Here is a 57,671-nt window from a genome sequence, read left to right as displayed (position 1 = left end):
AGAAATTATAAAGAACATGAACTATGGAGGGGCTGTTCAGATTACTTCTCAAGTAAGTTTGTTTCAGAAAGATGATATTGAGCCTCGCAACAACTCAATGACCTCTACTTTACAGAAAAGGGTAGAATAAATTTTGATAAGATTTACAAGCCCTCAATTTATTCTCAGCTTGATTTATTGTAACGGGGCTGTCTCCTCATTTACTGGAATAGCTTGATGAATGATCTCGCTTGTAACAGGGATAGCTGGTCGGATTTTCGTTGGATATGAAGGATTAGGAATGCTCGTTTCTTCAATGCCAGTAAGGTCGAGTTCAAGTTGAGCTTTTTCTAGTATTTCGTCTTCGTGATTGATCACAGTAGGTTGGATGAGAATGATCAACTCGTCTCTATCCTTGTCGATTGTTGTAGTCTTAAAAAGATAGCCAAGTAAGGGTATGTCTTTAAGAAGTGGTACTCCAGATTCATTTCGGGTAGGACTTTCTCTAATGAGTCCACCAATCATAACTGTTGAGCGGTCAGGTACAGTAACCTCTGTATTAATAGACTGGTCTTCAAAGATAGGTACACCCTGAGTGGAACCTACTGTGGTTCTGCCGCTTAATTGGTTATTGGACTGGCTCACGTTAAGGACTACTTCATCATCTGCATTGATATAGGGTAAGATTTCTAGTTCTAAAACGGCGTCCTCAAATTCAATGTTTGTCTGAAAATTGTCTGTGTCTGTAGTATTAGTCAATGTAGACGTAGGTACGGGCTCACGAGTGCCAGATGTAATTCTGGCTGTTTTATTGTTGCGTGTCATAATTGCAGGTCTAGCGAGCACTTGAAACCTATCAGATGAAGAGAGAGCGTTGACATAGGCTTCAATAGTACCTCCAATAGCTGTATAAATATTGAGCCCACTAGCTGCGTTAGCCACTACATTAGGTATATTGTCAAACCCATCTAGGTCAGGCCACGCACCGGCACCATCGCCTCTAGCTCCAGTGTTTATAGATGGACCTAGTCCATTACTTCCTGTGCCACCCAAAAACTCGGAGAAAATATCGATGCCGAATCTAAGTTCACTTTCCAAGGAGAGAGTGCCAATGATTGTATTTAGAAAAATCTGTCTAGGACGTTGATCTAGTTGTTCTAATAGATCTTTAGATCGTTCGATGCTCTCGGGAGGGCCCATGATCATGATCGAATTAGTGCGGTTATCGGCAATGAGTTTTGTTTTCCCTACGATAATGGCCTCCGGCACTTCTGCTCTTTCCGAAGCAGAAACTGATGCTCCTTCAGATGAACTATTTTGATTGTTAGAACTGCCGCCACTGGGGCGTTGATTCTGGCTATTGGAAGGACGGTTACCAGTTCCAGTGCCTCCAGCACTATCAGGTTCTTCTAATATATCTGCGAGGACGCCAATGATGTCAGAGGCGATCACATACTTTAGAGGCATTACTGTGGGTTTTGAGTGGCTGCTTTCTGAGTCAAGCTGTTTAATTAAATCTTCGATGTAGGCGAAATTTCTAGGTCTTGTTGAAACAAGAATACGGTTTGTCCGAGTGTCAGGAATTAGTTTAGTTTCTTCTCCTATGGAAGTAGGAGATGGTCCGGAACTGCTTGGTGCCGTGGGCGCTCTGTTAGGAGTTGGAGGAGTTCGAGATGGGTTGGTGGTTCTACTTGCAGTGGGACGGCTGTTCGAACCACTTTGTTCGAACAGCTGTGATAAAATCTCTGTAACAGATTCTGCATCTGCTCGCTCGAGTTTTACAAACTTATTCTCCATTTTAGCCGGAGGCACATCGATGAGCTCTTTTATCTCTATTATCTTATTTAGAAAGTTAGCCTTACTTGTAATGATAAGGGCTTGAGCGTCAGGAACGGGAGTGATCAAAGTAATATTAGGGTCGGCGCCTTGGATGTTACTTTGAATAATTTGTTGAGCAGCGTCTGGTGCAATATAATTGAGGGGCATGTAGTAGTTAACAGGTTGATCTGAGCTCGGTATCTTTTTAGGGTCTTTAATCATGGGTACCCCTTCAGCTCTTGGTGGACGAACTAGCACTTTTACCGTCTTCTCATCATAGGGAACGATCGCGACGTTATGGAGAAGCAGAGTTGTTTCGATGAGCTCAATGGCTTCTTCTTTGGTGGGAGGATTGTTGGGGTTAGTGACTAGTCTAATAGAGTTACCGCTACCACTACCTAAAACTTGAGGCTCAATGATGAGGTTTTTACCGGAAAGTTTCTCATATTCCATAAGAACCACTTCCACGTCAGCATTAACAAAATTTAGAGGGTGTGTGTCAGCTGACCCGCCAGATGAGTAAAATAATATACTGATAAACAGCAAGAAATTAAAAATTTTTGTTTTTGGATGCATAAATTAAATCTATTGGTTCGTGGTGGGCCTTCTAATAGGGGCTGGCTTCCTTATAATACGTGGTCTACGAACTGCGCTATTGTTTGTTGATGTCGTTGGAGTAGTGGGTCTTCTAATGGTGTTAGGGACTTGAATATCGGGCCGATTTGTTGTGGAAGGTCTTCTTATTCCCCCTGGAGAAATGGGCCTCAAAGGCTTTTTAAGGGCTTGCTCATCATATTTTACAGTGTACTTGCGACCTTGAATTTCAACTTCAGCTGATAATTCTTTGAAACTTTCGGCATAATTAAAGGCGAGAAGCTTGTTGCCTTCTTGAGGACCATCATTTGAGATAATGACCCATTCTATTCCTTTTGCTTTAGCATCTTTTACGCGGGGGCGAACATAGAGCCTTAGGTCATTCTGTTCTTCGCTGCCAGTCCAAGCTTCAAGGACGTATTGAGCAGGTGCCGAGAATTTGTCAGCATCAGGGCTCGAATTTCTAGTGAAAGGAGACTCTTTCCATAGAATTTCGTAATCATCAATAGGCTGCTCTGTGGGCAGTCTGAAAGGCTCAGGCTCTGGTGTTATTAAGTCGGGTTCTTCAGGAAGTGTTTGTCTGACTACCTCTTGCGCGTCGATGACGTTCTCAGCTTCGTCCGCAAGCAAGGATCCTGGACTAAAACAAAAGAAATAAAGGAGGACTAAAGCAGGTGCAGGCGCGGTTCGCAACCATTGCTTCAAACTCTTTTTTTGATGTGCAGAAGTCGCAATCATAAAGATGCATGCTTAATCGATGGCTAGTTGGTAAATATTTTAAAAAATATTAAATTTTTAACTATTCCGAATCCTCATTATCTAATACCCCAGATGGCTTAAACCATTGGGCGACAGTTACTTTTATTTTTAGTTTATCGGGATCTGCCGTACTATTCAAAGAAAAATGTTTAAAAAGTCGGAATTCGGAGGGACTGTAAATGGAATGGGCCCATTTTGTGATTTTTTCCATAGAACCTGTTGCTTCTAGGTCGATAGAGATTTCGTCATAGATGCTGTTAGGAATAGTCTTACCAAGACTATTTTTTTCTATGGTTAGTTCGTGTTCTTTTGCCCTATCAGTAGCTAATTTCAAAAGTTCGCTGGTTGCAACGCCTGAATCAATCTCCATGGTAGGCTGATGGCTTTGGATCCAATCTCGCTTGGCAGTTGCTTCATCTCGTTGCTTCATCCACATTTCAGCTTCTCGCCGATGTAGCTCAAGGTTTTTCCGGTCTTCTATGATTTGCGATCTAGTCATGGCCATTTTTTCCCAAAGCATATAATTGCCAAGGAGCAGCAGGATTCCTCCGAACATAATGATGAGACGTTTTTCTCTATTCTTTAGCTGGGGCATTTGGGTGTGTGGTACTTTGTGAGAAAGACCAAGTATTGTTTTTATTTTGTGAGGGTTGTTTCCCTGTCCAATTATATCCGGGGAAAAAAGTATCGCCGTCTATTTTTGCAATATAACTTGATGCGAGACCACTATTTTTAGCCTCACCTTTAATAAAGGTTTCGTAGTAACTACTTTGCTTAAATTCTGTGATACGGACACCTTCCTTTGGCAGTGCATCTGTAATCGTCTTTAGCACGTAAAGTGGATGTAGGTTTTTGTCTACAACTGGTTGCAAGTCATCCCACAAGTTAAGGGACTGCTGAACTTCTTGAATGATCGGCCGGCTCTTCGCAACAGAAGCTTTGGCCTGATCAATTTCCCTCTTTTCAACAAAGAGGTAACTTCCAAATCCTAGGGTTGCCAAAAGATATAAACCGCCTAACAAGATACCCAAATTGCGATATTGTGCAAAGCGCTTGCTTACTGCTTGTTTAATGCGCACAGCTGCAGGTGTAAGGTTAAAGGACTGTTTAGGTGGGACAGGAGTAGGTCTAGGAGCTTCCTCAATAGGAAGGCTTAAGCTATTCTCGATAACTAATTTTTCATGAGGGCTTATGGGAGACCAAAAGGTGATGCCAATAGTTTCTGGCGCGATATTATCGGTGAGAAGTTGGAAAGTGATGCAACGCAACTCAGTGGCAAAGTCAGCATCGAGTGTTTGAACCGATAGGGCTTGGGAATAAACGACCTGATTATCGTTTGTAAGAACGGCTATATAACGGTTGAATTCCCTCCAGATGGTCCATCTATTCTTGGGAAAGGGGAAATAGTTAATAGCAGTATCAAATTTACTGAATTCTGGGAGAGCCCATTGCTCTGGAAAAGAAGAATCGAGTGAAGTAGTTAGAGTTAAAGTTCGGGACTGATCTTGTAACAGAGATCGAAAACTATAGATGGGAACTTCATCTGGGTTGCTGAAGACTCCTCGATTCTCTAGCTGTAAATGAACCATATCCCCGACAAGCTCCTGATCTTGAGTAAGGATCCATAAATCAACTGTATTTAGGAACTGTTGTGGGATAACAAAAGCAGGACGATTCACGAGACTTAGCTCGCTCAGATTAGCATGGGATGCGATTTTTTGAGCTGTCTGACCAGAAAAACGCCATAGTTCCCATTGATCCATGTAAGGTATCAAAAGGTCATTCGCTTTTGTGGCTTGTTTAGAACTTTTATTTATTCGATTTGCCATTTTATAAACTGACTATTAGAGCTGCCCCTCGTGCGGCTAGGATTCGATCCAGGCGATGCATTATTACTTTGCCCCTGACCTCCTCCTTGCATAATTACAGTAATTTTCCTTTCATAGAAAGAAAAGCCTTCATCTGAGTCGAGAGCGCTAATTTTTCCTGTGCTAACAATTCTTTTGACACTTCCATCTAAAGTAATGAGTTGTCCAACTCGCTCTCGCTCATCTGCTCTTGAGAGCCCGAGTGAATTCATGGCATCTTCAATGTCTTCAAAATCATAGTCATCATCTGTCTTAGGGATTCCATCGTTTCCATCTCTAATGATGATGAAAGACTCTGCGTCAGAAATGTTAATACTTAGGAAACTTGAAATGGTTTCTGCATTAGCCTCGGATATATCAAGCTGCCCACTGCCATAGACTGTAAAAAAATCAGGCCAGTTCGGTTGGTATTCATTCAAAACTCCTATGCCCATGACGTGTTGCATCTCATCAACTGTTTGGAATAATAAATTGCGTGGTGTTCGTCGCAATCCAGCGTTTATATACTCATCGGCTTCTGCTCCATTTAATCGAGTTAAATCACCTTCATCAATCCAATCTAGCAGTTTATCGATTAGTTCGTCTATCTCCGAACTGCTCATGCCCCATTCGCTAAAAATTCCTCTCAGCTTTTGAGGGCCCTGTTTGTTGTTAGCCTCTTTGAGGAGCTCGTTGATATTTAATTTGCTTTCCTCGGTTGTTCTGAGGACATCGAAGGATTCTATGTTATTAATTTCTTGTTTCAGTAGAGGGTCATCATCCTCAATATCCGGGTGAAGACCAAAAGCAAGGCCCATTTCGGCTAATTGTAAGGCGCGAAAGTTTTTCTCTTTAGCACTTTCGATATCGATGTCGACACTGACTTGTTGCATGAGCTCAATGGATAGAAACGTGAGAAAGGCCATCGCCCATAGAACTAAGATTAAGAAGGACCCCTTTTTGCTTCCTAGCTTGCTACGATATTCTCTAAATAATTTAAATGCTGTTATCATCTTGATACGAAAGTTCAAGTGCTTGAAATAGGTTTAAGAATCTTCCTCTCTCACTTCATCGTCATCATCATCATCCTCATTTTCTGATGATTCGTTTTCTGGGGTATCATTAATTGATTGTTCTCGTTGTGGGGTAATAGGTGGTAACCAAAATACATTAGATGTTGGGATTTTAGACTTAGAGTCCTCGAAAGTGACGAAGGTCAGTTCTACTAATGTAGGGCGGCTGTTGAAAGTGCGCCATTCATCGCGCCATTGTTGGCTTCTTGCATCAAAGTAGCGCCACTGCACATTATCTATAATTTCCGGCAGAAGTGGCAACCATTTTTCCTCTTCCTCATCGCTTTGCACTTCATCACTTGGTAGGACAATATTAATGCCTAAATCAACTCCGCCACCAAGGCGAGCTCTCGTTGTAAATTGGAGTTCTTCAGCTAACTCGCTGCGCTCTCCGATTAGTAAATTTTCGGGAGGAGTGGTGATCCTAAGAGCTGCGGTATCTCGGCCGTCTATTTTTTCAATGGTCCCTTGTATTCTGGAGGTGGGGGGTAAGTTTAAGAGAGTGGAACGGCATAGTTCAACATAGCCATGTAATTGTGCAGAACGAGACCTTAGGCTGTGAATTTCGGGTGTTGAACCTGCAATGGTATAAATGATTGAGTAGACAGCAGGGATGATCATCATCATGACGGCAAGTGCTAAGCAGACTTCTACTAGAGTGAGTCCTTTCCTGCGCCCTTTTGAGAGCTGTTTCCTTTTCTTTTGCATAATCATTGCTGGTAAAAGTATGTCTCCGCAGAGTACTCTTCATTAGCACTTTGCCAAACCGCCTTAATACGAATGACATAGATACCGTCGATAGTTTCGTTATCCTGGTTTTCAAAGTCCTCTAGGGACTCCACTTTTTTAACATAATAAACCCCATCTTCATCAGGGTCAGTGGTTTCTTCCATTTCCTCTATACGACGTTCTGATTTGATGAGGGCAAGTTGGGATTGGACCTTATCTCTCATGAATGCTTGGCGTGATGTAATATTATGAGCCGAGACTGTGCCGTTGAAGGCCTTGACCGTTCCAATAATGACAAAGCTAAAGAGGATGGTAGCAAGAATCACTTCAACCAAGGCAAAAGCTTTCTTTTTTTTATGGGATCTCTCGTGTCGTTTAATAAGAAATTGCATGTTTTTTACTCTAAGTAATAGGCTTCATCAGAGGGGTTGCCAGTTAGTGGGTCCATAGTCAGCTCTATCCATGATTCATCCTTTGTGAAGCGGATCTGTAGGGGTTCACAGAGGCCAGATGGGTCAAAGGTCCAATACTGCTGGTTCTCTTCATCATTCCGAATTGGAACTCTCCACCTTGAATCCTCCCAGTATTTAAACTCATAGTTTACTCCGTTAGCAAATTGCATGGTTTTTAAGGCACTCTCAGGGCTCTCTTTGTAGACGATTGTTAGGCTTAGAGGATCCAGACGGATTTGGGTTGCTTTAAAGCCTTGGATGGCTTCCAAGTAAGCAGTTCGACTGAGCAATTTAAATTCTCGAGATGTTTTCCTCAATGCTTCGTTCGTCAAATAGTGGCTTAGATTGGGAATAGAAATGCCAACCAACATGATGATAACAAATATAGCAACGAATATCTCAACTAACGTGAAAGCTCTTTTGGAGCTTCTCTTTGCAAGGGAATAACTCTTATTGAATAAATGCGGGAGGCTGAAGGGAGTAGGCTTCACATGATTTGCTAATTATCCCAGTTGCCAATGTCATCCTCAGTATTTTCGATACGATCCGGTCCTTTTGAAAACAAGTCAAACCCTTTAGGGTTCTTCTTCCCCGGGTAACGATATTGGTATTCTATCCCCCATGGGTCTAGAGGTACGCTATCCATAAGCTGGGTCCATCTTCTAGGTGCAGGGCTAGGTCTATTAACCAAGGCATTCAAGCCTTGGGAAGAGCTTGGTGGTTGTAAGTTGCCAGATTCATAAACCCTTATGGCTGCAGCAATATTGCCAATATCTGCGTCAGCACGCGTAATTTTAGCGGCATCTCCCACTCCCGCCATTCGGTTAACAGCAAAGCCTATGAGGACCATGATAATGGCCAATACGATCATGATTTCTACCAAGGTGAAGCCGGCTTTGGAGTGCGTATTTCTTTTGCTTAAGTAAGTGATTAATTTCTTCGAATTCATTTTTAGCTAGTTGTTATTTCTGGTTACTCTGAGTTGTAATCTGGGGAAAGGATTTCAGTTGGACGTATCATTGCCCCACTTGGTTCGCGAAATTTTAGCTCCGGTGGCTCTGCATAACTTAATTCCAGGACGAGGTCTCGAACAGCTACTGGTGTGGCATCTCGAGGGAAGTCTGGATTATTCCAATCAATGATTACGCGATTGGTCCCCTCGACAAGCATGGCAGGATGAATAAGCATAGCCCCTTCTCTCCAGCCAACATATTCAAGCTGATCGTTCCAATTATAGCCCTCATCTGAAAGGCTAGGGACACGTAAGTTAAGAGAGCCCAAGTTGGTGTCATTGAGCCAAACATCTGCTTTGCCAAGAAGGGGAAGCCCGGCAAATTGGGCTTCTAAGCGAGCAATGTTAGGTATTTCCTCCAATTCAAAAACAAATTCAACAATATCTTCTATTCTCTCTGGCAGAGAGATAAGAGGTGCCCTGACAATATCAGCCCAATACTCATCTTCAATTTCCAGAGGGGCATGACCCTCTGACTCATATTTGGTATATGTCTGTCCCTCAGAGTCAATGAGCGCAGTGCGGTCAAATTTTTTAGGAATACTGACTACCTGAGGGCGCAGCCACTGGAATTTCACTTTAATAAGACTGTGCTCTTTTTCACCAGACTGGAAGATAATGTCCCCAAAATTGCTGAGTTCTTCATAGGGTATTAAAAGGATACGCTGGTTAGGCATGCTTATACCTTCAAAAAGATTTTCAGAAAGAGCCCTGACGCTGTAAGGAGAATGCCAATATACTCTCAAAAAGCTTCCCACATTTTCATTGAAATAGACCGTCACAGCCAGATCCAAACCTTTGGTTTCTGATTGAGGCGTGTAGCTAAAAGTTTCTGTCGCAAGGTAACTATTGGGTTGCTGCGCCGTGGTATTTTGAATCCAAATGGGTGAAGCTTTAGGGATTGCAGCGTTTGGATACCAGGTATAGCTAGAGGGATAAGCATTATACGCATGAGCCACAGCAATTGAGAAAAGGCTGGCTAAAAACAAAGAGATGCTAATACTCCTATATTTCATGTAAAACAGTGTAAATACTATCAATGATTACCCTTACAATCAAGAGAGGAATATCGGAGTTTTCATAAGAAAGCTTGGTGTTTTTTATTAAATTTCCGCTGGTTAACGTATGCTAAGCGATTGTACCGTGCTGAAAATGGCGTCGAAAATGGAGAAGGCCACGAGACCAATGATTAAAGCCATGAATACAATGATCACTGGTTGAATAAGTGTGGTCATTTTGATAAGCTTTTCATTGAGGTCTTTTTCGAAGCGATTAGAGATTTTGAGCAATGAGGGTCCAAGATTGCCAGTTTGTTCACCTACGTTAATCATATCAATAATCTCACTGGGAAGGGCTTGATGCTTTTTAGCGGCGTAGCTTAAGCTGCCTCCCTCTTCGACAATGCTTTCTACTGCGTGGAAGCGTTCTTGTAAAAATAAGTTGGGTGTTCCTCGATTGGTCAGCTGTAGTGATTTGAGTAGAGGGATTCCGTTGGCTATGAGAGTTCCCAGGGTGAAAGTGAGCTGAGTATAAACACGCGTTTCTAACACAGGGCCGAATAAGGGAACTTTGAGCTGATTCGTGTGCCACCATTTAAGGCCGGCAGGTTTGGATAAAAATTGCCAAATGCCTAATAAAATCAGAATAAATACTGTAAAGATTGCCCACCAATATTCGATCATGAAATCACTGGTGGTTATTAGTACTCGGGTAGTCATCGGTAGGTCATTACCGGTTTGGGTAAGTAATTCTGTGAGTTGGGGAACAAGGAACGTGACAAAAATGATAATCAGTAGTGCTCCAACGACGATGAGGAAAGCTGGGTATATCAGAGCACTTCGGACTTTGCTAGCAAGGTCCATTTGAGCAGAAAGGTATTGAGCTTGTCTTTGCAAAATCTGAGGCAAAGTCCCCGATAACTCGCCTGCTTCTACCACAGAACAGTAGAGGTCATTAAAACTTTTAGAAGTGGTTTTGAGGGCATGCGAGAAGGATGTTCCCTCGCGGACTTGATTTCTTAGAGCCTCTGTGATCTGAGTGAGCCTGGGGGACCCTTTACGTTTCTCCAAGGTTTTTAGAGCGGGTTCAAGTTGTAGGCCAGCATCGAGGAGATCGGATAAATCTTCCGTGAGAAAAAGCAATTCACGATTTGAGAGTGTTGCCCCGCCGTCGCTAGATTGTCTTAAAATACGCTTGGCGAAGGAAGTGTCTTCTTTTTCGCTTTTAAGAGTGACTGGCTGAAGGCCTTGTTTCATGACAAGGCGGAAAGCTTCTTGTTTAGTTGTAGCTGTGATTGATCCCGATGTTCTAGCTCCACTAGATTTTAGGGCTTCATAAACGAAAATGGGCATAAAACTTCAAACGAGTAGTAGTGAAAATTAATTTAATTTAAGAAGTAGAGGCAAATAGCTTTCTCTTTTCCCTTTCTTCTTCTTCGCTGTCTTCCATGGTAACACGAAGCACTTCTTCGATAGTAGTGAGGCCCTCCTGCACTTTGGCAAAACCTGCTTGCCTTAGGGTATTCATACCTTCATGTAGTGCCATTGCTCTGATTTCTGCAGCAGTCTTGCCCTGCTGCACGAGCTCTTGCACAGCATCTGTCATGCGGCAAATTTCCAGAATAGCAGTACGCCCCTCATAGCCTGTGAATCGGCACTTCTCACAGCCGCTGTGTGACATGGCTTTATCAAATCCAGTAGCAGGAAAACCTATGGAATTCAAGTAATCAGGTGAATAGCTATGGGGCTGCATGCATTCTTGGCACAGTACACGCACCAACCGCTGAGCAATGAAAGCGCGCACAGAAGAACAGACTAGGTAAGGATCAATACCCATATCTATTAATCGGATAATACCACCAACAGCATCGTTAGTATGCAAGGTGGAGAAAACGAGGTGTCCTGTCAGTGCTGCGCGTATAGCGGTTTCTCCAGTCTCAACATCCCGCATCTCTCCCACCATAATGACATTTGGGTCGCCCCGCAAGATAGAGCGCAAGCCAGCCGCGAAGGTTAAGTTGATTTCCGGCTTTACTGCTATTTGAATGACTCCCGGTAGTTTATACTCAACAGGATCTTCGATAGTGACGATTCGACGATCTTTGGTATTGAGACAAGATAGTAAAGTATAAAGAGTAGTGGATTTGCCACTGCCAGTTGGCCCAGTCATAAGGATAATACCATTGGGCATGGCCAAGAGTTCTTTGATAACAGGTTCATCTTCCTTGCTTAGGCCAAGTTGAGTGAGAGTGAACTGTCTTGAGCCAAGCAGACGAAGACTTACAGACTCCCCTGCTACAGAAGGGATTGTAGCAATACGAACATCTATGGCCTGGCCTGCTAGTTCAAGGTTGATACGGCCATCTTGAGGAAGTCGTCTCTCCGCAATGTCGAGATTCGCCATAATTTTAAGACGAGAGATAAGTGTAGCTTTGAGAAGCTTGATTTGTGAAGGGATAGGGACTTCGTGCAGAACAGAGTCGATGCGATAGCGAATCCGTAAGTCATCTTCGAGAGGTTCGATGTGAATATCAGTCGCTCGCTGATCTAGAGCTTCGCGGATGATCTGGTTTACAAAGCGTGCAACAGAAGCTTCAGAGTCATCTTCATCGAGATTGGTAACTTCTTGAGAAACATCCTCAAATCCTGAGAGGCCTCCACCTTCAGCCATGATCTGTTCAAAAGTCTCCGCTCCTATACCGTAGCTATCTTTGAGACACTCGATAATGCGAGTGCGGCGAGCAAGGCCCCAGCGGATCGTTCCGTCAACATGGCGTGCTACAGCCTGGCGTGCCATAAGATTGAAAGGGTCACAAGTTAGCACCGTAATGCTTCCATCATGAGCCTCCAGAGGCAAGAGAGCATTCTTGATAGCTAATTTAACAGGAAAGCGTTCTTGTAATTCTTCTGATAATTCTATTTGTTCTTCGTCCCACCAGGGAAGCGATAAACTGGAAGCAAGCGATGTGAGAAATTCCTTTTCATCAACTAATCCTCCATCAATCAATGAGACTATGGGGGATTGTTGCTGCTGTAAGGCTTGCGCAATTACTTCAGCAGTTCGTTCTTTGTCAGCAGCTCCAGAGTTATGAGCCAATTCTATAATATACTTTTCCAGCATGCTTTAAGTCTGATTAGTAAAAGTAAGATTCAATAATTCATCGAGTCATTCTATATTTCGGACATATTACAATAAGATGCATAAAAAGTCGAGTTAAGCCTGAAAATACAAATGCGAGAAAATTTCCAGTCTATGAGGAAGATTTGCTGGGGCGGTGGTTTTGGAAAAGACTTACTTGGTTGCGACGTATTTGGAAGAGTGTGGCATCTACGTGAAAGGTGAGATTGAATTCTGCTGGTCCGATATCTCCGTTTGGCAAAGTTTGCGAAAGATAGGTGAAGTCCATGCTTTTCATGGTGGCAAAAAACCAAGCAACTTCAACATCTTGAGTCAAGGTGCCAATGGTCTTGACAATACTGTAGGAATCCTTGTCGATCCAGACATGACCTGCTACCGCATTCATAATTTTCTCCTCGCGTGAGTTGTAAGGCTGGTTTGGCTTGGGTGTGAACTTAATTTTGAAACATTCCATATCATTGAAATGGTCTTTTCCGGCATGACTGAAAACGAAGCGGCTTATCATATCTGTGATCGAAAATTGAGCCGTGAGATTTTTCTCTTCAAGTGAGAGAGAGGGGCTTTGGCCTGCAGCAGTCCTCTCCGCGGTGTCGTCAACATCTACGGAATAGGTAATAAGCGACTGCGGTTGCATGGTTTTCTTTTCCTGCCTGGTCTCTACAACTTCACCCTTTTGATTGAGTGTATTAATAGTAACTAGCATGTCATATTCGAGGTTGAGTCGACGGTTGCGAATGGTAGAGTCCTTCTTAGCGGCAAGTTGGATAACCTCATAAGCAGACTTCCCCGACGTCTGTATCGGAGAACAGACCAAGATTGCCAATAACGATAAACAGACTCGAATTGCCATTATGACAAAGCATAGACTGTGATAATAAATTCGCAATGTTTTAGGTGACAGGAAAAGCGGAACGCTATAGTGTCCAAAAGTTTTATGTCTCATTTAAAATTATTTATTCCAGGTCCAATAGAGGTTTCAGAAAAAACCATGCAAGCATTTGCTAAACCTATGGTTGGGCACCGCTCAAAGGATTTTCAGGAACTCAATGCTAGAGTGCAGCCTGGTTTGCAAAAGGTCTTTTACACAAAGCAGCCTGTTTTTGTGGCAACTGGTTCAGCCTGGTCAGTGATGGAAGCCTCTATTCGTAACCTGGTTTCGAAAAAGGTTTTGAATTGTATGAGTGGGGCTTTCTCAGATAAGTGGAATAGCGTTGCCAAGAAATGTGGTAAGGAAGCTGAAGCTTATCAGGTAGAATGGGGTGAAGCCATTCTACCCAAAGTAGTTGATGAAAAACTGGCTACTGGTGAGTTTGATGCGATTACGCTCATTCACAATGAAACCTCAACCGGGACTATGAATCCATTGTTTGAGATAGCAGCATTGAAAAAAAAGTATCCTGAAGTGATGTTTATTGTGGATACAGTGAGCTCTTTTTCGACCATGAAAATTCCTTTCGATGATCTAGCTATTGATGTCATGTTGGCTGGAACTCAGAAAGCGTTAGCATTACCTGCGGGAGCGGCGGTTTTTGCTGTATCTGAGGCTGCATTTGCTAAAGCCGAGACAATTAAGGACCGTGGTTATTATTTGGATTTCTTGGAATTCAGAGTAAACCAAGAGAAGAGTATGACACCTACTACGCCTTCTATTTCTCATTATTATGCATTAGAAAGTAAATTGGAGGACATGCTCTCAGAAGGATTAGATCAGCGTTTTGCGCGACATAAGAAAAACCAAGAATTAGCACATGCTTGGGTGAGGGAAAATGGCTTTGAGTTTTTCCCGGCCAAGGGATATGAGTCTATCTCATTGACCTGTGTGAAAAATAACCGCGAGATTAATGTTGCAGCCTTACAAAAATGGCTGCGTTCTAGTAAGTCAGTTGTGATGGACGGTGGTTATGGAAAAGTGAAGGGCAAGACGTTCCGTATTTCACACATGGGTGATGAAACTAGCGAGACGGTGGCTGAGTATTTGGCATGGCTATCTGAAGGAATAGATTCAGTTCAGTCTGTGAGCGCTTAATTTAAAAGCTCCTCCCAATTTGGGATTTTAGTGTTTTTAATATTACGTGTTTTCAAGAATGGGTAAACAAAGAATTACAATGTTAAAAACAGGTCGTTCTAGATAAAGTAAATAATGGCTAGCGAAACAAGCCGCAAGCCATAAAAATAGGTAATCAGAGTCGCGTGTGGATTTGTCATGCTTTATTCATTAATTTAATAAAGATGAGCGCTTTCGACATGACTCTATTAGTAAATCCAATCAAACCTTGCATCAGCAACACTTGTTTGTGGAAAGCTTCTGGTGGATTGGTCTAGTGTATTAAGGCGAGGTGGTATCAAACAGCAGCAAGATACTCCTTTTTTTGTTCTTGGGCCAACCGCAGTTGGTAAATCAGAACTTGCTCTAGATACGGCATGTGCATGGGGAGCGGAAGTGATATCAATGGATGCTTTCCAAGTTTATAAAGGCTTGGATATTGGGACAGGCAAGGTCTCGTCAGATGATCAAGCAAGAGTTAAGCACCACTTATTGGATGTGGTAGGCCCTCACGAAAATTTCCATGTTGCTCGCTACTTAGAGTTGGTTTCTGATGCCCTAGCAGAGATCCGACAAGGCCAAGTTCCAGTTGTTTTTGTAGGTGGGACGGGGTTATATTACCGTGCACTGCGTCGGGGTTTGACTCGGGCGCCTGTATCTGAACCTGAAATTGTCAATAGACTAGAAACCCTCCCTTTAGACCGGCTCAAGAAAATGGCTATAGATTGTGATCCCGAATGGGCTCAACGAAAGGGCTCAGACTTAGGTAATACAAGGAGATTGATCCGAGTTATTGCAGTCTTTCAAGATACGGGAAAGCCCTTGTCTCAATGGCAAAAAGAAATGTCTCTCCCACTCTGTTCTGAGAACAGTCCTGCGCAGGTGATTTGTTTGGTAATGGAGACAAATGCTCTTCGCAAACGTATACAAAAAAGGGTGCAAAAGATGTGGTCTAGCGGATGGCTGGAGGAAGTGGAGCAGTTGATGATGCTTGCTGATTGGCAAGGGTCCCAATCCTACCAAGCGCTTGGTTATGCACAGGTTGAAGCCTTCCTTTTAGGAAAGGTCACAAAGGATGAAGCCATTAATGAAATTGTTACCAAAACAAGCCAGTTTGCCAAAAGACAAATGACCTGGTGGCGGAAAGAAAAAGTTCCTTTTTTTGAGCTATAAATTTATTGGAGGTTTACTCGGAAGCGAATGAATTTTTTGTCTTCATCCATGGGTATAGATATAGATCTTATATCGAATTCTGTAGAATTTGGTTGAGGGCTATCTAGAAAGGAATTTACAGTAGTCCAGTTTTCTAGATTGTTGGAGGTTTCAATAAGGTATTGGATGCGTGAGTCATCATTTCTAGTCCGAAAATCTATTTCGAAACTGCCATCTAAAGTATTGAATGCAGGTTCGTAGCCAGAGTCGAAGGCATCAGTGGGGTTGCCTCCGAAGACATATTCCACTAAATTATTGTCGCCGTCTCCGTCAAAGTCCTCAGCCCATTCACCAATATCTATACTCCATGATTCTTTCCAATAATCCGCGAAGGAGTGTCTCTCCGTTTCATCAAATTTGAGAGGTCGGGTGCCGAGGAAGAATCCACTACCCAAGCTTAAAGAGGCTTTCTCGGTACCAAAGTAGCTTGATGCATTGAAATACTGCCAATTGTCAGGGGTATCTGCGACGCTTTCAGAAATTTCTGATGAATCGAAATTATTTACTTCTTCCTCCAAGTTAAGTATGGGAATTCTGGCTCCCACAGATTTTAGGTAATTCTTCAAGTCCTGGTATAGAGCATCACCTCGAGCTTTAGTCTCAGTATTGTGTCCATAAATATTGTGATACTCTGCTGGATCATTTGCCAAATCAAACAACATAATGGGATCCTCTTCCGGAAAGAGTAGCGGGGTTTCATAAAAGTACATGACTTTATCATAACCTCTAATGACACAGGAATGAGGTAAAGTATTTCGATAGTGTGGGTAATGGAAATAAAGCGAACGATTCAGGAAAGATTCTGTTTGCGGCTTTTCCTCCATCAACCCCTTCAAGCTAACCCCATCAATATTTTGAAGCCTATCTGGATCGCCCCCTGCCCATTCAAAGAAGGTGGGAAGAAGGTCGTAGTTTGCAACATTGGCTGTAGTCGAGGAGCCATTGGGAATGCCAGGCCCCATAGCTACCATGGGGACTCTAATTCCACCTTGCCAAACCCACCATTTCTTCATGTGCAACGGCTGTGATTGTCCGCGGACATTTCTTAGGATGCTGTGGCGGAATCCATTGTCAGACATCATCACGATGTAGGTGTTCTCGGCAATACCTAGTTCATCTAGTTTACTGAGAACAGTTCCGAATGATAGATCGAGTTCGTAAGCCATTCCTAGCCAGACTGCGGGATCTACTTTTCTCTTTAGGTTGTCTGGATCTAGGTCATTTTTGCTGTAGTAGCTATATTCTCTCTCCAGGAATTCCTGATAGTATTGGCGGACTTTCGGGAAGCATTCCTCCCCAGCATGCATTGCATAGTAAGAAAGTTGGACGTAGAAGGGGCGATGGGCAAGGTAGGACTCTTCTATAAAACGGGTGGCTTTATTTGTAATATGACCCGTCAGTTTGGGATCAGTTAATCCAGTGAGGACTGTTTCATCGCCTATGTGTGTGTTGCCTTCTTTGTTGCTCGTATTACCGTCGTGTAGAACATAGCCCTCATCTGCTGGCGATCCGCCAGAATGCCACTTGCCTATATGGGCACTTTGATAACCCATTAAATCGAGGGCTTCGGGTATAGTGGTCGTGCCAGGTCGTATGTTGTTATCAGCGGTGCAAGCGAGAACAGGGTTGAAAGAGGGGCCTGAGTAGTCAAAATATCCGGTGTTTTTGCCAGTTACTACAGTAAATCCGTTCCTCGCATTGGATTGACCGGTTTGTAGGGAAACCCTAGAGGGCCCACACTGAGGAGATGCATAGGCATTGCGGAAAATCATGCCTTGATTAGCCAATCTTTCTAAGTTAGGCATGTCAACCAAGCCTGGCATACCAGAATTTAGCATGCGCTTATCCATCAATATAGGAGATCCGTTCCAAGCCCAGTCATCAACAAAAAGCATAACGATATTTGGTGGTTTCACCCAGCGGTGCAACAGTTTCTCGCGAACCTCTTTGAAAAGATAGTCTCCAAGAGGAGAATTAAAAACCCTAATCTCACCCACCATCCCGTCTAGATATTGGTTGGGTTCATCAATGCTCCCTAAAGTAATAGGGTTATCTGTTGAGAAGTTAGCACGAGATAAAGGCCCTGATCTAGAAGTGTAATTTTTAGAGTCCCATAGTTCATAAGTTTCACTATTAGCGTCATACTGGAATGCCATCACTACCGTGTCTCCATTAGACAAGGCTTTTCCTGATGAAATAATTAATTCTGTTCCCAGTCTCACTTGAATGATCCCATCTGGAGTGTAGCCCATTTGCAGGCCGGTTAAACTTTCTGTTGAGTTGCCAAGAACGTCATTAAAACCACTTTGAACTAGGCTGTCGCATTTCATAGCTATCATGATACAGAAGCCATCTCCATTTACAGATAGGTCCAGAATGGCTTTTGATTCTTCAGCGTCAAAAAGCTTCAGACTGTTACGCCCCGCTCCGAAATCAACGCCCTCTAGACCGCTTTTAGAAAGACTTGAGCTTGGGAAAGTCACTTGCCCAACCAAGGCAGCTGCATTATTATTTTGGCCGCTTTGGTCAGACCATACTGATAGAGGGCTGGTAGGCAGAGTTGCTACATCCAAGAGCTGTAAGGCTTCAGGCGGTTCTGGCACAACTGAGGCCTCAGAACTTAAGTTTGATTCTATGTCATTATTTCCTACGGCTGACACTGCGTAATAGTATGTCACTCCAATTGCTGCAGTTTCATCCTCATATTGATTGCTAACAATTGTGCTGAGGTAGTCAGATGTCGTCACTGGGCTTTTTTGTGAACGATAGACTTTAAATTCTTTGAGGGTATTTGAAAGATCTTCGTCCCAGTTTAAAATGGCTTTTGAAACTCCGCTGGTTGCTATCAAACCACTTGGTGTTTCAGAATCTCCAAAATTTACTAATTCAAGTGTGAGGCTTTCTATAAATCCGTCACCTGATAAAGCAAAAGAGTCTCCATCTTCTATTTGAATCAAACCGCTCCAGGTTGCTCCTGTAGAAATGAGTGTGCCCGCATTTGATGAGCCTGGAGTTCCTGTTAACTTCCAAAGTTCTGCTTTGGAGTTGGCAAATGAGGCGGCGGTCAGCAACAAAGACTTACCAGGTTCTAAATCCAGTAGGTCCAGTTCAAATGTCCACAAGATTGCTTCACCGGTATCAACCCTTCTAATCCCACCGTCTTTAATGCCTAAACCTGAAGAAGAGCCATTTACTGGTTGCGCTGTTCCACCTCTCCAAGTTTGTGGATTCCAGTCGGAGGGCTCATTATTCCTGGCTTCAATAGTAATAACGAAAGATCCGTTCTCAACACTACCAGAAGTGAGCTTGCCTGATAGCACAGGAACGTCGCCAGATCTATCGGCTGTCCTAATTGAGGGGGGCTCTCCACCTAGCTGATCAAACTGCATTGGGTAGACAGAATTTAACGCATTGACTGAATCTCCAGTAGTGAAGTCAACCAACACCTTGCTCTTCACAGGCGCTTGAAAGATTAAAGAAATTACAAGTAGGATAATAAAAAAATAAACTTTCATTACTGGGCTCATTTTCTAATTCGCTTTAAATGTGCTATTGCTTATCTATTGAAATCAAACCTCTGAATTTTCTTTATGTATTTATCCAAAATCAAACGTCCCCTTTAATGGAGGAAGTTATCTTAAATTTAAATAATTGCAATTATTGTATAAATTTTAATTAGTATTGCAAAAGCTTTCTTTGATGCTTTGGATAGTTGTTGGTGCAAGCAATAGGACAATTCTAGAAAATGATGGTCTGATTAAAACCGAATTACCCATCATGGAGACAGCAAGGTATCTACGGGCGATCTTGAAGCTAACCAGCCTGAAGGTTGGGGTTAGTTAGTCTAGCAAAGCGGGTCTCCAATCACATACCACCATAGTGCAAAAAATCAGAGCTAGTAGTAGGAATGTGCAGGCAAAGCAGCGGGATTCATCCTTCATAACCATGAAGGCTAAACTACACATGATGGCCATAAAAGCAGCTTCGTCGCGCAATGCATAGACGCCCAAAACCATAATGAGAAGCAAAAAACCTTTGAAGAGAACAGCAAATGAGCTTCTGATGGGTAGTAAAAAAACAATGATAGCTTCGAGCAGGAGTCCTAACCAGGCTAAGCCATTCAGCCATGATTTCATATTTGGAAATAGAGGGTAATATGTTGCTTGAATACCTTCCGTTTGCACCCCTTTAAGGAACAGAAAAGAAGCTAAATTTTTCTCTACTAGTGTTTCCCAATTGGGATAAAAATGGGTCCCTAAAGAGCTCAGGCTAGTACCTTTTAGAATGTAATCCATCAAAAGGGATCCGGAGAGGTAATAACTAGAAAAAAGTTTTTGGAGGCTAGCGAAGAACAAAACAACGAACATAAGGTAAAGAGCAAGTTTTTTTAGGGCAGTTTTTTGGTCCTTTGGCGGCTCCCACCGAATGGTTCCAAGCCCAAGACAAATAAAGAAAAGTAAAAAAACATGATTGGCGCTTATATCATATTCGAAGATCAACTGAGGCAAGAATAGAAATGCCAGCAAAATCCAATACCATTTATTCATGCGCCAAGAGCGCAATAAGATACCGATGAATGTCACAAAAGTTATTGGATAGAAGCTAGCTGGCTCGGAGATTGCCTCAGAGGATAAGACCGTTATGATTAATACGAGGATAAGGTCTTCAACCTTAATGGAAAAAAGTATTCTAAAAAGGCAACTAAAGTTCATTGATTTGCCAATATTTGTCTTTTAGGCGAATCTCGAAAACTTCTACAGATACATTTTTACTGGTTAGCTTATTTTCAAGGCTAAATACCTTATTAGAAGTGAGAATCGGAACTACCTTAAGGCTTTTACAAATAAGGTTTTGCTCGTGGTACCGGTTGGGGAATACACACATTTTCATTCCAAAGTATTTGAATTTGTTCAATAGGTCCATCTCATGAGGAGTTAAATTCATGGAAGATATGTGAAGTCTGCTATCAGTAGGATAGATGCGGTAGTAGATTTCTTTTTCATCATCTAGCAGGCTTAACCAAACAGTCCTGCAAGTGACTGGATGAGGCTCGGTATACATGCCATATCCACCGCCTCTCCAAGGAGATAAATCGGTTACACGACTCGCAATAAATTGCATAGCAGCCAGAGCAAAGCAGAGCAGAGGAGCGATCATGTAAGGGCGGAATTTCACGGTGTGCAGCAGAACTTTATTCTTATACAAGATCTGCCCGAAACACACGTTATTTCTTAATGAAGAACACTTTTATTGCAATAAATAATCAAAAAGTTCTAATTAAACGAGATGATCTGATTATTGGAGATATACAATTGCGCGAAGCCAGAACTTCTGTATTTTTAATGTATATGATCGTTTCAAGACCGAAACTAGGTTTCTTAGACAAGATTTATTTTCCGGCGATTCTGGGGGGGATGCTGATTACTTTAAGGCACTTAATCAAGACTTGGAAGAGGCTGATTTTCAAAAAAGAAATTAAACCGGAGGAGCGGACTTTGATGGATATGTCGAGCACGGGTATGGTGACCATGCAGTATCCAGAGGAGAAGTGGCCGTTGCCTCCAGGGTATAGGGGCGCTCCTACCTTAGTTAAGGATGAGGATGATCGGACAAAATGTGTCTCCTGTCAGCTTTGCGAGTTTATATGTCCGCCTCGCGCTATTCGCATCACGCCAGGAGACATACCAGCTGATAGCGTTCATGCTAAAGTTGAGAAGGCTCCCAAGGCTTTTGATATAGATATGTTGCGTTGCATCTATTGTGGTCTCTGCGAAGAGGTTTGTCCTGAGGAAGCCATTTATCTTAAAGACGAGTATGCTCTAGTGGGAACGAATCGCGATGAAATGGTGAACCATAAAGACAAATTATTAGAAATGGGAGGAGTGACCCCGCGTCCTATCAAAAAATGGGAAAATAAGTAAGTTTTCAGATTGAATAGAATGTAAAAGGCAATTGTATATTGGTTTTGCATTGACCGAACCTGGCTAAGTTATAGGTTCGGATTTCTAGTTAATGGAAGCATTGTTTTTTTGGATTTTCGCAATCGGGCTGGTTAGCTCTGGTTTAGCGGTGATATTGAATCGGAATCCGGTGGGGTCTGCGATGTCGCTAGTCGCTGCCTTTTTCTTCTTAGCGCTTCTTTTTCTTACCTTGGAAGCGTTTTTCTTATTTGTTGTTCAGATCATTGTTTACGCAGGCGCTGTGATGGTCTTGTTTTTGTTCATCATCATGTTGCTAGATATCCCTACGGAGGAAAAGCGTCCGTTGCCTTGGTTTAAAATGGGAGGTGTAGCTTTCATGACCGCGATTCTGGGAATTTTCTTTTTTAAAGCATTGGATAGCCTTCCCCATGGCTCAAAGACTCTCAACTGGAATAGTGGAGCTGAAATGCCTGGAGCAAAAGAAGTCGGGAAATCATTGTTTAGCGATTACATATTACCCTTTGAAGCCACTGCGGTGCTTTTATTGATGGCAACTGTCGGTGTGATTTTATTAAGCCGAAGGATAGCAAAGGCGAAGTAATCGTGGAATTTGTAACAGTCATTACCCTAAATCATTATATCGCGCTAAGTGGCATACTGTTTGTGCTAGGGCTAGCTGCAGTAATGACTAGAAGGAGTATTATCATTATTTATATGGGACTCGAGATGATGTTGAATGCGGCAAATTTAGCATTGGTGGCCTTTTCTCGTTTTAATCCGGATGGAGCTATGAACGGAACCATGATGGTGTTCTTCATTATCACAGTAGCGGCGGCTGAGGTAGCTGTGGGTTTAGCTCTTATTGTCGCGCTTTATCGTAAGAAACAGGAGATTCATGCGGATACGTTATCGAGTTTGAAATTTTAACTTATGAATTGGGTTATTTTATTATCGCCGCTAGTGGCAGCATTATTGATTACCATTGGGTGTCATCGCTCCAAAGTGGGATCTGTTGCGCTTTCCATTGGTGCCTGTGCTATGTCTTTTATTGGAGCACTCTGTGTGTTTTTTGACTACGGCTGTATTTCTAGTTTCAATTGGGTTTCTTTACCTGGCCTGAAAATAAGCTTGGGGGCTATGGATGACGAGCTTGCGCGACTGATGTTATTAGTCGTTACAGGAGTAGGACTACTTATTCATATTTTTGCGATAGGATATATGAAAGAAGATCCTGGGATTTCCCGATTCTTTGCCAAGCTCTCGCTCTTTATGTTCTCTATGCTAGGAATTGTCCTTGCCGACAACTTAGCAGTGATGTTTGTTTTCTGGGAGTTAGTAGGACTAAGTTCATATCTTTTGATAGGCTTTTGGTTTCAAAAGCCAAGTGCTGCTGAGGCATCTAAGAAAGCATTCATTGTTAACCGGATTGGTGACTTTGGGTTTATCCTAGGGATTTTGGGTGTGTGGGGTATTTGGGGAGCTCTGGATTTTGATACATTGGCATCTTTAATAGAAGGAAAGACTTTACCTGAAGGAGTTTCACAAAATGTAGTAAACCTTCTGGCTTTGGGATTATTTGCGGGATGTGTGGGGAAATCAGCTCAATTGCCTTTACATGTTTGGCTTCCGGATGCGATGGAAGGGCCTACACCTGTTTCTGCATTGATACACGCGGCGACTATGGTGGCTGCAGGTGTTTATATGCTCTGCCGGGTTTCCTCTGTTTTAGGAATCAGTCAAATGGCTATGAGCACTGTGCTACTAGTCGGAACCATTACGGCTCTATATGCTGCGCTCATTGCTCTTCAACAAAATGATATCAAGAGAGTTCTTGCTTATTCAACATTGTCACAACTTGGTTACATGGTAGCTGCTGTAGGCGCAGGGGCAAGCGAAGCAGCCATGTTTCACTTAACAACGCATGCTTTCTTTAAGGCGCTCTTATTTCTTGGAGCTGGCTCTATTATTCATGCACTACATCATGAACAGGATATGTGGAAGATGGGAGGACTAGCCAAGAAAATGCCGTGGACCTTTGGAACTTTTACCATAGGTACCTTTGCTCTTACGGGATTTCCTTTACTGGCTGGTTTCTTTAGTAAGGAATCTATTTTGCTTGAGATTTATCACTATCATGATGCTACGCATCAAACCTGCTTCTGGATTTTGGCGTTTACTGCTGCACTAACTGCCTTCTACATGATGCGCTTATGGATTGTGACTTTCTTGGGTAAAGGGCGTTCGGATACGGTAAAGCATGCTCATGAATCACCTTGGTATATGGTAGCTCCACTGGCGATTTTAGCAGTTCTATCTGTTGTCGGTGGTTGGAATCATCATTCATTTATGCCAATTGTTTTTATTGATATACCAGATTATGTTGGGATGGGACCACACACGGAAGGTGCAGGGTTTGTGATGGCTGTCTCCATCATTCTTTTTCTGATAGGAACTGGATTGGGCTTATTCTTGTATCATGATAGGGCCAAAGACCCTATTGAGAACAGTTCATTTGCGCTTGTAAGGTTACTAAGTATTTTTCCGCGTCATAAATTTTTTACTGATGAGGTTTATGAAATCATTTTTGTAGGAGGTCAAAGACAGCTATCGAAAATGATTGCTTGGGTTGATAAGTGGATAGTAGATGGTCTGCTTGTAAGAGGAGCAGGAACTTTAGCTTCTGTGTCTGGCGAGGTCTTGCGTTTAATTCAAGGAGGCAATGTTCAAGTCTATGTCATCATCTTCATTTTGGGGCTGGCTTTTGTTTGTTACTGGTTGTTTGAAAAGGTGATTTTTTAGATGAGCTATTGGCTAGAAATATTTTTAGTAGTTCCTGTGATAGCTTGCTTGGCCATTGTTGTGGGGGCTCCAGCGAAACGCACGGCTCTTTTGGCTACCCTCATTAACTTGATTGGCAGCTTGGCTTTGGCAATTGGATTTGATGTTGAAGCCAATGGTTTTCAATTTGCTAACAAATGTTCTGCAGGCAACTTAGCTGGCTTTTTTGAGATCACCTGGCACTTGGGTGTGGATGGCTTGAGTTTGCCTTTAGTTTTACTAACAACAGTAGTGTCTTTTGTGGCGGTGTGCGTTGCTCATGAAGATGTTAAGCGGGCGAAAGAATTTTATATTTGTATATTATTGGTTAGTCTAGGAGGGCTAGGAGCCTTTCTCTCCGTAGATTTGTTTTTTCTCTATGTCTTCCATGAGGTAGCTCTTATTCCCACTTTTCTTTTGATTGGGATATGGGGAACACATGACCGTAAATTTGCCGCTACACAAATGACTCTCTACTTGATGCTCGGTAGTATGATTTTGCTAGCTGGGTTGTTAGCATTTTATTTTTATCTGCCAGATGGCTTAAGGACATTTAATTTAGAAACGATTCAGAATGAGTTACCTAAGAATTGGTTCAGAACTGAGCAACAAGCTATTATTTTCCCCTTATTGTTAGTAGGTTTTGGTATTTTAATTTCGTTATGGCCTTTTCATAGCTGGGCCCCAAGAGGGTATGCAACATCACCCGTTTCAGCTGTCATGCTCCATGCGGGGGTGTTGAAAAAATTTGGTCTTTATGGCTTGATTCGTCTGGCTGTTCCTTATTTGCCAGAAGGTGTAGACAAGTTTTTGACACCACTGTTGGTGTTGTTACTCTTTAACGTTTTATACGTTGGTCTTGTGACTATTTGGCAAAAGGAGCTCAATCTGATGCTTGGTTACTCCAGTGTTATGCATATGGGTTATCTTTTCCTTGGTTTTGCTAGTATGAATGTGATCGGGGTATCTGGAATGGTGGTTTTGATGGTGGCACATGGCTTGAGTGCTGCGTTACTATTTGGGTTGGCGGGGGAAATTAGGGAGCGAGTCGGAACTCTTAGAATGTCTGAGACAGGAGGGCTTGCTTCGAAAGCGCCGTGGTTAAGTTTTTATTTCATAGTAGGAGCAATGGCCTCTATAGGGCTGCCGGGTTTAGGTAATTTTGCTGGTGAGTTGATGATTTATTTTGGAGCTTGGAAAGCAGAGTTATATTGGGCAACGATACTTGCAGTATGGGGAATTGTGATCTCGGCGGTTTACATGCTTAGGGCAGTAAGAAATATTTGCTTTGGTGAGTTATCAGAACAAGTCGTCCAAGTAAAGGATCTCGATTTGACTAAGAGTGCTCCCTACTTATTGTTAGTGTTGGGGTTGGTCATTGTCGGCGTTTTCCCCAATGTCATTTTGCAATGGGTTGAACCAGTCGTTTCCACTCTACTCGGAAAAGGGGGTGCTTAATGTTTGAGGCAGTGATAGTTAAACTTGGAGCATTGTTAGCGCTTTTTAGGTATCCTGAGGTTTCCTTGCTGCTTCTAGCATTGCTTCTGCTAATCATGGAATCTTTCAGCAGTGATGAGAAAAAATCGTCATTCATAGGTCCTGTAGCGATGATTGGGCTTCTGGGTGTGCTCATTCTAAGTTTTGTTTTTCCTTTGAGTGAGGGCGTGCACTGGGAAGGTTTATATGCAGTAGATCATTTGGCTATTTTCTTTAAGCGTTTTTTTCTAGTGGCCACTTTGCTAGTGCTTTGGATGTCTTTGCCTTACGAGAGGAGATTATCATTTTCCCAAGGTGAGTTTTTTATTATGCCCTTGTTTCCCACTATTGGGATGTTGCTGCTATCTTCTGCTCAAGATTTTACTTTAATTTTTGTAGCGCTGGAGTTAGTTACCATTTCATTTTATGTGCTGGTGGCTTTTCAGCGAAATGAAGGAGCGTCTCTTGAAGCGGGTGTCAAATACCTGATTATTGGGGCTCTGTCCACAGCCTTTCTAGTATATGGCATAGCCTTTTTATTTGGAACGGTGGGTAGCACTCGTTTGGTTGAGATAAGTGTCTATTTAGTTGATCATGAAGTCACAGCGGCTTTGCTATTAGCTGCCATAGGCATAGTTGTGGGCTTAGGTTTCAAAATTGCCGCAGTTCCTTTTCATATCTGGGCACCTGATGTTTATCAAGGCGCGCCCACCCCAGTAACTGCTTTTTTAGCCATTTCATCCAAAGCAGCAGGCTTCCTAGTGCTCTTGAGGTTATTTGCCTTCGACGGCTTTGGTGTCAGTATGATGGATAAGTATTCGCATGCGATTTTTGGACTATTGGCGGGATTCACGGTGCTGTTGGGTAACTTGGCAGCATTGCCTCAAAGAAATATTAAAAGGTTGATGGGTTATTCAAGTATAGGACACGCAGGATTTTTGCTGTTTGGGCTGGCTGCTGTTTCAGATAGAGGGAACCAAGCAACGTTGTTGTATCTAATCCTGTACGCAATTGCGGCTGTTTTGGCCTTTTTTATTATTTGTCATCTGAGTGAGCAATTAGGCGGTGATGATTTATCTAAGTATTCTGGGTTATCTCGACGAGCACCTCTTTCTGCTTTTGGCTTACTTGTTGCATTTATTTCAATGGCAGGAGTGCCACCTTTAGCAGGTTTTGTTGGTAAATTCAGTGTCTTAGCTGCTGTGTGGGAAACAGATGTGGCAAATCAGACAGTTGGTCAGGAAAGCTATCTGCTATTAAGCTGTGGTTTGATAGCAGCAGTCATTGGGTTGTATTATTACTTGGGCATAGTGCGCCAGATGTATTGGTCCGAGCCCTTGGGTGATGCTCCGAAAGTTGAGCTGCCTCTGGCCGGCCAAGTATTGGTAATCGTCTTATCCATAGGACTAATCGTCTTAGGTATAAACCAACAACCAATCATGGACATCTTAGCGTTGATTACGGGATAATGGAATCTTCTCTTTTGTAGACTTTTCTTCTTTTGTTTTCGAGTTATTCTTCTTATAGGTTTTTGAAAATTTACTTAATTAGCCTCCAAAGCGAATAAGATGAGTGTTGAACGGGATATAAATTATAAGGTAGGTAGTGAGAGATTAGTAAAGCTTACAGAGAAAGCCGCTGCTCAGCTATCTGGCTTATTGACTCGACAAAAAAGGCCGGAGGGCGCTCTCCGCGTTGCTATAGTTGGAGGCGGATGCTCAGGACTTCAATATAAAATGGATCTGGTAGATGGTCCAGCTAATAGAGATATCTTGGTATCTTCACGAGAGGTCAAAATTGTGGTAGATCCGAAGAGCGCACTTTTTGTGAGCGGATCTGAAATCGACTTTAGTGATGATTTGCAAAAAGGTGGTTTCAAAGTGACTAACCCAAATGCAGAAGCACATTGTTCTTGCGGGGAGAGTTTTAGTGCTTAATGAGTGCTTTTTCAGTTTTTAAGGAAAATCCTCGTCCGTACCTTGATATAGAAGTCTTGAAAGAGAAATTTCATGAACTTCGTCAACATTGTCAGGATGATAATATGGCAAAGGATATAAATGCAGCTTACCAAACCTTATCTGATTCACGGCTTAGACTAGTCGAGTTATTGAAGCATGAGGGAGAAGATATTTCTTCAACCGCTGATCAGGTGCCAGATTCTTTGGCGGATTTATTTATGCGGGTTGCAGGAGTTTTTAGATCGGTTGATAGCGTGCTTGAGGAGACTCGAGAGGTAAGCGAGTTAGAAAGAGCTCTAAAAGCAGAAGAGTTAGTAGAGTCTATGGATGCTTTGCAAGAGTTATCCGTTCAGCTAGGTCAGATAAGAGCTATTTTAAAGAAAGATTTAAAGGTATTAGATAAATTGTGGATTGAGGGTAAGAAGGATTTCAAGCTCATTAAAGATCTGATGTTACGGGAATCTTTCTTAAGTAAGTGGGAGAAGCAGATGGAAGAAAAGATATTTCTTGTAGGACAGCTATTGTGAACGATGAGGTAATTATTGGTATTGATTTAGGAACGACTAATTCCGCAGTAGGGGTAATAGACAGTGGATTTCCAGTCCTTATTCCAGATAGTCATGGAGATAAGCTGACCCCCTCGGTAGTAGCCTTTAAGAAGGATAGTGGATTCATAGTTGGAAAGGATGCAGTGAGAATGATGTCTCACAAGCCAGATGAGGTTTTTTATTCATCAAAACGTTATATGGGAAGACGTTTTGGGGATCTTACGGGAGATGTGTTGGCTGTTTCTTATCAAGTTGGCCGAGGCGATGGTGATACTGTTATTTTAAAGGCCGGATCAAAACAGATGTTGCCAGAGGAAGTAGCAGCCCAAGTCTTATTAAAGCTAAAAAGTGATGCCGAAGTTTATCTTGGTTGCGATGTTGGTAGATCGGTCATCACAGTGCCTGCATATTTTAATGACGGTCAGAGGCAGGCCACTATTAGAGCAGGGGAGTTAGCGGGGTTGAAGGTCGAGCGTGTGATTAATGAGCCTACTGCGGCAGCACTAGCGTATGGTCTAAATCGTGAGAAAGACGAGCTGAAGGGTATTGTTTATGACTTGGGTGGTGGGACTTTCGATGTTTCAGTCTTAGAATTGAATAAAGGAGTTTTTGAGGTCTTGGCGACTCATGGCAATACCCAGCTAGGGGGAGATGATATTGATGGGGCTCTTTCAGATTGGATTCAATCACAGGTGGAAGACAGTATGGGGGACCAATTACTCTCTGAAGAGTCTGCGCAAATAAGATTGGAAGCAGAAAGGGTGAAATGTGAACTTTCAGTGAGTGATGTGTCGATGCTTAGTCTGCCATTTTTACGCAATGGCTTTAGTTTTGAGAAAGAGATTACACGAGGTGATTTAGAGCGCTTAGCCCGCCCAGTTATCGAGAAAACTAAACAGCATTGTTTAAGAGCCTTGCAAGACAGTAAGCTAAAATTAGATCAGCTAGATAAAGCTATTTTAGTAGGTGGGCAAACGCGAATGCCGCTTATCCAAGCTTTAGTTGGTGATATTTTTGGCTTGGTGCCAGATACCAGTATTCATCCGGATGAAGCGGTGGCATTAGGGGCCACGATTCAAGCAGGTATGTTGAGTGGCGCGATAAGCGATATTACCCTTTTGGATGTGACACCGCTCTCCCTTGGTGTTGAAACTTTTGGAGGGCTTATGAATGTCATCATCCCACGTAATTCGACTATTCCTATTAAAGCTGGTGAGCTTTTTACTAATGCTGTTGACGCGCAGAGTTCTATGGCAATTAAAGTCTTACAAGGTGAGCGAGAGCTTGCAAATGACAACTGGTGTATTGGTGGTCTCGAGATTCCCTTTAAACCAGGCCCTAGGGGAAGTGCTAAAGTTGGAGTTCAGTTTGAAATTGATGCCGATGGGGTACTTCAGGTTTTAGCTCGGGATGTTGAGTCGAATAAAGAGGAGGTGCTTCGGATTAATTCGGCCGTCGATGTAAGTAATGAGGAAGTAGAGCGCATGGTCTCAGAATCTGTAGATTACGCATTTGAGGACATGAATGAGCGTAGGTGGATAGAGACGAATATGAAGGCAGAGAGGCAAATGAAAGCTGCCATGACGGCTTTGAAGATGTTGAAAGGCGAGGTTGAGGAGACTTGCGCAAAAGAGTTAGAACTTATCCTTGGACAGCTCAAGCAAGCTCAAAAAGAAAAAAACCTGACAAAACTTAAACAACAATTAAGAGAACTCGATGAAAAGACTCGTCCTTTAGCAGAGAAGTTAATGGATCGAGCGCTAGAAGCTGCTTTGACCAAGAAAGGAGTACTGTAGGTTCTAAATTTTCATCCTGGTTGTAATATATTCTAAGTCAACGGGTTAGAATTCCTATGCTGCTGTCTAGGTAGATTTAGTTACAAGTGCTTTAATGATGTATATTCCCGTGGATGTGGGCCTTTTGCGAGAATCCACTGCTAGAAGCGTAAAAAGATTGACGCTTTTTAGGTCGTTGTACTACTGTAATTGATGATCATGACGCTTCATTCCCTATTGCGTGCTTTTTTCACAGCTACACTCATAGTCTGCCTGATGACACCGCAGGCCTATGCGCAGGATGTTAAAGTAATTATTGATGAAATTGAAATTGATGATGTTAAGTCGGTTGGTCCAGGCGGTGGAAGGTCTCGAAACAATATTCTCAAGGAGGATTGGAAAGAGATTGAAGTAGAGTTTACGGTGGAAAGTGATGGAGATAGTGATTTATTAGAGGAGTTAAGTTTTCAATTCTTCATTGCCGCGCTAGACGCACTCAACAATGATGAAGAGGTGACTCTCATAGGGGAGAGCAATTTTATCAATGTCCCAGTTGGAGGAGACCAATTAGTAGCCATGTATCTATCCCCGACGGCCCTACTACGTTATGGAGGTGAAAAAATGGGGGCTAGTTTTTTCAAAAAAGGAGGAATAAAAGATTTTAATATACATGTAAAGGCGTTAGTCAGGGGGCGTGAAGTTGGCAGTAAGGACTTCATCATTTCGGATTTTGATGAAAACTGGTATCGCCAAGGCAAGCAAGTCCGTGATGCCTTAGTTGAGGCAAAAGATTCACCCTGGTGGACTGCGAATGCATTACTTTATAATCAGTACAAGCCTCTTAACAGATAATAATACCTTTGGGGTAGGAAGAAAGTGCCTTCAGGAAAAGTTCTAACTGTTGATCTGGGGTCAAACTCGCTGAAATTGGCCGAGTTTATAGTGGACTCGAATGCACGTTTGACTTTGCAGAATTACGCTGTTGAAGATCTGGGTATAGATCCTAACAAAGAACAAGATCGCAATCCTTTTCTGTTGCAGAGTTTGCAAAAGGCGCTCCAGAGAATCGGCTTTTCTTCTGGTAAAATTCATTGTTGTGTCTCCGGGCATTTTGTTTTCACGAGATTTGTTAAACTTCCCGCTGTGGCTCCTGAGCAGTTAAGCCAGATGATTGTTTTTGAGGCTCAGCAAAATGTGCCTTTCCCTATTGATGAGGTCGTATGGGATTATCAAATCCTAGGACGTGAGGGAGCTCCGGATACGGAGGCGCTCATAGTCGCCATGAAAGGGGATCTTGTTGAGGATATAGCAGGCTTGATGTCAGCTTCGAATTTAAAGTTAGGTTGTGTAGATGTAGCGCCTCTAACTATTATCAACGCATTTAAATATAACTATCCTGATAACCCGAGTTGTAATCTGATCATAGAAATAGGGGCAAAGAGCTCTAATCTTATATTCGTAGATGGTCACCAAGTTTTTTGCAGAACAGTTCCTATAGCAGGACACCTCATTTCTCAAAATATATCAAATGAGTTCCAAGAGCCGTTTATCGCTTCCGAGCTGCTTAAAAAAGGTAAAGGATTTGTCGGTCTTGGTGGAGCATACCAGGACCCTGATGACGCAGCCGCTGCCAGGATTTCAAAAATCGCTCGGGGCATCTTTTCTAGACTACATGCAGAGGTAAGTCGATCTATTAGTTTTTATCGAAACCAACAAGGAGGTAAAGCTCCTGAGGCAGTATATTTGTCAGGTGGAACGAGTCTAATGGCCTATTCAGATATATTCTTTAATGATAAATTGAACTTGCCTGTAGAATTTTTCAATCCACTTAGAAACGTTATAGTCTCACCAAATATTGATAGTCAAAAATTAAATGGGGAAGTCGGTTTGCTCGGCTCGTTAGTAGGACTTGCCTTGCGCGAATCTGGGGATGTGCCAGTTGAGATTAATTTAGATCCTCCCTCCTTTTCTGCTAAAAAGGATCAAGGAAAAAGGATGCCTTTTATCTGGGCTGCTGTTGCTGTATGGATTCTTTTTTTCCTGATAACAGCTGGAACTAATATGTTCATGGCTATGCAGGTTGATAAAATAATTTTGACTTTAAAATCTGAGTATAGCCAAAAAGACCGATTTCGCAAAGATATTGACGATGTCAAACTAAAGTACGATCTCGCAAAATTAAAAGTAGACTCTGCTCTTAAACTTAAGCAACAGCGTGATTTTTGGCCTGAACTCATTACAAGCTTGCAGGGGGCAGTTTCGCCCGGTTTATGGATTACAGAAATAAATCTTACATACAATAAAGCTGAAGATGAAGATTCCGTTCGTTCAGCTAGAAATGTAGAGTTGCCTCACGTGGAAGAGATACCACAAAATTTGCCAGTGGCGCAAACTCGTACAGGACGGCCGCGATCTGGTGCGTCACGGAATCGTCAGGATCGGCGAAGTGCGTCTCGGCAAGCTCCAGTTGAACTTAACTTAGCTCCTAAAGGGGAGGTATTGATCATTCGTGGGCTATTCGAGCGAGGAGAAAAACCTGGTATCGTCAACAGCTTTGAAAATAATCTTAAAGACACGGACTATTTCAGATCTGAGGATGCCAAGAGTGTTGAGATCGTGAAGCGCGAAAAGCCAGAGAAAGACAAGATAGCCCTAGAGTATCTAATACATGCTCGGTTTAATGAAGAGGAGCAACCAGATCTGACGCCATGAAGGATATCCCCAAACATCTTCAATTATTTATAGGGGTTTTTGTAGTTGTAGGGCTAATGGGTGGTGCAGGATGGTTTTTTAGCTCGCAACAGCTTGATAAGGCGAATGAATCAAAGAGAAGTATACAAAGTAAAATCCGCGGACTGGAGACAAGTGGTGCGTATCCGAACGCAAAAAGCTTGGAGGAGATTAAAGTAAATCTTGAGCAAGCAGATGCATTAGCTGCGGAGGTTGTTCCGGTGCTGGAGGAAACAGAAGTGCTCTTTGATGAAATCATGGTTGGCGATAAAAAGGGGCTATCAAAAGACAACTGGAAGAAGCTTCTGTTTGAAAAAGGTGAGCAGGCGGATGCCAAAGCGAAAGAAAAGAGAGTGAGCTACGCGGAGGATTTTTTCTTTGGCTTTGCAAGATATCGCTTAGAGAGTCCTAAGAATGAATTTACTCTAGAATTAGGCCGGCAGATGATTGGCCTATTTACTTTAGCAGATATTTTGATTGAAGCCGGTGTTAGTGAGATCCTTAACTTCAAGAGAGTACTGGTTGAGAGCGGTACTGCCTTCGGGGATGAAGAATTGAAGGCAAAAGTATTACCCGGTGGCCAGGGGCTTTACTACGTTTACCCTTTTGAGATTGAGTTTATTGCCTCGCCTCAAGCCCTGTCTAAGGTGGTGAATGGTATCGCAGCGTCCAAGCTAATTCTTGTGAGTCGCTTTGTATCTCTGAAAAATGAAATTGCTACATTCCCACAGAAAAATGATGTTACCAAACTCAATACATCACAGTCTGGAGATGAGGAGAGTGATAGTCTTCTATATCGTCAGATTGCGGGTCAAGAGAAGGTAAAAGCGCGAATCCGGGTGGATATGATTGTCTGGAAAGGTGAGCAAGGAATAGAAGAGCTAAATGCTAGAGTGCAAGAGGCTATGCAAAAGCCAAAGAGAAAATAAGTGGCGAAGAAATAGGTTATGAGCGCAGATAAAAAAATACTTCCCGAGCAGTTGGTGCTGATAGGGGTGCTCGTGCTAGTAACCATCGGCATGTTGACCAAATCATTTCTTTCTCACAAGCTTGCAGATGTTGTAAATAGAAATGCACCTCAAACGGTTGAGCCTTGGAATAATCAAAGATATGCGGGTCTGCTAGAGGGCCTCAAGTCATCTTCTCAAACGCCACCACTACAGCATCGCCTATTCGGGGCTAGGCTCATTGCTTATGCTCCAGAGACTGGGAAGATTGATGTTTTACTTCCAGATGTAGTTGACCCTGAGGGCATTCAGATCGGATGGAAACAAAAATATAATTTTTCAATTGAGAGTAAAATTGGCCATCTAGATCAAGATAACGATGGCTTTACAAATTACGAGGAGTATGTCCTTAAGACCAGCCCAGTAGATCCCCAAGATAGAGGCGATCTGAAATACAAGATTCGTGTAGTAAACTATGAGTATATACCTTTTCGTATGGTGTTTAGATCTCATAATAGAGAGCCAGGGGGAATCTATAGCTTCCAGATCAATCTTGTGGATGTGAAGACGGGAGATCGTTCCAGATTGGTAAAGATAGGGGATATGCTTGAGGACTACAAAATCGTAGATTTTAAAGAAGATGTAAAAGAGATTGTTAATCCTGCCACTGGAGGGAAGAAAACCGTAGACAATTCCACTTTAGTTTTAGAGGACATGAGGATTCCAGGACAAAAGCTAGTACTGCCGAAGGGTGAGCGAATTGATTCTCCGGAAAGTTGGGTGGAATTAGCATTGGATGTTCCCGATTTGGATATAGAGCCTTCCAAGGTTAGTAGAGGAAAAGAATTTCTTATAGGAGACAAAGCCTATAAGCTAGTGAATCCGGGATCAGAGGAGGGGGAGAGCCGCTTAATAGACATTTTAGATGTGGATACAGGAAAAAGAATTGTCATCCCTCAAAAAATACCTATTGGGACAAATGAATAAATTAGAATACTAAAGAATTTAAATCCTTGACCAATACATGTTTTTACCTAAAACTCAATAAAAATTCACATAAGATAAAATTAGGATCATAGTCATGAGCTGTCCCGATAAACCAAGCCTTTTGAAACTTTTTCTATTTACAAACTTAATCTTTATACCATTTAGTGCTTACACTCAGGATCAATCTTCTGCAAGTGTAGTGCAAGCAGAGTCTGTGGCGAGAATGGAGAAGATGCTTCTGCTAAAGCAGTCTTTAGATGAGGGCAATAAGCTTCTTGGCGCTAATGAGCTAACTAAGGCTCGTATGAGATTCCAAAGCATTATAGAAAACACTATGCCGGGTGGTCCTACTTCAGCAGTTCATAATGAAGCCAAGTTAGCATTGGGTTCGATCAATGCGCTACTAGCTGGGGAGGCTGAGGCCAAAGGCGATAAGGAAGCGGCATTAAGATACTGGACTGAGGCTGTTTCAGCGGTTCCCAGCAATAGCGAGTACCGCGCTAAGGTAAATGAATTGCAGCAGGAAGATTTGTCACTGCAAGAGCAATTTCAAGGAAGTACTGCTGCCACACCAGAGCTTGTAGAAAAGGTTTCAGAAGTGCAAAGACTTATCTTTGAAGGGGACCGATTCATGGAGACTGGGCAGTTAGATCGAGCAGTCAATAGATATAAAAAGGTATTGCTGATAGATCCTTACAATAAAACTGCTTTGAGAAGAGTGATTAAAGCTGAAGATGAAAAAATTACCGCCATTAACCTTCGCTATCATGCGGAAAGAGAAAAAGCATTTTACGAGGTTCAAAAAGGATGGAACATCGAGGTTACAAGGTCGGTTAGAGAACAGAGTGCCGTTGAGGTTCAAGGTAATCAACAAGTAGAAGATAATGCTATCGTTATTGAGAATAAATTAGAGAGCATTATCATACCTGAAATAACCTTTACAGAGATTGATGTCTCGGATGCCATAGAATACCTCGCCAGACAAAGTCGCGACGCTGATTCGGAGGGGCGAGGAATCAATTTTGTGCTGAAAACAGATCCTACCTTCATAGGTTCTGCCGAGGGCGGTGCTGAAGCTCCACCTTCAAATGTCAACAAAACGGTCTCTTTAGATATCAAAGGAGCACCGCTGCTTCAAATTTTAGAATACATTATGACCTTGACCAATCTTCAATATAAAATCGAGGAGCATGCGGTCTTTATTTTTCCAAATAACGAGACTAATGAAGTCATGAGTGTTAGAAGCTACTCTGTCCCTCCCAATTTTTTCAATACGCCACTCACAACAACAGATGTTACTATAGGTGCCACCACCGCTAGGACAGTTGAAGTAGCCTCTATAGATGTGAAGCAGGAATTAGAGAGTAATGGTGTTCAGTTTAGCCTGGGTGCAAAGGCCACTTATTTGCCAAGAGCTGCTAAACTCATTGTAAAAAATACCTTAGATCAACTGAATCTAATAGATCAGTTATTAGCCCGCCAAGATCCGAACAGTAAACAGATAGAGGTAGAAGCAAAATTTATTCAATTCAAAGAGGACAGCTTGAAAGATTTGTCATTTACCTATCAGGCTCTAGTTGATGGCATGCCGAATCCTTTTGACTTATTTTTTACAGAGGACCGCGGTTCCTTTGATCAGAACACCAATGAATTTTTAACAGATCCAGCTAATGAATTTGCTGATCCCTCTGGTGTCACTACGGGTGGTTTTTCAGCAGATGGATCTACTGCTCCAAATTTTGCTATCGATAGAGCTCAAACCGTAGATATCAATGGCACTGCTCTAGAGGTGGCCAAGGGTGGTGTAGCTACGGCCGGACTTAGATCGACTGCAGGTCTAGACAATGATGGTATTGATGATTTACTTGGTCAGACTTTAAGTTCGAGATCATCCAATACTTTTTCATTTAGCGGCATCATTGCTGAATCCGGTTTCAGAGCCTTAATTAGTGCAATTGAGACAAACCTGGGTAGTGATCTGATGGCTGCTCCTCGAGTTACGCTTATTAGCGGAGAAAGATCAAAGATAGATATTGCTAGGAAAATGTTATACCCAACCGAGTATGAAGCCCCTGAGCCTCTTCAGACCAATAATAATAGATCCGTTGTAACAAGAATACCGGAGCCAGGCGGACCATTAGCTTTTGAAAGTAGAAGTATCGGTATTATTTTGGATGTTAAAGCTACAGCTAATAGTGACCGCACAATAGACCTCGAGCTAAAGCCAATTGTGAGCGAATTTGATGGGTTTATCAACTATGGGGGAGACGTTTCCTCAGCTAACCCAGTAGACGCGAATAATCCTTTTGTTATTTTTGATGCGGTGGCTATTCAACCTGTCTTTACGGTTAGGAGTGTTGAGACGCAAGTAAAAGTGGTTGATGGTCAGACAGTTGTTATGGGTGGTTTTATTAGGGATGACGTTGAGGAAATAGAGGACAGAGTGCCCTTCTTTGGAGATCTTCCATTGATAGGAAGACTGTTTAGAAGTCAGACTACCAGAGATGTGAAGAGTAATCTCACATTATTTGTAACAGCACGACTGGTAAATCCCGATGGAACTCCCGAATTTTTAACCGAGACTGAGGAAGAATTGTTTATTTCAAATTAATCAAAAAGTGAAGCAAGTTATGTTTAAATCTCTTTTATTTCTTACTATAGCCATCCCGCTTCTGGGCGCGTTCAGTAGAGCTGTTGCCCAGAATGATCAAGCCTCATCTATCTTACAAAAGGAGTCAATAAGGAGACAAGAGCTGGTCCTAAGTGCGACAAAAGATCTCAGCCTGGCTCGAAACCTGATATTGGAAGGTAAATTCCAGGAAGCTTCGGAGCAAATTGATAAAATACTGGCTTCAGTTCCCAATACTGGGCCTGGAAAAGAAATACATACCCAGGCCAAGCGCTATAAGGCTAATATAAAAATACAGGAGCTAAATAAGTTGCTAGAGGAAAAGAACTGGTTTAAAGCAATTGAATTGGGGAAAGAAATTGTGAGTCTAGATCCAGATCAAGTTTCAGTTTATGAAATTATTGATGATGCGGAGAGGATTCTAGGCCTCGAGGATGGTAAAATTATCAATCCAGCCGTGGATGAGAGGTTTGTAAGAAATCTGAATGAGGTATCTGATTTAATCAAGAGAGGAAATGACTTGGTTTCCACAGGACAATATGACGAGGCGGAAAAACTTTTTAATAAGGTCATCTTTATTGATCCTTACAATAAGGTTGCGGCCAAAAAACTTGAAAATCTTCACAAGAAAAGAGCACACGCTATGGATATTGGCCGTAAAGCGAAACAGAAGGAAAATGCCAATATAGTTAGGAAAGCATGGAGTGATCGCCAGCAACAGGACGTGTTGGAAGAAGTGACACCGGTCACCAGGCAGCCTCTGCAGCGCAGCAATAAGTTTAATATCAACAACAAACTTAAAAATATTATTATCCCGGAGATCAATTTCAAAGGAGCTACTATACAAGATGCCGTTAGTTATCTGAAGCAGCAATCTCAATTTCATGATCCTGAGGGTGAGGGCATTGACTTCATTTTAAAAGACAAAGCGGCACAATCGAAAAATGCCTTTAGCATAAGTCTAAGATCTATACCTATCGGGGAGGCGCTACGCTATGTGACAACCTTAGCTGCCATGAAATATAGAGTAGAGGAATACGCTGTTTTTATCGTGAGCCTAGATGAACGATCAGAAGTGTTGGTGAGCAGAGAGTTTGTTGTAGATGCTTCTTTCTTTGAAGCTACAGGTGAGGTTACCGAGGATGATACAAGTAGCCGGCGTCGTAGAAGATCTAGCGCAGCTAGTGAAACGACCGTTTTATCTGATAGAACAAGAATTACCAAGTCCCTTGAAGACAAGGGAGTTGATTTTCCCGAAGGTGCTACGGCTTCCTACAGCCCAAGTAGAGGTATATTAACTGTTAGAAATACCCAAGATCAAATTGACTTAGTTGAGGAGCTGGTGTCGGTTACAAATTCAAGCGAGAATTTGCTGGTTAAAGTGGAAGCCAGGTTTGTGGAAATAAATCAAGAGGATCTGGTAGCTCTCACCAATAATCTAGCAATACAGGGAGATTTTCTAGGTGTAAGCTCGGTTCCTGGAACAGATCTGCTATTGGGAGATGCGGAAGTCAGAACTAACATGAAGGGAATTAGAAATTTCCGCCAAAATAGCTTGGATAGACAAATCGAATCTCGTTCGGCAGCGGATACAGTAGGGTCTGGTGGTTTTGACAATAGTGCAACTAATAGACTAGCTATTTACGGTCAAATTTCAAATAGCCATGAGTTGGCTTATATCTTAGACGCTTTAGATCAGAAAAAAAGCACGGACCTTATGACGGCGCCTTCTGTAGTAGTGAATAATAGCGTCAAAGGTGAAATCAAAGTGGTTCGTGAATTTATTTATCCTACCGACTTTGATGCTCCTCAAATTCAACAGGTAAGTGGAGATGTAGACGTAGGTGATTTGGTATTAGTGACAGGTGATTTTACTCCTGCAACTGTTATTCCAGCATGGCCTGTAGCCTTCCAGAAACAAGATGTAGGTGTTTCTATGACTGTCTACCCTGTTATTACCCCTGATAGGAAGAGGGTGCTTATTGAAATAGTTCCCGAAGTAGTTCAGTTTGATGGTTTCATTAACTATGGATCAAGGATTTTTGATGTAGTCGAGAATAGCGATAACACTTTTTCTTTGGCTCTAGCTAATGAGAATGCAATTAATCAGCCAGTATTTTCCATGCGCACTATAGAGGGTGCTAAACTCGAAATAGAAGATGGAAGGACTATGGTCCTAGGCGGTCTGATACGTGAAGATATAGATTTAGTTGACGAAAAGGTACCTATCCTAGGTGATTTGCCTTTGGTTGGAAGGGCTTTCAGAAGTGAAGCGGAAAGATCTATCAAGAAGCATCTCATGATCTTTGTTACCGTGCGCATCATACGTCCTGACGGTCAGCCATATAATCCAGAGGCATAGATCCAGCGCACGGGGCTATTATAAATATAAATGGCACTTGATTTAGTAAGCGTTACTTAACCTTGCCGAAGGGTTCAGCCTTATCGAGCTGTGGCGTCTCGAAGGTGCCATTTGAGCGATTACTTTCTTTGGCAAAGGATAGAAGAGCTGATCTTGTTTGACTGTTTTCAGTAGAAGAGGCTTCAACCGGTATATGGTAAATGCCGTCCTTATAATTAAAATGATAATGAAATGTGCCGTCAGTACTGAGATCTATTTCTTGCCCATCAATTCTTACTTTGGCCCCGGGCTTTGTTCCTCCATATATGATGAGCTCGGCATTGACGTGTAGGAAAAAATCTTCCGGTAATTCCATCATATGCCTGCTACCGAACCATGAGGACATATGAGGTGAAAAGCCCGGGCTTTCCCATTGCCCACTCGTGACAAGGTCAGCATACCTTCTGCGTAGCACTTCAGTCATTTCAAAGGACCCCATGTTGATTCGACGAACTACTTCGCCAGCCATAATTTCTAATAGTTTATGTTGCTCTCCTTGAGAGAGTCTACGCTTGGCCATAGTCTCAAATGGGAACGGATATCCATCTTCTTGCAGGCGTGACAGGGTATCAGCTAATTCCTCGCCCGGTAGGCTTTTGCCCAAGATAATCTCAGAGAGCTGTCGAAACGTGAAATTAAATGGTATAGTTACATACTTTACTTGAGTGTTTTGCGACATCTGGTCGGGAGGGGTAGTGGCGGTGCATGAGCGCGAAATGACAAAAAAGGTGCCATCGGGCTGGTAATAGCCTATTTCTGCGTAGAAACTTGTATTAGCTTTTTGCACATCTATGTGCCAGTCTCGGCTTCCGGGGTAGATCTGGGCTTGCTGCACGCGATGGCCATTTGTATAGCATAGCTGTATAAACACTTTATCATCATGAGCGGCATTTTCGTATTCTTTAATTTGGTTATACGAAAGGTCCCAGTAAGCAAACAGGTGGTATGGGTCACGTGGTGCCAGAAAGCATTTCCTGGTTTCATAGAAATCAGGAAGTTCCCCCAAGTTCTCATAGGCAGGTTCCACTTTGCTGTGAGTTGAGCTTGCTTCCTTTTGCTCTTTGCTACCTACATCAAACTTGCTGGCTACGGCTACAGCAATTCGATCATCACTTACAATTTCTGGGTCTGTCTTAACGGACTTGCTCTTATGTTCTGAGGTGGATTCTGTATGAGGCTCTTTAGTTGCTTTATTTGTAGACTTAGATTTCTCTGTTTTCTTAGACATGATTTCCTCTCACCAATTACCTTAAATTAAATAGTACAAGGATTTGTAATGGAAGCACAAAGTGTATGGAGTATTTTTAATTTCAGTACTCGCACTTTAAAATCTGTAATGGTTCTCATTAAAAGTTTTTAGTAATACCAAAAAAGCGACTATTTCCTTCTAGCCCAAGATAATTCTGCATAGTCTTAAAACACAATGCTAGCAAAGCGAGTTATTCCCTGCCTAGATGTCAAAGATGGTCGTGTGGTGAAAGGCGTTCATTTTAAAGGCTTACAAGATGCTGGAGATCCTGTGGAAAGTGCTATCGCATATGATAAACAGTACGCTGATGAGTTGGTCTTTCTAGATATTACCGCTTCCAGCGATAATCGGGCCACAATGGTTGATGTTGTAAAGAGGACTGTAGAGCGTGTCTTTATGCCAGTGACCGTAGGAGGTGGCATCAGAGAAGTTCAAGATATGAGAGTTATGCTAGAGGCTGGTGCTGATAAGGTTAGTGTGAACACTGCCGCTGTGAATAGACCAGAATTAGTAAAAGAGGGCGCCGAAGCATTTGGAACTCAAGCAATAGTAGTTGCAGTAGATGCCAAGCGAAAAATTGATGGGGGATGGGAAGTTTATACACATGGCGGTCGAACTCCAGTTAGGCTCGATGCGATAGAGTGGGTTCAGAGGGTAGAAGATTTAGGAGCTGGGGAAATTCTTCTGACGAGTATGGATGCGGATGGGACAAAAGCTGGCTACGATATAGAATTAACAAGAGCAGTTTCTAGTGCGGTGAATATACCTGTCATTGCTAGTGGTGGAGCGGGAGAGTTGCGGCATTTTAAAGAAGTTCTCATAGAGGGTAATGCCGATGCGGTGTTAGCTGCTAGTCTATTTCATTTTGAGATTTTAACCATTGGCCAGGTAAAAGACTTCCTCCATGAAAAGGGTGTGCCTGTAAGGCTCGAGCACCTCTGATACGAAATAGCGGTATGTTAGTGATAATTGATAATTACGATTCTTTTACATACAACCTTGTGCAGTATTTTGGAGAACTTGGGGCAGAGTTAAAAGTCTACTACCACGATGAAGTGTCTTTGGATGAGGTCAAAAAGATAAACCCAAAGCATCTTGTCATTTCTCCGGGTCCTGGTAGACCTGAAGAAGCTGGTATTTCAAATGAACTTATAAAAAGCTTGAGTCATAAGATGCCTATCTTAGGAGTTTGTTTGGGACATCAGTGTATAGCTCAAAGTTTAGGCGGGAGAGTCGTTAGGGCGGCTAATTTGATGCACGGCAAAACCTCTATGATATCGCATCAGAATAATGGTTTGTTTCATGGACTGACCAACCCATTTGAAGCAACAAGATATCATTCGTTGATCGTGGAGAGAGAGTCATTGCCAGTTTGCTTAGAAGTGACTGCAGAGACAAAAGAAGGTGAAATCATGGGTATTTGCCACACGTCCAAACCCTTACATGGTGTGCAATTCCATCCAGAGTCGATATTAACAAGGCAAGGAAAGCAGTTGCTGAAGAATTTTTTAGATCTATAAAGGCTTATATATGATGAGAAGACTTGTGATTTCGTTGTCTGTTGTGTGGGTTTTACTTGCTAACGGACAAGTCAGTGTAGGGCAAAATCAGCCTAATGATGATAACGCTATGCTGATTTCATTAAGAGACTATGGATCCGAGGATGTTGGTTACTTAGTTATTCCAGAAAAAAGACCTAAAGCGGGCTTAGTCATAGCACCGGACTCTTGGGGCCTAACTAGCTCTGTGTGTAAAGTGTGTCGAGAACTAGCTGATTTGGGTTATATTGTGCTTGCAGTCGATCTTTACAATGGTGAAAGGGCTCAAACACAAGAAGGGGCCCAGATCCTTGAACAGTGGGTAGAATTGGGCACTTCTGTTAAAGCTGTGCAAACAGGAATACAATTTTTCAAATCTAGTCCGCGCTTCCGCATGGATAAAGTTTTAGTTATTGGTGCCAGAGGAAGTGTTGATGTTGTAATCAACGCGGTCAAAGACCAAGAAATAGTTGCTGGTATTACCTTATTTTATCCTAAACAGAATTTTGATCTAAAAAGCTTGAGACAAGTAAATGCTCCTATCCAAGTGGTGGGAAATAATGTTCCCGAAATTCAGGCTAGAATGAAGGAAGTAGATAAAAGTTTATTAAAAGACATAAAATTTCAGCCAGTAGCTGAAGATTATCAAAAAGTATGGCTATTGAGTTCTTCCCCCCATAGCTGGAGCAATAGTTGGAAAGAGGCTTTTAGCTTTTGGCTTAAATGTCTGCAGAATACTAAAAAAGATAGCCTTCTAGATAAAGTTTTTGGCTGAGGGCCAATACCCATTTTGAAGCTAACGGCACTTTTCATTTGCACTTCTTATTTGAGCTGGGATAATTACACCTTCATTACTTCGTAGTTGTTATGGCAAAGTCTAATGTAAATGATTTAAGGGTTGGTCAGGCGATCAAGTGGAATAATGATAATTGTATTCTCGTAGGAAAAGAGCACCGTAAGCCTGGCAAGGGCCCTGCCTATATGCAAGCTACCCTAAAGTCTCTATCTACTGGTAAGCAGCTAGAAGAGCGCTTTCGGACAAGTGATACAGTTGAGCTGGTTAATGTGAGTACTGAAAAATGGGAATATAGTTATCCAGAGGGGGATAGCTTTGTCTTTATGAATTTAGAGTCCTATGAGAATATGACTTTAGCTGCAGATCTTGTGGGACCTTCAAAGGACTACATGACTGAAAATTCTGAAGTGGATCTCGTATTTATAGATGGCCGGTGTGTAGGTGTAGAGTTGCCTCCCTCAGTAGTCTTGGAGGTTACCGAATCACCAGAAGGACTTAAAGGAGATACTGCAACGAATGCTCTAAAACCTGCTACTTTAGAAACTGGGGTCACCGTCCAGGTTCCTCTTTTTGTCAAAGAAGGTGACAAGATTAAAGTAGACCCACGCACTGGTAAATATACCAGCCGCGCTTAGGCAAGAGATCTTCAATTTAAGATGGTTAAGCTAGAACGGGTTCTGGCTCCTTAAAGTCTTCATGGAATTCTCTACCAGCCTTTGTTTCCAACACGTAGCCTTTTCGAATAACAAAATCGCCAAACTTTTCCCCTCCTTTACGCGTCTGAGCGTAATCGAGAATGACGGGTTTTAATAGCCCTTTGATCTCTGAGGCCTTTACAGACTGCTTGTATAGTTTGTTCAGTCTGTCTCCAACAAATCCTCCTCCTAGATAAACATTGTAAGAGGAAGGTCCTCGACCGACAAAAGCTATTTCTGCAATGTAGGGCCTTGCACATCCATTCGGGCAACCGGTCATACGGATGGTGATGGCATCATCTCTCAACCCGCATTCTTCTAGAACTGTTTCGAGCTCGCCAATCAGGCTGGGGAGGTAACGTTCACTTTCTGCAAGAGATAACCCACATGTAGGCAAGGCTACGCACGCCATTGAATTGAGGCGCATTCCCGAGGCCTCGTACGTATCATGCATATTGTACTTTTCCAGAAGTTGCTTAATAGCTGGTTTTTGGGTGCTAGAGATGTTGGCTATAATGAGGTTTTGGTTTGCCGTCAAACGGAAATCACCCGTATGGATTTTAGCAATTTCACGTAGTCCAGTTAACATGGGCAAGTCCTTGCTATCCTTAACTCGGCCATTAGTAATAAAGAGTGTCAAGTGATGGCTACCATTGGCGTCTTCTGTCCATCCATACCGGTCTCCATTGTCATCAAAGTGAAAAGGCTTGGGATCCTCTAATTTATAACCTAGACGTTTCTCTACTTCTGCCTTGAACCAATCAAGTCCGTGATCCTCAATGGTGTATTTAAGGCGAGCATGTTTACGGTCGTTTCGGTCTCCATAGTCTCTCTGTACAAGGACCACTTTTTCGGCAACTTCAACAACTTGCTCGGGTAGACAATATCCCATGACATCGGCTAGGCGGGGGTAAGTTTTTTCATTTCCATGGGTCATACCCATTCCCCCTCCAACCGTAATGTTGTAGCCAACAATTTTTTCCTCTTCAATAATGGCTATGAAACCTAAATCATGAGCAAAAATATCGACATCGTTACTGGGTGGAATGGCTACAACGATTTTAAATTTGCGCGGCAAATAAGTCTTACCATAGATAGGCTCCTCTTCCCTATTACTATGTTCTGGATCAACTGTAACTTGGTGCTTTTCACCAGCTTCATCAGTTAACCAAATTTCGTGATAAGCTTTTGTTCTGGGTGTCAAATGGTCACTAATATCTTGTGCAGTTTTTAGGGCATCTGCATGAAGCGTGCTTTGGTAAGGATTGGGATTACACATGACATTTCGATTGACATCACCACAAGCTGCAATGGTATCTAACACAGCTTTATTGATATCTTGAATAGTAGTCTTCAGATTGCTTTTAATGACTCCATGGAACTGAAATGCCTGGCGAGTTGTAAGCTTGAGTGTTTGGTTTGCATAAGTTGTAGCGATTTCGTCCATTTCCAACCATTGCTTGGGTGTGCATACTCCGCCAGGTACACGGACACGGATCATGAAGGAAAATGCAGGTTCTAGCTTTTGTTTACGTCGCTCCTTGCGCACATCTCGGTCATCTTGTTGGTAAATTCCATGGAATTTAGTCAATTGGGTATCATCTGCAGCAAGTGAGCCAGTAGTTTGGTCTGCCAGTCCTTCTATAAGTGTGCCACGAAGGTAATTACTAGCAGTCTTGATGCTTTCATTTTTAGCAAGATTTTGTACTTTTTTTGATTGTGGAGATGGCTTTTCCATATTTTCCGAGTTCCAAATAATTGGGTTTAGTGACATATAGTAACGCATTTAGTGGGCAAAGCAAATTAAATGTCTATAAAGTTGATCAATTTAGTAGGCTTTAGGGCTTAGATCTTGTTTTTGCATACTGTAACTGGGATGATTTCATACAAGTTGAACAAGATGGGTAAAGTTTGAGAAGGGAGAAATAGAATCTCGAAGCAGATACATCAATAAGGTGATACCTCTAGGGGACTCTGTGTTTGTGGGGACCAAGATCTTCTACAGAGCTTTAAATCTCTGTAGCATCAATCCGGTTAAATAGGTATCAAGTCCTTTATAAACTAATTAAAGCGGTGGTCTGTTTTACGGTTATTATCCACAGTCTGCTCTAGGGAAACGACCTCGCCCTCCTTAAACTGTATATTGAGTGAACCTACAGGTATCTTTTCGACATAACTCGTAGTAATTAGTCTATTAGAAAACGGGTCTCGAACTTTTTGATATCGGACCTTCTTTTCATAGGTGATGTAGGAGTAAGAATCATAGCGTCCAGATGCTTCAACTCTAAAGGATTCCTTATCAGGCTTTCCAAGCATTTTCTTTACTTGCACTAGAGTCATTCCTGGAATGACTCTTTTCTCTGCGAGCGCACTCTCGAACTTTTTGTAGTTCTCGTATTTTTCTGCGATCTGTATGATCAATTCTTTATCCAGAGGCTCCAAATCATCTGGATCTACCCAGCCCTTTGTATTCTTATTGGGGATCTGAACATAGTAAGAATCTTTATTATAAGCTAGCAGAATGGCTTTTTGATTTTTGAGTAAATTGGCAAGGAATATTTGCAGATTTCGTCTGGCATATATGCCAGTATTTACTCTGGGTGTGATAAGGACTTCTCCTAACCCCGTCAAGTCTTCTAGGTATATAGCCTCTGGATCGCGCCCAAAATTTTTGTCTATGGCTAAGAGACATGAGGAAAGCAACGAAAACATGACAAGTAAGAATGCTTGTCTCATAGAGTTAATTTACTACAGGTTATTTGAAAATCCAAGGATAAGCTGAGTGGAGTCTAGATGCTTCCTATCGCCTCTCCATAGCGGACTAAAGTCTCATAGCCGGAACTCGACTGCTCTAGGAGGTCACTATCTAGTCGAACCGAACCCTCTTTGAGGAGCAAAATTGAGGTTGAGCCACCAAATTCGAAATAGCCTTTTTCTTGGCCCTTAACAAAAGAGCCTCCCCGTAAGTGGTGTTGAATAATCCGGCCTACTCCAATCGCTCCAACATCTATATGTAAAATAGGGCCAAAATTAGCCGACTGCATCAGGCAATACTGACGCTGGTTCTCTGTGAAAACAGGTTTATTCTTTCCAAGTGAAATAGGATTTACTGAGCGATAACAGCCATTGATTGTGATGTGAGATTGATAACTGACATCATCTACGTAGCAAAAACGGTGGTAGTCAATAGGTGCTAGGCGAAAAATTAAGCACAATCCCCCTTCGAAAAATTTGGCAATTTCCTGGTCTCGTGTTAACTGTTTAAGAGTAAAGGAAACTCCCTTTACAGGTACAATTAAATCTTGATTGATTTTATAAACAAATAACCTGGCATCCGCTGGGGAAATAAGTTTTTTGGGGTCTGAGTCGATTGGACGAGCTTCAGGCTTTAGCTTACGAACGAAAAAATCATTGAATGAGTTAAAGGAAGTTACTTCATCTTGTAATTCGGCAATATCAACTTTGTATTTTTCTATAAAGGGTTGAATGTCTTTTTTAGATCTTCTTTTATGATAATAAATAGTTTGCAGCTCACTAATCCATCTCCAACGAAGAATGGTCTCCATCAAGAAGAAGCCTATATGGCTTTCATGAAAAAATACGGTAGCCTTTTGACCAAAAAAAGGTTCGGGCTCAAGCTGTGCCGTCTGCCGGTTATAGACAAGCGTTTCGTGCATAATAGCTAAGTGGCACGACTGCTATTGAGCCAACTGAGTATAGCCTTTTGAGTGTGGAGTCTGTTTTCAGCTTGGTCAAAAATATCTGTAGCTCTCTCTTCAAGTATTTCTTCAGATATCTCCTTGTCACGGTAAGCAGGTAGACAATGGAGTACGAGTGCATCCTTTTTCGCTTCCTTTACAAGAGCCTTGTTGATTTGATAACCGTGAAATTCTTTGAGACGTTTCTCTGATTCCTCTTCTTTACCCATGGAGATCCAGACATCTGTGTAGATTACGTCGACGTCTTTAGTCGCATCAAATGGGTCTATAAATGTTTCTATATGGTTATTGTCAATTTTAGACTGATAGCTAATAGGCGCAGCGAAATTCAGCTTATAATCAAAAATGGGAGCAGCATAAGCAAATGAATTAGCCACATTACAATCGGCATCTCCGATAAAAGCAATTTTTTTACCTTTTATGGCACCCAATTTTTCTTTGATAGTGAATAGGTCTGTGAGGATTTGGCAAGGGTGTTCATCGTCAGTAAGGGCATTAATAGTAGGTATTTCAGAATACTGGGCAAAATCCTCCACATCCCTTTGGTCATATGTTCTGATGACGGCACCGTGTGTCATGCGCCCCATAACGCGAGCAGTGTCAATGATAGGTTCTCCACGTCCAAGTTGGATATCTTGAGTGTTTAGGAAAACACCATTTGCACCTAGCTCATAAACTCCGACTTCGAAGGATAACCGGGTTCTTGTCGATGACTTACTAAAGATAAGATTCCAAGTTTGGCCTAACAAGGGTTTTTCATGACTAGTTCGATTTGCCTTGAATTGTGTGGCGAGGTCAAAAATATATTTATCCGTTTCCTCAGCAGTTAGAGTAAAATCCTTAATTCCTAGTAGGTGGTTCATAGGGTTTCCTTGATGAGATTTAAAGCTTGATGAGTTTCATTTTCAGTAATATTAAGCGGTGGTAATAAGCGCACAATATTATCACCAGCTGGAACAGTAAGCAGTCCTGCTAGTGTCAACTTTTTTACAGCCTCAAAGTTAGAAATGGAGGGTTCGAATCCAATCATTCCACCAAGACCACGGATAGTCTTAATTTTGTCTTGATCGACTAGTGGGCTAAGTTCTTGGATGATTTGTTCGCTTCGAGCTGTGATATTCTGGTTTAGTTCTTCTTCTTCAATAACATCTAGTACAGTATTGGCTACGGCGCATCCCAAAGGTGTGCCACCAAAAGTTGTGCCGTGGGTTCCCGGCTGTAATAGGTCTGCATAAGGCTGTGCAATCCAAGTCGCTCCGATGGGAAATCCGCCACCCAGCGATTTGGCCATAGCAATACCATCAGGTAGGAAATCTTTAGAACCACTATCTTGTAAGATCCTCTCATAGCTTTGCCAGGAGCCTGTTCGATACGCTCCGCACTGAACACCATCCCAGAGCAAAAGAATCTCATGCTCCTGAGTGAGTTTACGAAGCCCCAGCAGGAATTGAGGATCAGCAAGATGAATTCCTCCCTCTCCTTGGATCCCTTCAATTAGAATTCCTACGGTTTGCTCGGTGATAGAATTCTTAAAGGCTTCTAAATCATTGAAAGGAGCATGCTTAAAGCCCGGAAGTAATGGCTGAAAATCTGTTTTAACCTTATTTTGTCCGGTAGCAGATATCCCAGCAAAAGTCCTTCCATGGAATGACTTAGTGGCGGTAATGATTTCATACCTATTTTTAGGGGCTCCGAATTTCCGTGATAGCTTGAATAGCGCTTCATTGGCCTCTGCTCCACTGTTGCAAAAGAAGACTTTACCAGGGCCAGTTTTTTCAACAATTCGCTGAGCTAATTTACCCTGAGGTTCGCTATAGTAGAGGTTGGAAACGTGCACCAGCTTGCGGCTTTGCTCAGTGAGTGTTTGAGTGATGCGGGGGTGTGCATGACCTAGGCAATTTACCGCTATACCGCCTCCGAAATCTAAATAGCTTTTACCAGCTTCATCCCAAACTTTTGTGCCCTCACCCTTAATCAACGCAAAATTGCGTTTGTAATTGGGCACAACATATGCGTCGAAAAGCGAGATGACAGATGAACAAGAGTTCGCTCCGCCTGATTCATGAACCTCTTTGTTGTCGGTGAAAGTATTCATAGAAACCCTCTATTTCAGTTTAATAAGCGAAAAACACAAACAAATTATTAGCTGAAACAGAAATTTAACCCGGACGAAAAAAAACTGAGAGATCTAAGATTCGAGTAAGACTACTCTTTATCAGGTTTATCTGTATGTTTTACGACTAGTAATCCGAATAAGCACTTAGGGATGTCCTTGCAATCTTACTTCTCAATATGAAAACTCGATCAAGAAGCAGATTCCATGGGTGGGCAAGAACAAACAAGGTTGCGGTCCCCATAAACGTTATCCACTCGTCCTACAGGAGGCCAAAATTTATTTGCTCTGACCCACTCTTGAGGGAAAGCAGCTTGCTCGCGCGGATAAGGATGGGACCAATTGTCTGAGACAACAGATGAAGCAGTATGCGGTGCGTTTTTGAGAGGATTGTCTTGTGTGTCTAGTTTCCCTTCCCGAATAGCTTTAATTTCTTCATATATCGAAATCATAGCTTCACAGAAACGATCTAGCTCCTGCCGTGATTCACTTTCTGTAGGCTCAATCATCATAGTCCCAGGAACTGGCCAGGACATAGTGGGTGCATGGAAACCAAAGTCCATAAGGCGTTTAGCGATATCTTCTACATTAATTTGGCAAGAATCTCTCCACGCCCGGCAGTCGATGATACATTCGTGGGCGACCAAATGATTTTCCCCTTTGAATAGAACCGGAAAGCAATGCTTTAGTTTTTCTGCAACATAATTAGCATTGAGAATAGCTATTTTAGATGCATGAGTTAAACCAGTAGCTCCCGTCATGCGGATATACATCCAAGAAATGGGAAGAATAGATGGGCTCCCCCAGGGTGCTGCTGAGACTGGGCCAATAGCGTCTTTGCCTCCAGACTGGATTAGTGGGTGTCCAGAGAGAAAAGGTGCCAAGTGATCAGCAACTCCAATGGGCCCCATGCCTGGACCCCCTCCTCCATGTGGGATACAAAAGGTTTTGTGCAAGTTTAGGTGGCAGACATCAGCACCTATGTCACCTGGTTTACAAAGACCTACTTGCGCATTGAGGTTTGCCCCATCCATGTACACTTGTCCACCAGCTTGGTGAACAGTTTGGCAAATATCCTTAATCGTAGGTTCAAATACCCCATAGGTTGAAGGGTAGGTTACCATAATGGCGGCAAGCCTCTCAGCGTACTGCTCTACTTTTTTGCCTAGATCATCAAGGTCAATTCCTCCCTCTGAACAGGCAACCGCTATCACTTCGTAACCCACCATAATGGCACTAGCTGGGTTCGTTCCATGAGCAGACTCCGGAATGAGGCAAACTGTGCGGTGCTTATCTCCTCTGCTTTCATGGTAGGCTCGAATGGCTAATAGTCCCGCATATTCTCCTTGAGATCCGGCATTAGGCTGAAGAGAAATAGCGGCAAAACCTGTGATTTCGGTGAGCCAGGCCTCTAATTGATCAAATAATCTTTTATAGCCTTGGCTCTGGCTGCTGGGAACAAAAGGATGAAGTTGACCAAACTCTGGCCAAGTGACCGGCAGCATTTCTGAGGCGGCATTTAATTTCATAGTGCATGAACCAAGAGGGATCATGGAAGTCGCAAGAGAAATATCCTTTAGTTCAAGGCTTCTGAGGTAGCGCAGAAATTCCGTTTCTGTGTGGTAAGTATTAAATATGGGGTGAACGAGTATATCTGAAGTTCGAGAGATGCCGTTACTCTCAATGGTCGTTTGGTCAATTAAAGGTAGCTTGACGGTATCTGAAGGGTTTCCAGTAGCTTCGAGGAGTATGTGGTATATTTGCAAGACATCACAAGCTTGAGTTGTTTCATCAAGTGAGATGCCAATTTTTTTAGGTTGGTCAGTTCGAAAGTTGATGGATTGTTCATTTGCAAGCCTGACAACCGCTTCTTTATCTTTATCAGTTAGCTCAATAGTCAGAGTGTCAAAAAAGGTTTTATTGAGAAGTTTAAATCCTGACTGCTCTAATAACTTAGCAAGCGAGTGAGTGAATTGAGTGATACGTCGAGCAATACTGACAATACGGTCTGGACCATGATAGACAGCATACATAGATGCTATTACGGCGAGTAAAACTTGGGCAGTGCATATATTGCTAGTTGCTTTATCTCTACGTATGTGCTGTTCCCTTGTTTGGAGAGAGAGGCGATACGCAGATTGGTCATCGGCGTCCTTTGTGACACCAATAAGCCTACCTGGCATGAGGCGTTTATATTTATCCTTGGTAGCCATGAAAGCCGCATGAGGACCACCAAACCCTAACGGTACGCCAAAACGTTGCGAATTACCGATAACAATATCAGCATCAAATTCACCTGGCGGACGAAGAAGAGTTAGAGCCATCAGATCACTGGCAACGAGTAATAAGCTGCCGTTTTCATGAAGTTCTCTAGAAAGAGAATGAAAATCATAGACCTCTCCATGGGTATCGGGGTATTGGACAAGGGCAGCAAAAACCGTTTCGTCTAACTTAAAAGTTAGGAGGTCCGTGACTTCTACCCTTATGCCCAATGGTAATGCACGTGTCTGGATAACAGCAATCGTTTGCGGGTGACAGTTGGAGGCTACTAAAAGCCTATTACGTTTATTCTTGGTGGCCGCATAAGCCATGGTAACAGCTTCTGCTGCTGCTGTAGCTTCATCTAACAAGGAAGCGTTAGCGATATCCATGGCGCAGAGGTCTGCTATCATAGTTTGGAAGTTAAGTAATGCTTCTAAGCGGCCTTGGGCTATTTCTGGTTGGTAAGGTGTATAGGCTGTATACCAGGCAGGATTTTCCAGGATGCTACGTAGTATCACTGAAGGTGTGTAGGTATTGTAATAGCCCAAGCCTATGTAGCTGCGAAATACTTTATTTTGTGATGCTAGTTGCTTGAGTTCTGCGAGTGCCTCTTGTTCGGTAAGAGGCATAGGTAAGTTGAGTGGCTCCTTGAGTCGAATGCTCTCTGGCACTGAGTGATTAATCAAATCATCCAAACAATCATAGCCAATTTCCTTCGCCATTGCCTGAGAATCCTCTTCAGTGGGTCCAATATGGCGTTCAGGGAAATCGTTAGAACCCATAGAAAGCGAATTTATTAAATGAGTATTAGTATGGTGCAAGGTATTAGTTTGTTAGGGCTTTGTAGTCCTCAGGAGACTTAAGTTCATCAATTTCTTCTGGCTTCTCGACTTTGACTTTATAAATCCATCCACCTTCATACGGTGACTGGTTGATCAAAGAAGGGTCTTCATTAAGCCCTTCATTGATTTCAATGATTTCTCCTGAAACAGGTGAGTAGATATCTGAAGCAGCTTTTACACTTTCAACAACTGCTATAGCGCTTTGCGCTGCCACAGAGGTGCCTATTTCGGGTAACTCGACATAAACGACATCGCTTAGTTCCTCTTGGGCATGATCTGTAATACCCACAGTTCCAATTCCATCTTCAAGTTTGATCCATTCGTGTGATGCTGCGTATTTCAGTTCGTTTGGAATATCACTCATACTATGTTAATTTCTTCGATACAGAGGTTTCTTTTCTATTTTAGCAGGCACTTTCTTGCCCCTAATTTCAATGAAAATTTCTCTGCCTATAACCGCTTCCTTAGCTTCGATCAAAGCAAGTCCTATTCCTTTTTCCAAAGTTGGGGATACCCCACCACTTGTGATTTCTCCAACTCTATCCTTTTTGATAAAAATCTCGTAATGAGGTCGAGGTGGAGCTCCTTTGGCCGTAACAGAGAATGCTACTAACTTGCGAGTAGGACCAAGTTTGATTTGGTTTTCAATAATAGGACGGCCTGGAAAATTGTGCTCCTTTTGTATATTAACAAAAATTTTCAAACCTGCTTCTATTGGTGATATGCTGGGAGAAAGGTCGTTGCCATTAAGCGGTAAGCCCGCCTCTAGGCGGAGGGTGTCTCGAGCTCCTAATCCGCAGGGCTTGCAACCGAGGTCGCGTGATTTTTGGAGGATGAGATTCCAAAGCGAAGTGATATGTGAAGACGGGACAAAACATTCGAAACCATCCTCACCCGTATACCCTGTTCGAGCAATTGCTAGGTCTTGTCCTTCAAATTTCCAAAAAGCAATGTGGTTGCGGGTTGGGATCTCATTACCGCCGAAAAGGCGCCGAATGATTTCTTCAGAGCGAGGCCCTTGTAATGCTACCGCTCCTGTGCTGCTACTGACGTCAGTTACAGTTGCATCGTATCTCTCTAAGTGAGTTTGTAGCCAATCGAGGTCTTCAGATATTTTTGCGGCATTAACCACCAAGTAATAGGTATTAATGTCGATGCAATAGAGAATTAAATCATCGATAACTCCACCCTCTTCGTTTAACATGAGGTTATATTGTCCTTCTCCAATTTCTAATTTCCCGACATGGTTGGTAAGTACACTATCTAGAAAATCGCCTGATTGTGGTCCACTTACAATAAAGTTGCCCATGTGGCTAATGTCGAAGAGGCCAGCGTCAGATCGAACAGCATGATGTTCTTTAATGATTCCTTCGTATTGAACTGGCATGTGCCATCCCCCAAATGCTACCATGCGAGCTCCTAGCTTTTGATGTGCCTTTTGCAGTGGGGTATGATTGAGTACTTGCGTGGATGGCATTTTGGAAAAATATGCCGGGTAAGGGCCCAAGTCAATACAAGCGGTGAAAGAATAACAAGAATATATTGTGATATCTTGCTAGTTGACGCATATATTGGAGTTTGTTGGATACAGTGTTAAAACGATGCAAGTAACGAAACCTCATATTTTTAAGGCGAAGTGGCGGCTCCTTGATTTTATGCGGCAAGCTGACGTGCCTGGATTGATCAACTTAGCAGCAGGTGTGCCTTCGCCAAATTTGTTGCCAGGTAAGTTGCTAAGCGAATGTTTTGCCAAAGCCTACAGGGAAGAAGGGAAAAAGCTTTTTGCTTATCAGGCCCCGGAGGGAGACCATGGGCTTCGGGAGATTTTAGCTCAACGCATGCAGCATCGTGGTGTAGATGTTAGCAAACTGGAAATGGTGTTAACTACCGGTTGTACGCAAGCCATTCATACAGCAATTGATGTTGCTGTGAAACCTGGTATGGTAGTGGCCGTTGAATGCCCCGCTTATTATGGAATGTTAGAGCTGTTGAGTGCGAAGGGTGTGAAGGTATTACCCTTGTCTACTGATATAGCAACTGGTATTGATTTAGAGCGAAGCCAGAAACTCATCTCACAGTATAAGCCAAGGGTCCTGATAGTATGTTCGAGCTTATCGAATCCTAGCGGCGCAACTATACCAGAGGACAAACGCGAGAATTTCGTAGCTTTTTGTCGTAAGAAAAAAATTACGATTATTGAGGATGACATTTATGCCAACCTTATTGAGGGTGGGGTGCCAAGGCCATTACGTGCCTACGATAATGGGGAAACGGTGATCTATGTGACAAGCTTTTCCAAAACAGTTGCTCCTGGTTTGAGAGTTGGTATGGCAATTCCTGGGAAATATTTAGAAAGCTTTGCTGAGATACAGTGCCGTGAGAATATTCATAGCTCTGTTATATCTGAGAGGACGCTAAAGCATTTTTTTTTGGATCCTAGAGGGGAGAAATCTCTGCAGCGTTTTGTTTCAAGTTGTTGCAAACGCCGCAAGATTTTGAGGCGGGCTTTGTTGAGATATTTACCTGAGGATGCTCTGGTTTCTGATCCTCGTGGTGGTTATATGTTGTGGGTAAAACTCGCTAAGGCTGTAAACCTTAGATTAGCTCAGCAAGCCTGTCTTAAGAAAAGAGTGGCTTTTGCCCATGGCGAAGTTTTTTTTACAAAGACAGTGCCTGGGCAGTATATGAGGATTAATGCTGCCAAGGCTGTAGAGCAAGATCTAGAAGTAGGCTGTAAAGTCTTGGGCAAGGCAATCAAACAACAACTCACCAAGAATTAAGCATTTGAGATGAAGCCGGTGAGAAGAGTAGGGCTTTTTGGTGGAACTTTTGATCCAATTCACATGGGTCATGTAGAAATCGTTCAAGCTGCGCTATCTAACACTCTTTATGACTTGGATAAGCTTATAGTGATGCCATGCAAACTTTCACCTCATAAAAGGGACGGGCAGGGCCCCACAGAAGGCAGGCATCGCTTGCAAATGATAGGAATAGCTTTGAGAGAAGTTAAAGCTGTAGAGATTTCAGATTACGAGCTTTCTAAAGAGAGTGTCTCATATACTTGGCAAACAATCCATTGGTTACAGGATCAATATCCCGCTGCCGAATTAGTCTTGGTAATTGGTTATGACCAGTATCGAGTCCTCGATCAATGGGCCAGATTTGAAGAACTAAAGGACAAGATTCAATGCTTAGTCTTCTCACGTCATGGCCAAACAAAAGAGTTATCTGTGGAGCGCTATACGGGTCTCAACCTTATTTTCGCTGAGGAGCAAGTGGTTGGTATATCAGCTTCTGAAATTCGTAAGTATTTAAGAATGGGGATTGAAGATGACATTCTAGCTGCAGAGCTCATTCATCCAAAAGTAATCGATTATATTCAAGCACAAGGCTTATACAGCCCTCATTGATTCCGTTCGATAGCAACTTGGCAAATACGCTCACAGAAGTCTGGGAATGGAATGCCTGTAGAGGAGGCGCTTTGCGGAAGTAGGCTGCGGGTGGTCATGCCAGGAAGTGTGTTGACTTCCAGACACCAGAAGTTGCCTTCTTCATCAAGTCGAAAGTCGACACGAGAGAAGTCTCTTAGTTTTAGCGATTGGTGGGCAAGTAGAGCCAATCTTTGAGCTTCCTTAGTAAGCTCATTAGAAAGGGCTGCTGGAAATACTTCCTGAGCTCCATCAGCTTGATACTTGCTTTCATAATCGAATAGATCAGAATTTTGCGGTATAATCTCTCCTACAGCTAAAGCCTCATTTTTGAGAATGCCTACCGTGTATTCTTTTCCTGGAATATAGGACTCAATCAAGACTTCATCATCAAATTGCAGAGTATTGGTAATGGCATGTTGGACCTCTTCCCAGCTTTTTGCTACGTACAAACCAACGGAAGATCCTTGTTTATTTGCTTTCACAATGAGCGGGTAATCAAAGGATGCCTCTAGTTCTGTTTGCGTGATTTCATGAGACTTGAGCAGGACCCAATCAGCTGTTGGTACACCTGCAGCCCGAAATAGGTGTTTTGAAAGATCTTTGTCCATAGCCAGCGCGCTGCCTTTGTGCGAGGAACCAGTATAAGGAATATTTAAAACATCAAAGAATGCTTGGATCGTGCCGTCTTCTCCTTCACCCCCATGGAGGGTAAGAAAGGCAAGGTCTACAGCATGAAGTTCGGGTATACTTGTGAGGGCCCTTGCCGTTTGTTTTTTCAATCTGGGTAAAGTTTTTTGGTCAGGAGGAGTTTTCTGGATCTTTAGCTTTTCTTGGTTCAGCAGGTTATCCAACTCTTTACCAGTAACGATTCCATTTGCCGAATCAATAGCTAAAACTTCGTGACCCTTCATTTTTAATGCTTTGAGAACTTGAGTGCCGCTTGCGATGGAAACATCTCGTTCCGCACTAGCTCCTCCAAAAATGACTGCGATTTTCATGCTTAACTCTTTCATAAGCTATATTGAGGTGTGATCAAGAAGTTAATTAGTTGTCACTGAAAAAGTGATTTGGCTTAGTATGGGAAAGGGGTGAGTGTATAAAAGGACTGTGAGAAAAGACTGGTAATAGGTACAATAGACGCAAAAGCTGGTCAAAAATGAGAAGTAGTAGTCCTGAAAACA

Annotated in this window: 50 protein-coding genes (1 of these 50 running past the window's edge); 24 read left to right on the top strand and 26 right to left on the bottom strand. The window is 42.5% G+C overall.

Annotated elements, in window-relative coordinates:
* Positions 1-130: the end of a S8 family serine peptidase gene (locus AAGA18_02430; GenBank protein MEM9444187.1), read on the top strand. 1,571 nt of this gene lie to the left of the window's left edge; the window shows 130 of its 1,701 coding nt (coding positions 1,572-1,701); its start codon lies off the left edge, out of view; it ends in the stop codon at positions 128-130.
* A 44-nt stretch (positions 131-174) separates the two neighbouring features.
* Here the strand turns inward: AAGA18_02430 and AAGA18_02425 are convergent, their stop codons facing one another.
* From AAGA18_02425 to AAGA18_02365, 13 genes are all read right to left on the bottom strand, one after another.
* Entirely contained in the window at positions 175-2,373 is a 2,199-nt protein-coding gene (locus AAGA18_02425) for a secretin N-terminal domain-containing protein (GenBank protein ID MEM9444186.1), read from the bottom strand.
* A gap of 9 nt (positions 2,374-2,382) precedes the next feature.
* Complete coding sequence (locus AAGA18_02420; protein ID MEM9444185.1) at positions 2,383-3,129, bottom strand: hypothetical protein; 747 nt, start codon at positions 3,127-3,129, stop codon at positions 2,383-2,385.
* Between the two features lie 61 nt (positions 3,130-3,190).
* Positions 3,191-3,745, bottom strand: coding sequence for a hypothetical protein (locus tag AAGA18_02415; protein MEM9444184.1), 555 nt, complete (start codon positions 3,743-3,745; stop codon positions 3,191-3,193).
* Entirely contained in the window at positions 3,726-4,979 is a 1,254-nt protein-coding gene (locus AAGA18_02410) for a hypothetical protein (GenBank protein MEM9444183.1), read from the bottom strand. Before AAGA18_02410 ends, AAGA18_02415 begins: the two co-directional genes overlap by 20 nt.
* The gene (locus tag AAGA18_02405) at positions 4,964-6,010 is read right to left on the bottom strand and encodes a hypothetical protein (protein MEM9444182.1); all 1,047 of its coding nucleotides are present in this window, start codon (positions 6,008-6,010) and stop codon (positions 4,964-4,966) included. The genes AAGA18_02410 and AAGA18_02405 overlap by 16 nt, the downstream gene beginning before the upstream one ends.
* Before the next feature lie 33 nt (positions 6,011-6,043).
* On the bottom strand, positions 6,044-6,778 hold the full coding sequence (locus AAGA18_02400) for a hypothetical protein (GenBank protein MEM9444181.1): 735 nt from the start codon (positions 6,776-6,778) through the stop codon (positions 6,044-6,046).
* Positions 6,779-6,780: 2 nt separating this feature from the next.
* Positions 6,781-7,191 carry a hypothetical protein gene (locus tag AAGA18_02395; protein ID MEM9444180.1) on the bottom strand — a complete coding sequence of 137 codons (411 nt, stop codon included), beginning with the start codon at positions 7,189-7,191 and terminating at the stop codon, positions 6,781-6,783.
* Between the two features lie 5 nt (positions 7,192-7,196).
* Positions 7,197-7,622: a hypothetical protein gene (locus tag AAGA18_02390; GenBank protein ID MEM9444179.1), complete on the bottom strand. Its 426-nt coding sequence runs from the start codon at positions 7,620-7,622 to the stop codon at positions 7,197-7,199.
* 128 nt (positions 7,623-7,750) lie between these two features.
* Positions 7,751-8,200 (bottom strand): type II secretion system major pseudopilin GspG, encoded by a 450-nt coding sequence (gene gspG, locus AAGA18_02385; GenBank protein MEM9444178.1) that lies wholly within the window; start codon positions 8,198-8,200, stop codon positions 7,751-7,753.
* 23 nt (positions 8,201-8,223) lie between these two features.
* Positions 8,224-9,279: a hypothetical protein gene (locus AAGA18_02380; GenBank protein MEM9444177.1), complete on the bottom strand. Its 1,056-nt coding sequence runs from the start codon at positions 9,277-9,279 to the stop codon at positions 8,224-8,226.
* 102 nt (positions 9,280-9,381) lie between these two features.
* Positions 9,382-10,614: a type II secretion system F family protein gene (locus AAGA18_02375; protein ID MEM9444176.1), complete on the bottom strand. Its 1,233-nt coding sequence runs from the start codon at positions 10,612-10,614 to the stop codon at positions 9,382-9,384.
* Positions 10,615-10,651: 37 nt separating this feature from the next.
* Positions 10,652-12,382 carry a GspE/PulE family protein gene (locus AAGA18_02370; GenBank protein ID MEM9444175.1) on the bottom strand — a complete coding sequence of 577 codons (1,731 nt, stop codon included), beginning with the start codon at positions 12,380-12,382 and terminating at the stop codon, positions 10,652-10,654.
* A 130-nt stretch (positions 12,383-12,512) separates the two neighbouring features.
* Positions 12,513-13,343 carry a hypothetical protein gene (locus AAGA18_02365; protein MEM9444174.1) on the bottom strand — a complete coding sequence of 277 codons (831 nt, stop codon included), beginning with the start codon at positions 13,341-13,343 and terminating at the stop codon, positions 12,513-12,515.
* On the opposite strand from AAGA18_02365, the gene AAGA18_02360 reads away from it, so the two are divergent.
* Both AAGA18_02360 and miaA read left to right on the top strand, forming a co-directional pair.
* Positions 13,335-14,426 (top strand): alanine--glyoxylate aminotransferase family protein, encoded by a 1,092-nt coding sequence (locus tag AAGA18_02360; GenBank protein ID MEM9444173.1) that lies wholly within the window; start codon positions 13,335-13,337, stop codon positions 14,424-14,426. The two genes, AAGA18_02365 and AAGA18_02360, sit on opposite strands and share 9 nt — an antisense overlap.
* Before the next feature lie 282 nt (positions 14,427-14,708).
* Positions 14,709-15,617, top strand: coding sequence for a tRNA (adenosine(37)-N6)-dimethylallyltransferase MiaA (gene miaA, locus AAGA18_02355; GenBank protein MEM9444172.1), 909 nt, complete (start codon positions 14,709-14,711; stop codon positions 15,615-15,617).
* Between the two features lie 2 nt (positions 15,618-15,619).
* Here the strand turns inward: miaA and AAGA18_02350 are convergent, their stop codons facing one another.
* From AAGA18_02350 to AAGA18_02340, 3 genes are all read right to left on the bottom strand, one after another.
* Positions 15,620-19,183, bottom strand: coding sequence for a sulfatase-like hydrolase/transferase (locus AAGA18_02350; protein MEM9444171.1), 3,564 nt, complete (start codon positions 19,181-19,183; stop codon positions 15,620-15,622).
* 312 nt (positions 19,184-19,495) lie between these two features.
* Positions 19,496-20,203 (bottom strand): hypothetical protein, encoded by a 708-nt coding sequence (locus AAGA18_02345; GenBank protein ID MEM9444170.1) that lies wholly within the window; start codon positions 20,201-20,203, stop codon positions 19,496-19,498.
* A 154-nt stretch (positions 20,204-20,357) separates the two neighbouring features.
* Positions 20,358-20,831, bottom strand: coding sequence for a hypothetical protein (locus AAGA18_02340; GenBank protein ID MEM9444169.1), 474 nt, complete (start codon positions 20,829-20,831; stop codon positions 20,358-20,360).
* Between the two features lie 173 nt (positions 20,832-21,004).
* Between AAGA18_02340 and AAGA18_02335 the strand changes: the two genes are divergently transcribed.
* The 15 genes from AAGA18_02335 (at position 21,005) to AAGA18_02265 (ending at position 39,806) form a co-directional block, all read left to right on the top strand.
* Positions 21,005-21,577 carry an NADH-quinone oxidoreductase subunit I gene (locus AAGA18_02335; GenBank protein ID MEM9444168.1) on the top strand — a complete coding sequence of 191 codons (573 nt, stop codon included), beginning with the start codon at positions 21,005-21,007 and terminating at the stop codon, positions 21,575-21,577.
* Positions 21,578-21,668: 91 nt separating this feature from the next.
* Positions 21,669-22,178, top strand: coding sequence for an NADH-quinone oxidoreductase subunit J (locus AAGA18_02330; protein ID MEM9444167.1), 510 nt, complete (start codon positions 21,669-21,671; stop codon positions 22,176-22,178).
* Positions 22,179-22,180: 2 nt separating this feature from the next.
* Positions 22,181-22,504: an NADH-quinone oxidoreductase subunit NuoK gene (nuoK, locus tag AAGA18_02325; protein ID MEM9444166.1), complete on the top strand. Its 324-nt coding sequence runs from the start codon at positions 22,181-22,183 to the stop codon at positions 22,502-22,504.
* A gap of 3 nt (positions 22,505-22,507) precedes the next feature.
* Positions 22,508-24,376, top strand: a complete 1,869-nt coding sequence (nuoL, locus tag AAGA18_02320; protein ID MEM9444165.1) for an NADH-quinone oxidoreductase subunit L — start codon at positions 22,508-22,510, stop codon at positions 24,374-24,376.
* Positions 24,377-25,852, top strand: a complete 1,476-nt coding sequence (locus tag AAGA18_02315) for an NADH-quinone oxidoreductase subunit M (GenBank protein ID MEM9444164.1) — start codon at positions 24,377-24,379, stop codon at positions 25,850-25,852. It abuts the gene before it with no gap.
* Complete coding sequence (locus tag AAGA18_02310; protein ID MEM9444163.1) at positions 25,852-27,339, top strand: NADH-quinone oxidoreductase subunit N; 1,488 nt, start codon at positions 25,852-25,854, stop codon at positions 27,337-27,339. The genes AAGA18_02315 and AAGA18_02310 overlap by 1 nt, the downstream gene beginning before the upstream one ends.
* Before the next feature lie 99 nt (positions 27,340-27,438).
* Positions 27,439-27,807 (top strand): iron-sulfur cluster assembly accessory protein, encoded by a 369-nt coding sequence (locus AAGA18_02305; protein ID MEM9444162.1) that lies wholly within the window; start codon positions 27,439-27,441, stop codon positions 27,805-27,807.
* Positions 27,808-27,911: 104 nt separating this feature from the next.
* A complete protein-coding gene (locus AAGA18_02300; protein ID MEM9444161.1) occupies positions 27,912-28,355 on the top strand; it encodes a hypothetical protein in 444 nt (147 codons plus the stop codon).
* Positions 28,352-30,172: an Hsp70 family protein gene (locus AAGA18_02295; protein MEM9444160.1), complete on the top strand. Its 1,821-nt coding sequence runs from the start codon at positions 28,352-28,354 to the stop codon at positions 30,170-30,172. The genes AAGA18_02300 and AAGA18_02295 overlap by 4 nt, the downstream gene beginning before the upstream one ends.
* A 198-nt stretch (positions 30,173-30,370) precedes the next feature.
* A complete protein-coding gene (locus AAGA18_02290; GenBank protein MEM9444159.1) occupies positions 30,371-31,003 on the top strand; it encodes an Amuc_1102 family pilus-like protein in 633 nt (210 codons plus the stop codon).
* A gap of 24 nt (positions 31,004-31,027) precedes the next feature.
* Positions 31,028-32,863 carry a pilus assembly protein PilM gene (gene pilM, locus AAGA18_02285; protein MEM9444158.1) on the top strand — a complete coding sequence of 612 codons (1,836 nt, stop codon included), beginning with the start codon at positions 31,028-31,030 and terminating at the stop codon, positions 32,861-32,863.
* Positions 32,860-33,810, top strand: coding sequence for a hypothetical protein (locus tag AAGA18_02280; protein ID MEM9444157.1), 951 nt, complete (start codon positions 32,860-32,862; stop codon positions 33,808-33,810). The genes pilM and AAGA18_02280 overlap by 4 nt, the downstream gene beginning before the upstream one ends.
* An 18-nt stretch (positions 33,811-33,828) precedes the next feature.
* Positions 33,829-34,815 (top strand): Amuc_1099 family pilus-like system protein, encoded by a 987-nt coding sequence (locus tag AAGA18_02275; protein MEM9444156.1) that lies wholly within the window; start codon positions 33,829-33,831, stop codon positions 34,813-34,815.
* Positions 34,816-34,909: 94 nt separating this feature from the next.
* Complete coding sequence (locus tag AAGA18_02270; protein ID MEM9444155.1) at positions 34,910-37,426, top strand: hypothetical protein; 2,517 nt, start codon at positions 34,910-34,912, stop codon at positions 37,424-37,426.
* Between the two features lie 19 nt (positions 37,427-37,445).
* The gene (locus AAGA18_02265) at positions 37,446-39,806 is read left to right on the top strand and encodes a hypothetical protein (GenBank protein ID MEM9444154.1); all 2,361 of its coding nucleotides are present in this window, start codon (positions 37,446-37,448) and stop codon (positions 39,804-39,806) included.
* A gap of 52 nt (positions 39,807-39,858) precedes the next feature.
* Here the strand turns inward: AAGA18_02265 and AAGA18_02260 are convergent, their stop codons facing one another.
* Positions 39,859-41,073, bottom strand: a complete 1,215-nt coding sequence (locus AAGA18_02260) for a DUF4912 domain-containing protein (GenBank protein ID MEM9444153.1) — start codon at positions 41,071-41,073, stop codon at positions 39,859-39,861.
* A 195-nt stretch (positions 41,074-41,268) separates the two neighbouring features.
* On the opposite strand from AAGA18_02260, the gene hisF reads away from it, so the two are divergent.
* The 4 genes from hisF (at position 41,269) to efp (ending at position 44,063) form a co-directional block, all read left to right on the top strand.
* Positions 41,269-42,036: an imidazole glycerol phosphate synthase subunit HisF gene (gene hisF / locus AAGA18_02255; GenBank protein MEM9444152.1), complete on the top strand. Its 768-nt coding sequence runs from the start codon at positions 41,269-41,271 to the stop codon at positions 42,034-42,036.
* Positions 42,037-42,050: 14 nt separating this feature from the next.
* The gene (locus AAGA18_02250) at positions 42,051-42,614 is read left to right on the top strand and encodes an aminodeoxychorismate/anthranilate synthase component II (GenBank protein ID MEM9444151.1); all 564 of its coding nucleotides are present in this window, start codon (positions 42,051-42,053) and stop codon (positions 42,612-42,614) included.
* 10 nt (positions 42,615-42,624) lie between these two features.
* On the top strand, positions 42,625-43,407 hold the full coding sequence (locus AAGA18_02245) for a dienelactone hydrolase family protein (protein MEM9444150.1): 783 nt from the start codon (positions 42,625-42,627) through the stop codon (positions 43,405-43,407).
* 92 nt (positions 43,408-43,499) lie between these two features.
* Positions 43,500-44,063, top strand: a complete 564-nt coding sequence (gene efp, locus AAGA18_02240; protein ID MEM9444149.1) for an elongation factor P — start codon at positions 43,500-43,502, stop codon at positions 44,061-44,063.
* Between the two features lie 25 nt (positions 44,064-44,088).
* On the opposite strand, the gene AAGA18_02235 is transcribed toward efp, so the two are convergent.
* From AAGA18_02235 to gcvT, 8 genes are all read right to left on the bottom strand, one after another.
* A complete protein-coding gene (locus tag AAGA18_02235) occupies positions 44,089-45,861 on the bottom strand; it encodes an NADPH-dependent assimilatory sulfite reductase hemoprotein subunit (GenBank protein MEM9444148.1) in 1,773 nt (590 codons plus the stop codon).
* A 323-nt stretch (positions 45,862-46,184) separates the two neighbouring features.
* Positions 46,185-46,859, bottom strand: a complete 675-nt coding sequence (locus AAGA18_02230) for a hypothetical protein (GenBank protein ID MEM9444147.1) — start codon at positions 46,857-46,859, stop codon at positions 46,185-46,187.
* Between the two features lie 53 nt (positions 46,860-46,912).
* Positions 46,913-47,800 carry an archaetidylserine decarboxylase gene (gene asd / locus AAGA18_02225; protein MEM9444146.1) on the bottom strand — a complete coding sequence of 296 codons (888 nt, stop codon included), beginning with the start codon at positions 47,798-47,800 and terminating at the stop codon, positions 46,913-46,915.
* Between the two features lie 5 nt (positions 47,801-47,805).
* Complete coding sequence (gene argF, locus AAGA18_02220) at positions 47,806-48,705, bottom strand: ornithine carbamoyltransferase (GenBank protein ID MEM9444145.1); 900 nt, start codon at positions 48,703-48,705, stop codon at positions 47,806-47,808.
* Positions 48,702-49,937, bottom strand: coding sequence for an acetylornithine/succinylornithine family transaminase (locus AAGA18_02215; GenBank protein ID MEM9444144.1), 1,236 nt, complete (start codon positions 49,935-49,937; stop codon positions 48,702-48,704). The genes argF and AAGA18_02215 overlap by 4 nt, the downstream gene beginning before the upstream one ends.
* 209 nt (positions 49,938-50,146) lie before the next feature.
* On the bottom strand, positions 50,147-52,999 hold the full coding sequence (gene gcvP / locus AAGA18_02210; GenBank protein MEM9444143.1) for an aminomethyl-transferring glycine dehydrogenase: 2,853 nt from the start codon (positions 52,997-52,999) through the stop codon (positions 50,147-50,149).
* Between the two features lie 43 nt (positions 53,000-53,042).
* Positions 53,043-53,423 (bottom strand): glycine cleavage system protein GcvH, encoded by a 381-nt coding sequence (gene gcvH, locus AAGA18_02205; protein ID MEM9444142.1) that lies wholly within the window; start codon positions 53,421-53,423, stop codon positions 53,043-53,045.
* A 6-nt stretch (positions 53,424-53,429) separates the two neighbouring features.
* A complete protein-coding gene (gene gcvT, locus AAGA18_02200; protein ID MEM9444141.1) occupies positions 53,430-54,536 on the bottom strand; it encodes a glycine cleavage system aminomethyltransferase GcvT in 1,107 nt (368 codons plus the stop codon).
* 124 nt (positions 54,537-54,660) lie between these two features.
* On the opposite strand from gcvT, the gene AAGA18_02195 reads away from it, so the two are divergent.
* Together AAGA18_02195 and nadD are read left to right on the top strand one after the other, a co-directional pair.
* On the top strand, positions 54,661-55,839 hold the full coding sequence (locus AAGA18_02195; GenBank protein MEM9444140.1) for a PLP-dependent aminotransferase family protein: 1,179 nt from the start codon (positions 54,661-54,663) through the stop codon (positions 55,837-55,839).
* 9 nt (positions 55,840-55,848) lie between these two features.
* The gene (nadD, locus tag AAGA18_02190) at positions 55,849-56,469 is read left to right on the top strand and encodes a nicotinate (nicotinamide) nucleotide adenylyltransferase (protein ID MEM9444139.1); all 621 of its coding nucleotides are present in this window, start codon (positions 55,849-55,851) and stop codon (positions 56,467-56,469) included.
* Here the strand turns inward: nadD and AAGA18_02185 are convergent.
* Positions 56,463-57,503: a D-alanine--D-alanine ligase gene (locus AAGA18_02185; GenBank protein ID MEM9444138.1), complete on the bottom strand. Its 1,041-nt coding sequence runs from the start codon at positions 57,501-57,503 to the stop codon at positions 56,463-56,465. The two genes, nadD and AAGA18_02185, sit on opposite strands and share 7 nt — an antisense overlap.
* Positions 57,504-57,671 lie beyond the last annotated feature (168 nt).

It is taken from the genome of Verrucomicrobiota bacterium, assembly GCA_039192515.1.
GTDB lineage: Bacteria > Verrucomicrobiota > Verrucomicrobiia > Methylacidiphilales > JBCCWR01 > JBCCWR01.
This window is presented reverse-complemented; position numbering and strand designations above follow the sequence as displayed.

Coding starts and splice junctions, on each gene's coding strand:
- AAGA18_02425 (MEM9444186.1), bottom strand. CDS start 2,373: ATGCATCCAAAAACAAAAATTTTTAATTTCTTGCTGTTTATCAGTATA.
- AAGA18_02420 (MEM9444185.1), bottom strand. CDS start 3,129: ATGATTGCGACTTCTGCACATCAAAAAAAGAGTTTGAAGCAATGGTTG.
- AAGA18_02415 (MEM9444184.1), bottom strand. CDS start 3,745: ATGCCCCAGCTAAAGAATAGAGAAAAACGTCTCATCATTATGTTCGGA.
- AAGA18_02410 (MEM9444183.1), bottom strand. CDS start 4,979: ATGGCAAATCGAATAAATAAAAGTTCTAAACAAGCCACAAAAGCGAAT.
- AAGA18_02405 (MEM9444182.1), bottom strand. CDS start 6,010: ATGATAACAGCATTTAAATTATTTAGAGAATATCGTAGCAAGCTAGGA.
- AAGA18_02400 (MEM9444181.1), bottom strand. CDS start 6,778: ATGCAAAAGAAAAGGAAACAGCTCTCAAAAGGGCGCAGGAAAGGACTC.
- AAGA18_02395 (MEM9444180.1), bottom strand. CDS start 7,191: ATGCAATTTCTTATTAAACGACACGAGAGATCCCATAAAAAAAAGAAA.
- AAGA18_02390 (MEM9444179.1), bottom strand. CDS start 7,622: ATGTTGGTTGGCATTTCTATTCCCAATCTAAGCCACTATTTGACGAAC.
- gspG (MEM9444178.1), bottom strand. CDS start 8,200: ATGAATTCGAAGAAATTAATCACTTACTTAAGCAAAAGAAATACGCAC.
- AAGA18_02380 (MEM9444177.1), bottom strand. CDS start 9,279: ATGAAATATAGGAGTATTAGCATCTCTTTGTTTTTAGCCAGCCTTTTC.
- AAGA18_02375 (MEM9444176.1), bottom strand. CDS start 10,614: ATGCCCATTTTCGTTTATGAAGCCCTAAAATCTAGTGGAGCTAGAACA.
- AAGA18_02370 (MEM9444175.1), bottom strand. CDS start 12,382: ATGCTGGAAAAGTATATTATAGAATTGGCTCATAACTCTGGAGCTGCT.
- AAGA18_02360 (MEM9444173.1), top strand. CDS start 13,335: ATGTCTCATTTAAAATTATTTATTCCAGGTCCAATAGAGGTTTCAGAA.
- AAGA18_02365 (MEM9444174.1), bottom strand. CDS start 13,343: ATGAGACATAAAACTTTTGGACACTATAGCGTTCCGCTTTTCCTGTCA.
- AAGA18_02350 (MEM9444171.1), bottom strand. CDS start 19,183: ATGAGCCCAGTAATGAAAGTTTATTTTTTTATTATCCTACTTGTAATT.
- AAGA18_02345 (MEM9444170.1), bottom strand. CDS start 20,203: ATGAATAAATGGTATTGGATTTTGCTGGCATTTCTATTCTTGCCTCAG.
- AAGA18_02335 (MEM9444168.1), top strand. CDS start 21,005: ATGATCGTTTCAAGACCGAAACTAGGTTTCTTAGACAAGATTTATTTT.
- AAGA18_02330 (MEM9444167.1), top strand. CDS start 21,669: ATGGAAGCATTGTTTTTTTGGATTTTCGCAATCGGGCTGGTTAGCTCT.
- nuoL (MEM9444165.1), top strand. CDS start 22,508: ATGAATTGGGTTATTTTATTATCGCCGCTAGTGGCAGCATTATTGATT.
- AAGA18_02315 (MEM9444164.1), top strand. CDS start 24,377: ATGAGCTATTGGCTAGAAATATTTTTAGTAGTTCCTGTGATAGCTTGC.
- AAGA18_02310 (MEM9444163.1), top strand. CDS start 25,852: ATGTTTGAGGCAGTGATAGTTAAACTTGGAGCATTGTTAGCGCTTTTT.
- AAGA18_02305 (MEM9444162.1), top strand. CDS start 27,439: ATGAGTGTTGAACGGGATATAAATTATAAGGTAGGTAGTGAGAGATTA.
- AAGA18_02300 (MEM9444161.1), top strand. CDS start 27,912: ATGGCAAAGGATATAAATGCAGCTTACCAAACCTTATCTGATTCACGG.
- AAGA18_02290 (MEM9444159.1), top strand. CDS start 30,371: ATGACGCTTCATTCCCTATTGCGTGCTTTTTTCACAGCTACACTCATA.
- AAGA18_02280 (MEM9444157.1), top strand. CDS start 32,860: ATGAAGGATATCCCCAAACATCTTCAATTATTTATAGGGGTTTTTGTA.
- AAGA18_02275 (MEM9444156.1), top strand. CDS start 33,829: ATGAGCGCAGATAAAAAAATACTTCCCGAGCAGTTGGTGCTGATAGGG.
- AAGA18_02270 (MEM9444155.1), top strand. CDS start 34,910: ATGAGCTGTCCCGATAAACCAAGCCTTTTGAAACTTTTTCTATTTACA.
- AAGA18_02265 (MEM9444154.1), top strand. CDS start 37,446: ATGTTTAAATCTCTTTTATTTCTTACTATAGCCATCCCGCTTCTGGGC.
- AAGA18_02260 (MEM9444153.1), bottom strand. CDS start 41,073: ATGTCTAAGAAAACAGAGAAATCTAAGTCTACAAATAAAGCAACTAAA.
- hisF (MEM9444152.1), top strand. CDS start 41,269: ATGCTAGCAAAGCGAGTTATTCCCTGCCTAGATGTCAAAGATGGTCGT.
- AAGA18_02250 (MEM9444151.1), top strand. CDS start 42,051: ATGTTAGTGATAATTGATAATTACGATTCTTTTACATACAACCTTGTG.
- AAGA18_02245 (MEM9444150.1), top strand. CDS start 42,625: ATGATGAGAAGACTTGTGATTTCGTTGTCTGTTGTGTGGGTTTTACTT.
- efp (MEM9444149.1), top strand. CDS start 43,500: ATGGCAAAGTCTAATGTAAATGATTTAAGGGTTGGTCAGGCGATCAAG.
- AAGA18_02235 (MEM9444148.1), bottom strand. CDS start 45,861: ATGGAAAAGCCATCTCCACAATCAAAAAAAGTACAAAATCTTGCTAAA.
- AAGA18_02230 (MEM9444147.1), bottom strand. CDS start 46,859: ATGAGACAAGCATTCTTACTTGTCATGTTTTCGTTGCTTTCCTCATGT.
- asd (MEM9444146.1), bottom strand. CDS start 47,800: ATGCACGAAACGCTTGTCTATAACCGGCAGACGGCACAGCTTGAGCCC.
- argF (MEM9444145.1), bottom strand. CDS start 48,705: ATGAACCACCTACTAGGAATTAAGGATTTTACTCTAACTGCTGAGGAA.
- AAGA18_02215 (MEM9444144.1), bottom strand. CDS start 49,937: ATGAATACTTTCACCGACAACAAAGAGGTTCATGAATCAGGCGGAGCG.
- gcvP (MEM9444143.1), bottom strand. CDS start 52,999: ATGGGTTCTAACGATTTCCCTGAACGCCATATTGGACCCACTGAAGAG.
- gcvH (MEM9444142.1), bottom strand. CDS start 53,423: ATGAGTGATATTCCAAACGAACTGAAATACGCAGCATCACACGAATGG.
- gcvT (MEM9444141.1), bottom strand. CDS start 54,536: ATGCCATCCACGCAAGTACTCAATCATACCCCACTGCAAAAGGCACAT.
- AAGA18_02195 (MEM9444140.1), top strand. CDS start 54,661: ATGCAAGTAACGAAACCTCATATTTTTAAGGCGAAGTGGCGGCTCCTT.
- nadD (MEM9444139.1), top strand. CDS start 55,849: ATGAAGCCGGTGAGAAGAGTAGGGCTTTTTGGTGGAACTTTTGATCCA.
- AAGA18_02185 (MEM9444138.1), bottom strand. CDS start 57,503: ATGAAAGAGTTAAGCATGAAAATCGCAGTCATTTTTGGAGGAGCTAGT.